The organism is Aquabacter albus (genome assembly GCF_040049275.1).
Classification (GTDB): Bacteria; Pseudomonadota; Alphaproteobacteria; order Rhizobiales; family Xanthobacteraceae; genus Aquabacter.
Genome location: NZ_JBDZDT010000005.1, coordinates 389,503 through 447,173, shown reverse-complemented (window position 1 = coordinate 447,173; position 57,671 = coordinate 389,503). Strand labels below are relative to the sequence as shown.

General features: G+C 66.8%; 44 protein-coding genes and 1 riboswitch (1 of these 45 running past the window's edge). Of the genes, 24 read left to right on the top strand and 20 right to left on the bottom strand.

Annotated elements, in window-relative coordinates; all coding sequences use genetic code 11:
• The 3 genes in view from lpxA to lpxB are tightly spaced (at most 2 nt apart) and all read left to right on the top strand, a layout consistent with a single transcriptional unit that may run on beyond the window.
• Nucleotides 1-70, top strand: partial view of an acyl-ACP--UDP-N-acetylglucosamine O-acyltransferase gene (gene lpxA, locus ABLE91_RS14865; RefSeq protein ID WP_348931800.1) — the final stretch only. 737 nt of this gene lie to the left of the window's left edge; only the last 70 of its 807 coding nucleotides appear in the window; the start codon falls outside the window, past its left edge; its stop codon occupies nucleotides 68-70.
• Between the two features lie 2 nt (nucleotides 71-72).
• On the top strand, nucleotides 73-957 hold the full coding sequence (locus ABLE91_RS14860) for an LpxI family protein (RefSeq protein WP_348931797.1): 885 nt from the start codon (nucleotides 73-75) through the stop codon (nucleotides 955-957).
• Nucleotides 957-2,138, top strand: coding sequence for a lipid-A-disaccharide synthase (gene lpxB / locus ABLE91_RS14855; RefSeq protein WP_348931794.1), 1,182 nt, complete (start codon nucleotides 957-959; stop codon nucleotides 2,136-2,138). Before ABLE91_RS14860 ends, lpxB begins: the two co-directional genes overlap by 1 nt.
• Nucleotides 2,139-2,300: 162 nt before the next feature.
• Here lpxB and gltA read toward each other — a convergent pair whose 3' ends face one another.
• The 3 genes from gltA to ABLE91_RS14840 form a co-directional block, all read right to left on the bottom strand.
• On the bottom strand, nucleotides 2,301-3,605 hold the full coding sequence (gene gltA / locus ABLE91_RS14850; protein ID WP_348931792.1) for a citrate synthase: 1,305 nt from the start codon (nucleotides 3,603-3,605) through the stop codon (nucleotides 2,301-2,303).
• A 221-nt stretch (nucleotides 3,606-3,826) separates the two neighbouring features.
• Nucleotides 3,827-6,466, bottom strand: coding sequence for a glycosyltransferase (locus tag ABLE91_RS14845; protein WP_510181951.1), 2,640 nt, complete (start codon nucleotides 6,464-6,466; stop codon nucleotides 3,827-3,829).
• Nucleotides 6,467-6,677: 211 nt separating this feature from the next.
• Nucleotides 6,678-7,121, bottom strand: a complete 444-nt coding sequence (locus ABLE91_RS14840; protein ID WP_348931789.1) for a hypothetical protein — start codon at nucleotides 7,119-7,121, stop codon at nucleotides 6,678-6,680.
• A gap of 189 nt (nucleotides 7,122-7,310) precedes the next feature.
• On the opposite strand from ABLE91_RS14840, the gene ABLE91_RS14835 reads away from it, so the two are divergent.
• Nucleotides 7,311-8,963, top strand: a complete 1,653-nt coding sequence (locus ABLE91_RS14835; protein ID WP_348931787.1) for a glycoside hydrolase family 17 protein — start codon at nucleotides 7,311-7,313, stop codon at nucleotides 8,961-8,963.
• Here the strand turns inward: ABLE91_RS14835 and ABLE91_RS14830 are convergent.
• On the bottom strand, nucleotides 8,923-9,303 hold the full coding sequence (locus ABLE91_RS14830; protein ID WP_348931786.1) for a hypothetical protein: 381 nt from the start codon (nucleotides 9,301-9,303) through the stop codon (nucleotides 8,923-8,925). The two genes, ABLE91_RS14835 and ABLE91_RS14830, sit on opposite strands and share 41 nt — an antisense overlap.
• Before the next feature lie 118 nt (nucleotides 9,304-9,421).
• On the opposite strand from ABLE91_RS14830, the gene glmU reads away from it, so the two are divergent.
• Together glmU and glmS are read left to right on the top strand one after the other, a co-directional pair.
• Complete coding sequence (glmU, locus tag ABLE91_RS14825; RefSeq protein WP_348931784.1) at nucleotides 9,422-10,783, top strand: bifunctional UDP-N-acetylglucosamine diphosphorylase/glucosamine-1-phosphate N-acetyltransferase GlmU; 1,362 nt, start codon at nucleotides 9,422-9,424, stop codon at nucleotides 10,781-10,783.
• Between the two features lie 96 nt (nucleotides 10,784-10,879).
• A complete protein-coding gene (gene glmS / locus ABLE91_RS14820) occupies nucleotides 10,880-12,703 on the top strand; it encodes a glutamine--fructose-6-phosphate transaminase (isomerizing) (RefSeq protein WP_348932071.1) in 1,824 nt (607 codons plus the stop codon).
• Between the two features lie 25 nt (nucleotides 12,704-12,728).
• On the opposite strand, the gene ABLE91_RS14815 is transcribed toward glmS, so the two are convergent.
• Nucleotides 12,729-13,094, bottom strand: coding sequence for a YbaN family protein (locus ABLE91_RS14815; RefSeq protein WP_348931783.1), 366 nt, complete (start codon nucleotides 13,092-13,094; stop codon nucleotides 12,729-12,731).
• A 6-nt stretch (nucleotides 13,095-13,100) separates the two neighbouring features.
• Entirely contained in the window at nucleotides 13,101-15,194 is a 2,094-nt protein-coding gene (gene recG / locus ABLE91_RS14810; protein WP_348931781.1) for an ATP-dependent DNA helicase RecG, read from the bottom strand.
• Between the two features lie 109 nt (nucleotides 15,195-15,303).
• Between recG and ABLE91_RS14805 the strand changes: the two genes are divergently transcribed.
• From ABLE91_RS14805 to ABLE91_RS14795, 3 genes are all read left to right on the top strand, one after another.
• On the top strand, nucleotides 15,304-15,957 hold the full coding sequence (locus ABLE91_RS14805) for a protein-L-isoaspartate(D-aspartate) O-methyltransferase (protein WP_348931779.1): 654 nt from the start codon (nucleotides 15,304-15,306) through the stop codon (nucleotides 15,955-15,957).
• A 90-nt stretch (nucleotides 15,958-16,047) separates the two neighbouring features.
• A complete protein-coding gene (locus ABLE91_RS14800; RefSeq protein ID WP_348931778.1) occupies nucleotides 16,048-17,319 on the top strand; it encodes an alpha/beta hydrolase in 1,272 nt (423 codons plus the stop codon).
• 321 nt (nucleotides 17,320-17,640) lie between these two features.
• Nucleotides 17,641-18,645: a peptidoglycan DD-metalloendopeptidase family protein gene (locus ABLE91_RS14795; protein ID WP_348931776.1), complete on the top strand. Its 1,005-nt coding sequence runs from the start codon at nucleotides 17,641-17,643 to the stop codon at nucleotides 18,643-18,645.
• A 108-nt stretch (nucleotides 18,646-18,753) separates the two neighbouring features.
• On the opposite strand, the gene ABLE91_RS14790 is transcribed toward ABLE91_RS14795, so the two are convergent.
• From ABLE91_RS14790 to rnr, 6 genes are all read right to left on the bottom strand, one after another.
• Nucleotides 18,754-19,419 (bottom strand): TenA family protein, encoded by a 666-nt coding sequence (locus tag ABLE91_RS14790; protein WP_348931774.1) that lies wholly within the window; start codon nucleotides 19,417-19,419, stop codon nucleotides 18,754-18,756.
• 108 nt (nucleotides 19,420-19,527) lie between these two features.
• Nucleotides 19,528-19,695, bottom strand: coding sequence for a 50S ribosomal protein L33 (gene rpmG, locus ABLE91_RS14785; RefSeq protein ID WP_132033308.1), 168 nt, complete (start codon nucleotides 19,693-19,695; stop codon nucleotides 19,528-19,530).
• A gap of 118 nt (nucleotides 19,696-19,813) precedes the next feature.
• Nucleotides 19,814-20,962 (bottom strand): MFS transporter, encoded by a 1,149-nt coding sequence (locus tag ABLE91_RS14780; RefSeq protein ID WP_348931773.1) that lies wholly within the window; start codon nucleotides 20,960-20,962, stop codon nucleotides 19,814-19,816.
• 40 nt (nucleotides 20,963-21,002) lie between these two features.
• Nucleotides 21,003-21,737: an NUDIX hydrolase gene (locus ABLE91_RS14775; RefSeq protein WP_348931772.1), complete on the bottom strand. Its 735-nt coding sequence runs from the start codon at nucleotides 21,735-21,737 to the stop codon at nucleotides 21,003-21,005.
• Nucleotides 21,734-22,165 carry a DUF983 domain-containing protein gene (locus ABLE91_RS14770; protein ID WP_348931770.1) on the bottom strand — a complete coding sequence of 144 codons (432 nt, stop codon included), beginning with the start codon at nucleotides 22,163-22,165 and terminating at the stop codon, nucleotides 21,734-21,736. Before ABLE91_RS14770 ends, ABLE91_RS14775 begins: the two co-directional genes overlap by 4 nt.
• Nucleotides 22,162-24,498 (bottom strand): ribonuclease R, encoded by a 2,337-nt coding sequence (rnr, locus tag ABLE91_RS14765; RefSeq protein ID WP_510181956.1) that lies wholly within the window; start codon nucleotides 24,496-24,498, stop codon nucleotides 22,162-22,164. The genes ABLE91_RS14770 and rnr overlap by 4 nt, the downstream gene beginning before the upstream one ends.
• 264 nt (nucleotides 24,499-24,762) lie before the next feature.
• Here rnr and ABLE91_RS14760 point away from each other — a divergent pair, with 264 nt between their 5' ends.
• A complete protein-coding gene (locus ABLE91_RS14760) occupies nucleotides 24,763-26,250 on the top strand; it encodes an MDR family MFS transporter (RefSeq protein WP_348931768.1) in 1,488 nt (495 codons plus the stop codon).
• Nucleotides 26,251-26,260: 10 nt separating this feature from the next.
• Here the strand turns inward: ABLE91_RS14760 and topA are convergent, their stop codons facing one another.
• Complete coding sequence (topA, locus tag ABLE91_RS14755; protein WP_348931766.1) at nucleotides 26,261-28,933, bottom strand: type I DNA topoisomerase; 2,673 nt, start codon at nucleotides 28,931-28,933, stop codon at nucleotides 26,261-26,263.
• A 195-nt stretch (nucleotides 28,934-29,128) separates the two neighbouring features.
• Here topA and ABLE91_RS14750 point away from each other — a divergent pair, with 195 nt between their 5' ends.
• On the top strand, nucleotides 29,129-29,326 hold the full coding sequence (locus ABLE91_RS14750) for a hypothetical protein (RefSeq protein WP_348931765.1): 198 nt from the start codon (nucleotides 29,129-29,131) through the stop codon (nucleotides 29,324-29,326).
• A gap of 2 nt (nucleotides 29,327-29,328) precedes the next feature.
• On the opposite strand, the gene dprA is transcribed toward ABLE91_RS14750, so the two are convergent.
• The 4 genes from dprA to ABLE91_RS14730 are packed head-to-tail and all read right to left on the bottom strand — an operon-like array spanning nucleotide 29,329 to nucleotide 33,354.
• On the bottom strand, nucleotides 29,329-30,441 hold the full coding sequence (gene dprA / locus ABLE91_RS14745; protein ID WP_348931763.1) for a DNA-processing protein DprA: 1,113 nt from the start codon (nucleotides 30,439-30,441) through the stop codon (nucleotides 29,329-29,331).
• Nucleotides 30,438-31,076: a glycerol-3-phosphate 1-O-acyltransferase PlsY gene (gene plsY / locus ABLE91_RS14740; protein ID WP_348931761.1), complete on the bottom strand. Its 639-nt coding sequence runs from the start codon at nucleotides 31,074-31,076 to the stop codon at nucleotides 30,438-30,440. The genes dprA and plsY overlap by 4 nt, the downstream gene beginning before the upstream one ends.
• Nucleotides 31,077-31,100: 24 nt before the next feature.
• The gene (locus ABLE91_RS14735; protein ID WP_348931759.1) at nucleotides 31,101-32,414 is read right to left on the bottom strand and encodes a dihydroorotase; all 1,314 of its coding nucleotides are present in this window, start codon (nucleotides 32,412-32,414) and stop codon (nucleotides 31,101-31,103) included.
• Nucleotides 32,407-33,354: an aspartate carbamoyltransferase catalytic subunit gene (locus tag ABLE91_RS14730; RefSeq protein WP_348931758.1), complete on the bottom strand. Its 948-nt coding sequence runs from the start codon at nucleotides 33,352-33,354 to the stop codon at nucleotides 32,407-32,409. The genes ABLE91_RS14735 and ABLE91_RS14730 overlap by 8 nt, the downstream gene beginning before the upstream one ends.
• A 261-nt stretch (nucleotides 33,355-33,615) precedes the next feature.
• Between ABLE91_RS14730 and ABLE91_RS14725 the strand changes: the two genes are divergently transcribed.
• Nucleotides 33,616-34,098, top strand: coding sequence for a hypothetical protein (locus ABLE91_RS14725; protein WP_348931756.1), 483 nt, complete (start codon nucleotides 33,616-33,618; stop codon nucleotides 34,096-34,098).
• 4 nt (nucleotides 34,099-34,102) lie between these two features.
• Here the strand turns inward: ABLE91_RS14725 and ABLE91_RS14720 are convergent, their stop codons facing one another.
• Both ABLE91_RS14720 and ruvX read right to left on the bottom strand, forming a co-directional pair.
• Entirely contained in the window at nucleotides 34,103-35,041 is a 939-nt protein-coding gene (locus ABLE91_RS14720) for an AEC family transporter (protein WP_348931754.1), read from the bottom strand.
• Nucleotides 35,042-35,170: 129 nt separating this feature from the next.
• The gene (gene ruvX / locus ABLE91_RS14715) at nucleotides 35,171-35,683 is read right to left on the bottom strand and encodes a Holliday junction resolvase RuvX (RefSeq protein ID WP_348931752.1); all 513 of its coding nucleotides are present in this window, start codon (nucleotides 35,681-35,683) and stop codon (nucleotides 35,171-35,173) included.
• 137 nt (nucleotides 35,684-35,820) lie between these two features.
• Here ruvX and ABLE91_RS14710 point away from each other — a divergent pair, with 137 nt between their 5' ends.
• Together ABLE91_RS14710 and ABLE91_RS14705 are read left to right on the top strand one after the other, a co-directional pair.
• On the top strand, nucleotides 35,821-36,522 hold the full coding sequence (locus ABLE91_RS14710; protein WP_348931751.1) for a metal-dependent hydrolase: 702 nt from the start codon (nucleotides 35,821-35,823) through the stop codon (nucleotides 36,520-36,522).
• A 176-nt stretch (nucleotides 36,523-36,698) separates the two neighbouring features.
• Nucleotides 36,699-39,554, top strand: coding sequence for a DUF4114 domain-containing protein (locus tag ABLE91_RS14705; RefSeq protein WP_348931749.1), 2,856 nt, complete (start codon nucleotides 36,699-36,701; stop codon nucleotides 39,552-39,554).
• A gap of 96 nt (nucleotides 39,555-39,650) precedes the next feature.
• Here ABLE91_RS14705 and thiC read toward each other — a convergent pair whose 3' ends face one another.
• Nucleotides 39,651-41,498, bottom strand: a complete 1,848-nt coding sequence (thiC, locus tag ABLE91_RS14700) for a phosphomethylpyrimidine synthase ThiC (protein WP_348931747.1) — start codon at nucleotides 41,496-41,498, stop codon at nucleotides 39,651-39,653.
• A gap of 89 nt (nucleotides 41,499-41,587) precedes the next feature.
• Nucleotides 41,588-41,723, bottom strand: a riboswitch (TPP riboswitch).
• Nucleotides 41,724-41,867: 144 nt separating this feature from the next.
• Between thiC and ABLE91_RS14695 the strand changes: the two genes are divergently transcribed.
• The 10 genes from ABLE91_RS14695 to ABLE91_RS14650 all read left to right on the top strand — a co-directional run bounded on the left by ABLE91_RS14695 (nucleotide 41,868) and on the right by ABLE91_RS14650 (nucleotide 57,648).
• Nucleotides 41,868-45,008 carry a DUF2169 family type VI secretion system accessory protein gene (locus ABLE91_RS14695; RefSeq protein WP_348931745.1) on the top strand — a complete coding sequence of 1,047 codons (3,141 nt, stop codon included), beginning with the start codon at nucleotides 41,868-41,870 and terminating at the stop codon, nucleotides 45,006-45,008.
• Nucleotides 45,001-46,113 carry a pentapeptide repeat-containing protein gene (locus ABLE91_RS14690; RefSeq protein WP_348931744.1) on the top strand — a complete coding sequence of 371 codons (1,113 nt, stop codon included), beginning with the start codon at nucleotides 45,001-45,003 and terminating at the stop codon, nucleotides 46,111-46,113. Before ABLE91_RS14695 ends, ABLE91_RS14690 begins: the two co-directional genes overlap by 8 nt.
• A gap of 1 nt (nucleotide 46,114) precedes the next feature.
• Nucleotides 46,115-46,519, top strand: coding sequence for a DUF4150 domain-containing protein (locus tag ABLE91_RS14685; protein ID WP_348931742.1), 405 nt, complete (start codon nucleotides 46,115-46,117; stop codon nucleotides 46,517-46,519).
• Between the two features lie 28 nt (nucleotides 46,520-46,547).
• On the top strand, nucleotides 46,548-49,193 hold the full coding sequence (locus ABLE91_RS14680; RefSeq protein WP_348931741.1) for a type VI secretion system Vgr family protein: 2,646 nt from the start codon (nucleotides 46,548-46,550) through the stop codon (nucleotides 49,191-49,193).
• Between the two features lie 106 nt (nucleotides 49,194-49,299).
• Nucleotides 49,300-49,980 carry a DUF3540 domain-containing protein gene (locus ABLE91_RS14675; protein WP_348931739.1) on the top strand — a complete coding sequence of 227 codons (681 nt, stop codon included), beginning with the start codon at nucleotides 49,300-49,302 and terminating at the stop codon, nucleotides 49,978-49,980.
• 20 nt (nucleotides 49,981-50,000) lie between these two features.
• The gene (locus ABLE91_RS14670; protein ID WP_348931737.1) at nucleotides 50,001-51,797 is read left to right on the top strand and encodes a tetratricopeptide repeat protein; all 1,797 of its coding nucleotides are present in this window, start codon (nucleotides 50,001-50,003) and stop codon (nucleotides 51,795-51,797) included.
• A complete protein-coding gene (locus tag ABLE91_RS14665) occupies nucleotides 51,794-52,138 on the top strand; it encodes a hypothetical protein (protein WP_348931735.1) in 345 nt (114 codons plus the stop codon). The genes ABLE91_RS14670 and ABLE91_RS14665 overlap by 4 nt, the downstream gene beginning before the upstream one ends.
• A 280-nt stretch (nucleotides 52,139-52,418) precedes the next feature.
• Complete coding sequence (locus ABLE91_RS14660) at nucleotides 52,419-52,934, top strand: Hcp family type VI secretion system effector (protein ID WP_348931734.1); 516 nt, start codon at nucleotides 52,419-52,421, stop codon at nucleotides 52,932-52,934.
• A gap of 253 nt (nucleotides 52,935-53,187) precedes the next feature.
• Nucleotides 53,188-56,001 (top strand): type VI secretion system ATPase TssH, encoded by a 2,814-nt coding sequence (gene tssH / locus ABLE91_RS14655; protein WP_348931733.1) that lies wholly within the window; start codon nucleotides 53,188-53,190, stop codon nucleotides 55,999-56,001.
• A gap of 18 nt (nucleotides 56,002-56,019) precedes the next feature.
• Nucleotides 56,020-57,648, top strand: a complete 1,629-nt coding sequence (locus ABLE91_RS14650) for a sigma-54-dependent Fis family transcriptional regulator (RefSeq protein WP_348931731.1) — start codon at nucleotides 56,020-56,022, stop codon at nucleotides 57,646-57,648.
• Nucleotides 57,649-57,671: the final 23 nt, after the last annotated feature.

Below are 57,671 nucleotides of genomic sequence, written 5' to 3'. Positions count from 1 at the left end.
GACCTTCGTCGACGCCGGGGAGAAGCGGCCGCTCTGCCGCCCCTCGCGCGGCGTCATCGCCGAGGACTAGCCTTGCCCCCGGCATCCGCCCCGACCACGGACGGAGCCGCACCTTCGCGTGGGCCGCTCGCCATCGTCGCGGGCGGCGGCGCCTTCCCCGCAGCGGTGGCGGAAGCCGTGCGCGCCGAGGGGCGCGAGGTGGTGATGCTGCTCATCCAGGGCTTCGCCGATCCCGCTCTGGAACGCTATCCGCACCTCTGGTTCCGGCTCGGCTCCCTTGGCGGGGTTTCGGCGCGGGCGAAAGCCTTGGGCGTGCGCGACGTGGTCATGGTGGGCAGCCTCACGCGCCCCAGGGTGCGTGACCTCGGCATGGACTGGACCATGCTGCGCCTCCTCCCGCGCATCGCCCGGCTGTTCCGCGGCGGCGACAACCACCTTTTGTCTGGCGTTCTCGGCCTCGTCGCCGAGCAGGGTTTCCACCTGATGGGCGCCCATGAGGCGGTGCCCAGCCTGCTGCTGCCCGAGGGCCAGCTCGGAGCCATCGTCCCGACGGCTTCCGATGAAGCGGACATCACCCTCGGCCTGAAGGTGGTGCGCACGCTCGGCCCCTTCGATGTGGGGCAGGGCGTGATCGTTGTGGACGGCTTCGTCGCCGCCGTGGAAGCGGCCGAGGGCACCGATGCCGTCCTGGCGCGTTATGCCAGCATGCGGGAGAGCGGGCGCCTGCGATTCCCGGCGGGCCGGGGCGTCCTCGTGAAGGCGCCGAAGCCGGACCAGGACCGACGCATCGATCTGCCGTCCCTCGGCCCCGCAACCGTGCGGGAGGCGGCCAAGGCCGGGCTCGCCGGCATCGCCTTCGAGGCGGGCGGCGTCATCGTTCCCGATTCCCTGGAGCTGGTGCGGATCGCCGACGAAGCGGGCCTGTTCATTCTCGGCGTCCGGCCGGGGAGCGCGTGATGGCGGAGCTTCCGGACAGGCCGCTCAGCGTCTTCATCGTGGCGGGCGAGGAATCCGGCGATCAGCTTGGCGGCGCGCTCATGGAGGGGCTCGTGCGCCTCGCCCCGCACGGCGTGCATTTCAAGGGGGTGGGCGGCCATCGCATGGCGGGGGCGGGCCTCGAAAGCCTGTTTCCCATGGACGATCTCACCGTCATGGGCTTTGCCCAGGTGTTCGGGAAACTGCGGGTGATCCTGCGGCGGCTGTCGGAAACCGTGGACGCCATCGTCGCCGCCGCGCCTGACATCCTGGTGCTCGTGGACGCGCCGGACTTCACGCACCGCGTCGCCGCGCGGGTGCGCCGGCGCATGCCGAACCTGCCCATCGTCAAATATGTCTCGCCCACCGTCTGGGCCTGGAGGCCGGGCCGGGCCAAGGCCATGCGGCCGTCCATCGACCATCTTCTGGCGCTGCTGCCCTTCGAGCCGGGCGTGCACAAGCGCCTCGGCGGACCGCCCACCACCTATGTTGGCCACCCTTTGCTGGAGCGGCTTGGCGCGCTGCGCCCGTCCGCCACCGAGCTGGCGCGCCGGGCGGCGCGGCCTTACCGCGTGCTGATATTGCCCGGCAGCCGCCGGCTGGAGATCGAGCGCCTCGGCGCGGTGTTCGGCGAGGCGCTCGGCCTGGTATCGGTGGGCCGGGACACTGAATTCGTTCTGCCGACCCTGCCACGCCTGCTGCCCATGGTGGAGGCGGTCGTCGCCCAATGGCCGGTGCGGGTGCGGATCATCACGTCGGAGGCGGAGAAGCATGCTGCCTTCCGCACCGCCCGCGCCGCGCTCGCCGCCTCCGGGACGGTGACGCTGGAACTGGCGCTCGCCGGCGTGCCCACGGTCGCGGCCTATAAGGTGGCAGGCTGGGAGGCGCTGATCGCGCCTTACGTTTTGACCATTCCGAGCGTGATCCTGCCCAATCTCGTGCTGGACGAGAATGTGGTGCCGGAATTCCTCCAGCATGACTGCACGCCGGAAAAGCTCGCTTCCGCGCTTGATGCCGTCCTCCTCGACGGGGCGGACCGGCGGCGCCAGATCGAGGCGTTCGCCCGTCTCGAAGAGATTTTCGGTGTGGGGGAAGCGGCGCCCAGCCTGCGCGCGGCGGCGGCGGTGCTGGAGACGGCGGCGGGACAAGTCCCCCGGACATGAAAAAAGCGCGGCCCGGGAGCCGCGCTTCTTCCATTCAAAGGTTCTTCACGTCATGCCCGGACTTTGTCCGGGCATTTTTGCCGTGGCGTATCCCATTCCCACGAGATGGCCGGGTCAAGCCCGGCCATAACGCCAGTTCGGGTCACGCAGCGGCCGCAAGGATCACTTGCGCTTGGCCATCTGCGTGTAGTCGCGCTGCTCGGCGCCGGTATAGAGCTGGCGGGGACGGCCGATGCGCTGGCTCGGATCCTCGATCATCTCCTTCCACTGGCCGATCCAGCCCACGGTGCGGGCGAGGGCGAACAGCACGGTGAACATGGTGGTGGGGAAGCCCATCGCCTTCAGGGTGATGCCCGAATAGAAGTCGATGTTCGGGTAGAGCTTCTTCTCGATGAAGTACTCGTCGTGCAGCGCGACGCGCTCCAGCTCGATGGCGACGTCCAGCAGCGGATCGTCCTTGATGCCGAGCTCCTTCAGCACCTCGTGGGTGGTCTGCTGCATGATCTTCGCGCGCGGGTCGTAGTTCTTGTAGACCCGGTGGCCGAAGCCCATGAGGCGGAACGGATCGTTCTTGTCCTTGGCGCGGTTCACGAATTCCGGGATGCGCTCGGGACGGCCGATTTCCGTCAGCATCTTCAGCGCCGCTTCGTTCGCGCCGCCATGGGCAGGGCCCCAGAGGCAGGCGATGCCGGCGGCGATGCAGGCGAACGGGTTGGCGCCCGAGGAGCCCGCGAGGCGCACCGTGGAGGTGGACGCGTTCTGCTCGTGGTCGGCGTGCAGGATGAAGATCTTGTCCAGCGCGCGCGAGAGGGTCGGGGAGACCTTGTAGTCCTCGCACGGCACGGCGAAGCACATGTTGAGGAAGTTCGCCGTGTAGTCGAGGTCGTTCTTCGGATACACGAACGGCTGGCCGATGGAATATTTATAGGCCATGGCCGCCAGCGTCGGCATCTTCGCGATCATGCGGATCGAGGCGATGAGGCGCTGCTGCGGGTCCGAGATGTCGGTTGAGTCGTGGTAGAAGGCCGAGAGCGCGCCGACCGAGGCCACCATGATGGCCATGGGGTGGGCGTCGCGGCGGAAGCCCTGGAAGAAGCGGTTCATCTGGTCGTGAACCATCGTGTGACGGGTCACGGAGAAGTCGAAGTCCGCTTTCTGCGCGGCGGTGGGGAGTTCCCCGTAAAGCAGGAGGTAGCAGGTTTCCAGGAAGTCGCCGTTCTCGGCGAGCTGCTCGATGGGATAGCCCCGATAGAGCAGAATGCCCTCGTCGCCGTCGATGTAAGTGATCTTGCTTTCACACGAGGCGGTGGAGGTGAAGCCGGGATCGTAGGTGAACAGGCCCGTCTGGCCGTAGAGCTTGGAGATGTCCACCACCTGGGGGCCGATGGTGCCTCCATGGACCGGGAAATCCCAACTCTTATCCCCCACTGTAAGCTTCGCTGATGCGGTGTTTGTGGTGGCGTCCATGAGATCTCCCATCCTTTGTGCGGCTGAGTGATACCGCTATCGCAAATGCGAAGGGTTCCGGGCAGTCCTAAACCCTCCCCATTTTCGCCGCAAGCGTGACCGTGCTTCCTTTGAAGGCATCGGGGCGAGAAGGCTGATATTCCGGACTTTTTGACCTTGGGGCAGCCCAAAAAGAAAGGCCCGGCGGTGAGGCCGGGCCTTGGAAAGCAGCATCCGTCAGCTCACTCCGCGACGGCGGGGGGCGGGGTCGGCCGGAGCCTCTTGGCCGAGGCCGAGACCCGCGCCTTCAGCACGCGCCACGTGGCGAAATCGTTGACCTTCGACGTCTCGGCAAGGCCAATCAGCGCCGCCGCCAGGAACGGCAGGCTCTGGATGGCGAGCGCCAGGGCGTAGAGGTCCACCTCGCGCACCACATGCCAGTTGGTCATGTGGAGGAAGATGGCGCTGGTGAGGAGCAGCCCGCCCACCACGGCCTCGGGAAGGGCCGGGAAGGAGCGCGCCGCGCCCGAGAGCCAGCCGCCGCCCTTGGCGGTGCGGGCGAAGGCGAGATCCTTGTAGCGGAAGCCATCGAACACCGCCTTGGCCACCGTGAACTGCACCGCCATGGCCGCCAGCGCCGCGCCTGCCATGCGCAGCGGCGTGGTGGCCACCCGCATGCGGTAGAGCGCGATGAAGTGCAGCAGATAGACCACGAAGGTCATGATGATGGGCAAGGTGAGCACGTGCGCCGGCACGGCGATGCCCATGGTCAGGACGAACGGGACGAACAGCAGCGACAGCACCGCGGCGAGCGCACCCACCGATTCCGCGCCCAGCCAGGACACCCAGCCCAGCAGGAAGTGCCGGCGCTGCGAGGTGGTGAGGCGCGAGGCGCTGGGCAGGAACCGGCGCCAGTGCTTGCGGATGATCTGGAAGCCGCCATAGGCCCAGCGGTGGCGCTGCTTCTTGAATGCCTCGAACGTGTCGGGCAGCAGGCCCCAGCCGTAGCGCCGGCGGGTATAGTGGGTCTTCCAGCCGTTCTCGGCGATGGAGAGGCCGAGGTCGGTGTCCTCGCAGATGGTGTCGGACGACCAGGAGCCGGCCTCCATCATGGCCGCGCGGCGGATCAGGCACATGGTGCCATGGACGACGATGGCGTCCTCTTCGTTGCGCTGGACCATGCCGATGTCGAAGAAGCCGGCATATTCGGCGTTCATGGCCTCGTGCATGGGGGAGAGGTGGGCGTCGCGATGATCCTGGGGCGCCTGGACGAGGCCGACCGTGGGATCGTCGAACACCGGCACCAGGTCCTTCAGCCAGTCGGGATGCACCACATAGTCGGCATCGATCACGCCGATGATCTCGGCGTCGGCGGAGGTGTGCTCCATGGCGATGCGCAGCGCGCCCGCCTTGAAGCCGGCCATCTTCTCGATGTTCAGGAACTTGAACCGCTCGCCCAGGGTCTCGCAATGGGCGCGCACGGGCTCCACCAGCGCCGGGTCCGGCGTGTTGTTCAGCACCACGATGCATTCGAGGTTCGGCCATTCGAGGCGGGCGACCGCGTCGAGGGTCTGCTTCAGCATCTCCGGCGGCTCACGATAAGCCGGGATGTGGATGGACACCTTGGGATGGCGGGTTGCCGGGCCGCGCGGCCGCAGCTCCACGAGCCGGGTCGGGGCGCGCCCGAAGGCGATGGCGGAGAGTTCCTCCACCCGATAGAGCAGCACCAGCGCCAGCGGCCCCAGCAGAAGCAGCGACAGCACCATTGTGACGTAATTGCCGCCGGTGACGTAGTGCGTCGCCCAGTGGTCGAAGACGAGGGCGACCCACGCGCCGACACCGCAGGCGGCAGCGGCGAGCGCCGCGCCCTGGGACACGGTCATGGGGCCGGCGCGCAGCATGGGCAGGCAGAAGGCGACGCCCAGCAGCAAGGCAAGGATCGCCGTGCGCCCGAAGCTCTTCTGCTCCAGCGGGCCGGTGAGGGAGAATTTCAGCTGCCGGTTGGCGTCGAACACGCCCCAATACTGGCCGACCGAGCCTTCGAAGCTCTTCCAGGGGGCGTCGAACGCCTCGATAATGTTGTAGTCGATGCCCAGCGCCTCGGCCCGCGAGGTGAAGGTGCGGATGACATTGGCCTGGGCAATCTCGCCGGGCACCGCCCCGTCGCGGTTATAGCCGGAGGACGGCCAGCCGAACTCGGCGATGACAATGCGCTTGCCGGGATAGGCGGCGCGCAGGCGGTTATAGATGTCGATGGAGCGGTCGACCACGTTCTCGGCGGTCACGCCTTCCCAGTAGGGCAGGATGTGCGCGGCGATGAAGTCGACGGCGGACACCAGCTCGGGATGGTCGAGCCACACGTTCCAGATCTCGCCGGTGGTCACCGGCACGTTGGTCTGGCGCTTCACGGTGCGGATCAGTTCGGCCATCTCCGCCGCGCTCTTTTCACCGCGAAAGATGGTTTCGTTGCCGACCACCAGGGCGTCGACGTTGGAATTGTGCTTGGCGAGGCCGACCGCGTTCTGGATTTCCAGCGCGTTGCGGGTCTCGTCCTTGTCGATCCAGGCGCCCACCGTCACCTTCAGCCCGCGCTCGGCTGCGATGGCCGGGATCAGCTCCAGGCCCATGGTGGACGAATAAGTGCGGATCGCGCGGGTGTAATTGGCCACCGCATCCACGTCGGAGCGGACCTGGTCCGCCGTGACCGGCGGGCCCTTGTCAGGGTGGCGCACGTCCCGGCTATAGGGCGCGAAGGACAGGCTGGAGAAACGCTCCGTCACTGCCGGAGCGGTTCCAGCAGGGCGCAGGGAATACCAGATCGCAGCGTGAAACCCAGTCACAACCACGATGATCGCTGCAGCTGCAGCAAGGCCGGGACGCATTGGCGGGACCCACTCGAAGGGAAGGCGAACCGTGAACGCTGGCTTTTGGCAACGGTTCCAGCCAAAAGTCACGGAGCACCCTTTCGACCTGCCCCACCGGTCGGCACCGCCATTTTACGGCGGTGCATCGAGACACTAAACCTCTCAAATAAAGAGGTAAATGGGGACTGTGGCAGCCGTTCGGCGGGGCCGGGGCGCCAGCGTGATCTAATTATTGCGCAGGTGCAGCAACATAGTCGGGATTAACCCAACATTGCTGAACACGCGCGGGCAGGCGCTCCTGCGTTTTCGGATCGATGTTGCCCTGGCGCACCAGGCACCGGAAGGTGAGCTTCAGGTGCTCGGTCGGGCAGCCGAACCGCTCATAGAGCTCAAGGTGCCGGCGGGCGGTGTCGATGTCGTCACGCCAGAGGAGTGTGGCAATACGTCGTCCCGTCCAGACGCATTCCGGCAGGCCCGCCGCGCCGGGGAGCTTGGCCGCCTCGGCGAACTCCTCGACGGAACGGCGCTGCGCATCGCGCGCGGCCTGCTGCTCAGGCGTGACCTGCTCCGGCTGCGCCGGCTTCTGGTCGGGGGAGGAGGATTGGGCAGCTGCCGAGCCCGCGCAGGCAAGGAAAACAGCGCCCGCGAGCAGAGCGATACGAAAACGGTCCATGACGGCCATTGTGTTCGAGGCTGGTGAGCGGAAGGCGTTCCGCGGTGACACGTTAGAAGAAGGCACCGATTTTGTCAGCATGACGACATGCGCCCCGAAGTAGCAGGCTTGGGGCGCGCTCCCTTCACAGGCCCCTCCGGAAGCTTTATGTCGCGAAGGTTGCCCGAAAGTCGGGTGCTGGGAGCTGCCATGCCGTTTTCCCTCCGCCCTTCGGGCGCCGTGCTGCCGGTCGTGCTCTTCCTGGCGGTCCTTGCAGTCGTTGCGGCGTTCTGGGCCTGGATGGGGCAGCCGGTGGCGATGCCGGCCTCGCCGCTCGCGGCCGGGGAGAAGCTGCCCTGCGTCTCCTATGCGCCGTTCCGCGACGGTCAGTCGCCGCTCAATGGCGGCACGCCCATTCCCGAAGCGCAGATCGACGAGGACCTTGCGCAGCTCGCGACGCTCGCCGCCTGCGTGCGCACCTATTCGGTGGAACTCGGCCTCGACAAGGTGGTGCCGCTGGCGAAGAAGCACGGGCTCAAGGTGTTCCAGGGCATCTGGCTCAGCGGCGACCAGGAGAAGAACCGCAAGGAGATCGACGCCGGAGTGAGCCTTGCCCAGCAATATCCTGACACGGTCGCGGCGCTGGTGGTGGGCAATGAGGTGATGCTGCGGGGCGAGCTCTCCTCCACCGACATTGCCGCCATCCTGAGGGAGGTGAAATCCCGCGTCGGCAATGTGCCCGTCACCTATGCGGACGTGTGGGAGTTCTGGGAGCGCGCGAAGGCGCTGGCGGGTGAGGTGGATTTCGTCACCGTCCATATCCTGCCCTATTGGGAGGACCTGCCGGTTTCGGCGCAGGAGGCGGGCCGGCACATCGACCTCATCCGCCAGCATGTGGCGGACCAGTTTCCCGGCAAGGAGATCCTGATCGGCGAAACCGGCTGGCCGAGCGCGGGCCGCATGCGCGAAGGCGCGCTGCCCTCGCCCTCCGACCAGGCGCTGGTCATGCATGAAGTGCTCAAGCTGGCCAAGGAGAAGGGCTACCGCGTCAACGTCATCGAAGCCTATGACCAGCCCTGGAAGCGGCGCAACGAGGGCACGGTCGGCGGCCATTGGGGCCTGATCGACGCCGGCAACCGCACCGAGAAGTTCCATTGGGGCGAGCCGGTCAGCAATCACCCCCAATGGCGCGCCCAGGCCCTGGTGGGGGCCGCGCTCGTGGTGCTGGCCTTCGGTATCGCCGCCCGCACGGCGCGGCGGGCGCGCAAGCGCGGCGAGCCCCTGCCCAATGCCGGCGCCTGGCTGTGCGTCGCTGCCGTCGCCCTGGCGGGCGGGGTGACACTGGGAAGCACCCTGGCAAACCTGCCTCTGGAGAGCCTGGGCTGGGTCGGCTGGACGCGCAACGTCGCGTTCCTCGTCCTGTCCGTCGCGGCCGTGGCGCTTGCCGGCATCTTCTTCATGCGCAGGGAGCCCCTGAGGCCCCTGGCCGTGGCGCTGGATTTCAAGAATCGGCGTGGCCAGAAAATGCGGGGCATCGCCATCTCCGCGCTGCTTGCGCTCGGATTGCTGGCGGTGGGCGAAGTCGCCCTCGAGCTGATTTTCGACCCGCGCTACAAGGATTTCCCGGTCTATCCGCTGACGCCGGTTGCGCTTGCTCTTGTGCTTCTGGCGATCCGGCGGCGACCGGACGGCGACGGGGTCGCCATGGGGGAGCGGGCCGGCTTCTGGCTGCTTCTGGCGGCGGGCCTCTACATTCCGCTCAACGAGACCCTGCACAACTGGCAGGCATTCTGGTTCGGCACCATCTGCCTCGCCATGGCTTTCACTTCGTGGCGTGTCCTGGGCGCGCGAGTGAAAGGATGAGCAGCATCGCCGCGATGGCGCCGGCGATGTTGTTGTAAAGCACCAGCGCGATGCCGGCGAAGGCGAAGCCGATGAGAAGGCCCGCCCGCGACGGCTTCAGGAACTGAAACGCCGCCGCCGCCAAAGCGATGGCGCCGAACACCGACCAGCCGAACAGCGCGATCACCACCGAGCGCATCTGGCACTGCGCGCTCTTCAGCCCGGCATCGCAGGCGAGGCCGACGATGGACGGCTCGATCACCAGATAGCGCACATAAAAGGCCCAGCCGGTGGCGGCCATGGTGGTGAAGATCAGCCAGTTCATGGCGCGCGGGCCGGGAGTAAAGGTGCTGTTCGCCATCTCGGCCTCCATCTGATCCCATCCATGCCATTCCCCCGCCGGGGGGACAATATCGGTGCCGGCTTTTCCGTTAACGATGGGCGCGATAAGGAAACCCCATGTCGCTGAGGGAAAGCCAATGACAGAACGCAGCCTGCTCGTCGTGGTTCTCGCGGCGGGTGAGGGGACACGCATGGTCTCGCGCCAGCCCAAGGTCCTTCACAGGATTGCCGGCCTCACCATGCTCAATCACGTGCTCGCCGCCTCCCAGGCTGCCGGCGCGACGCGCATCACCGTGGTGGTGGGTCCGGACCGGGAGGACGTGGCGGCGGAAGCACGGCGCGTGGCGCCGGAGGCGCAGGTGTTCGTCCAGACCGAGCGGCTCGGCACGGCCCATGCCGTGCTCGCGGCGCGCGGCGCCCTGGAGCAGCCGGCGGACGACATCCTGATTCTCTATGCCGACACCCCTCTCGTGCGGGCGGAAACGCTGCTGGCTCTGCGCGCCCGGCTGGCGGAAGGCGCCGCCGTGACCGCCCTGGGCTTCCGGCCGGAGAACCCGACGGGCTACGGACGGCTCATCATGGAGGGGCCGGAGCTTCTCGCCATCCGCGAGGAGAAGGAGGCGAGCCCTTCGGAGAAGAACATCGATTTCTGCAATGCCGGGCTCATGGCGCTGGCCGGCACCCATGCGCTCAAGCTGCTGGATGCGGTGAAGAACGACAATTCCAAGGGCGAATATTATCTCACCGACGTGGTGGAGATCGCCAATGAGGAAGGGCTGACGGCGGCGGCCGCCGAGGCGGTGGTGGAGGAGGTGGTCGGCGTCAACAGCCGCGTCCAGCTCGCCGAGGCCGAGGCCATCCTCCAACGCCGCCTGCGCCGCGCGGCCATGGAAGGGGGCGCCACCCTCGTTGCGCCCGAGACCGTGTTCCTGTCCGCCGACACCAAGCTGGGCCGCGACGTGCTGGTGGAGCCGCACGTGGTGTTCGGCGTCGGCGTGACGGTGGCCGACAATGTGGTGATTCACTCTTTCAGCCATCTGGAAGGCGCGGTGCTGGAAAGCGGCGTCTCCATCGGCCCCTATGCCCGCCTGCGGCCCGGCACGCGGCTCGAAACCGGGGTGCGCATCGGCAATTTCGTGGAGACGAAGGCCGCCCACCTGGAAAGCGGCGTGAAGGTGAACCACTTGTCTTATGTGGGCGATGCCCATGTGGGCGCCGACAGCAATCTCGGCGCGGGCACCATCACCTGCAATTATGACGGCTATTCCAAGTTCCGCACCGAGATCGGCAAGGGCGCCTTCATCGGCGTCCACTCCGCCCTTGTGGCGCCGGTGACCATCGGGGCAGGGGCCTATGTGGGCACCGGCTCGGTCATCACCGACGATGTGCCGGCGGATTCGCTCGCCATCGCGCGCGTCCGGCAAGTGACGAAAGAGGGCCGCGCTGTCGAGATGCGGGCGAAGCTGGCAGAGGCCAAAGCGAAAGCCTCCAAGAGCTGAGCCTTTGCGCTGTCAGAAAGCGATAGAGGAAGTGACGAGCATGGCGCGCACGCCATGCTACAGAAACGGTACGTCAATCGCGGAGCGGCTCAGCTTATGTGTGGCATCGTCGGCATCCTGGGTAAGGAATCTGTTGCGGACAGCCTGGTGGAATCCCTGCGCCGGCTGGAATACCGGGGCTATGATTCCGCAGGCGTCGCGACCCTGGAGGACGGGCACCTCGCGGTCTGCCGCGCCGAAGGGAAGCTGAAGAACCTCACCCATAAGCTGTTCCGCCATCCCCTGGCGGGTCATTCCGGCATCGGCCACACACGCTGGGCCACCCACGGCAAGCCGTCCGAGCGCAACGCCCACCCCCACACCACCAAGCGCGTTGCCGTGGTCCATAACGGCATCATCGAGAATTTCCGCGAGCTGAAGCACGAGCTGGAGGACGAAGGCGTCACCTTCCGGAGCGACACGGACACGGAAGTCGTCGCCCAGCTCGTGGATCGCGAGATGCTGCAGGGCAAGGGCCCCCAGGCCGCCGTGGCCGCGGCCCTGCCGCGGCTGAAAGGCGCCTTTGCGCTGGCTTTCCTGTTCGACGGCCATGACGACCTCATGATCGCAGCCCGCAAAGGCTCGCCCCTCGCCCTCGGCTATGGCGAGGGACAGATGTTCCTCGGCTCGGACGCCATCGCGCTCGGCCCGTTCACCGATGTCATCGCCTATCTGGAAGAGGGCGACTGGGCGGTGATCACCCGCGCCGGTGCCGAGATCCACGATGAGAGCGGCGCCATCGTGCAGCGCCCGGCCATCAAGGTGCCGGCGAGCACGCTGCTGGTGGACAAGGGCAATCACCGCCATTTCATGGCGAAGGAGATCTATGAGCAGCCGGAGGTGATCGCCCACACCTTCGGCCATTATCTCGACCTTGCCGCCGAGACGGTCTCCCTGCCGGAACTGCCTTTCGACTTTGCCGAGATCGACCACGTCTCCATCACGGCCTGCGGCACGGCCCTCTATGCGGGGGCGGTGGCGGAATATTGGTTCGAGCGCTTCGGGCGCCTTCCGGTCTCCACCGACATCGCCTCCGAGTTCCGTTATCGCGAGACCCCGCTCAACGGGCGCGGCGTGACCATCGTCATCTCCCAGTCGGGCGAGACCGCCGACACCCTCGCCTCGCTCCGCTATGCCAAGGAATGCGGGCAGAAGACCATCGCCGTGGTGAACGTGGCCACCTCCACCATCGCGCGGGAGGCGGACGTGGTGCTGCCGACCCTGGCGGGCCCGGAGATCGGCGTTGCCTCCACCAAGGCCTTCACCTGCCAGCTTGCGACCCTCGCCTGCCTTGCGGTGGGCATCGGCCGCGCGCGCGGCCACCTGTCCGAGGACGATGAGCGCCGGCTGGTGCGGGCCATGGTGGAAGTGCCGCGGCTGATGAGCGAGGCGCTGAAGCTCAGCCCCGAGATCGAGCTGCTGGCGCGCACGCTCGCGAAGGCGCGGGACGTGCTCTATCTCGGGCGCGGCACCAACTACCCGCTTGCGCTCGAAGGCGCGCTGAAGCTGAAGGAAATCTCCTACATCCACGCCGAGGGCTATGCCGGCGGCGAGCTGAAGCACGGCCCCATCGCCCTCATCGACGAGACCATGCCGGTGGTCGTCATCGCGCCCTACGACCGCATCTTCGACAAGACGGTCTCGAACATGGAGGAGGTGGCGGCGCGCGGCGGGCGGATTATCCTCCTGACCGACCGGAAGGGCGCCGAAGCCGCCAGCGTGGACGCGGTGCAGAAACTGATCCTGCCCGAGATGCCGGCGACGGTCGCGCCCTTGGTCTATGCCATCCCGGTGCAGCTCATCGCCTATCACACGGCGGTGCTCATGGGCACGGACGTGGACCAGCCGCGCAATCTCGCCAAGTCGGTGACCGTGGAATAGCGGCGGCCTGGGGCGGCGCCCGGCGCTATCGCGACGGGCGCGTCACCATGAAGGCGGCGAGGACCACGAACAGGATGGCGAGGGGAATGAGCACGTAGCTCGGCGCCCCCACATACCAGGACCCCGTCCAGGTGCCCACGAAGCTCGTCAAAGCAAGGAGCTTGACGGGGAGGGGAATGGCGCCCGTCTCCTGCCAGCGCCGCACGCTCGGGCCGAGATAGCGGTGGTTCACCAGCCACGCCTCGAATCGCGGTGAGGTGCGCGCGAAGCACCATGCCGCGAGGATGAGGAAGACCGTACCCGGCAGCATGGGCACAACCATGCCGATGGCGCCGAGGATGAGGAACAAGCAGCCCGTTGCGAAAACAGTCCTGCGCCAGATGACTTGCATGAGACTTCAGCCTGCCGACAGGAGGCGCATGGCCGCGTCGCGGCCGTGCAGATAGAGTAAGGTGCGCACGGCCTCGCTGCCCGGGGCGGAGAGGTGCGGGTCGCGGGCAAGGAGGTGCGCCGACGCTTCCCGCGCTGCGGCGACCTGGGGTGAGTGGAATTCCAGCCGCGCCACGTCGAAGCCGGGAAAGCCGCTCTGCCGCGTGCCCAGCACGTCGCCTTCGCCGCGCAAACGCAGATCTTCCTCGGCAATGGCAAAGCCGTCCTCGCTGGACCGCAGCATGGCAAGGCGCGCCTTCGCGGTCTCGCCCAAAGGCCCCCGATAGAGGAGCAGGCAGGTGGACGGCTTGTCGCCGCGCCCGACGCGCCCGCGCAATTGGTGAAGCTGGGCAAGGCCGAAGCGCTCGGCATGCTCGATCACCATGAGGGTGGCGTTGGGCACGTTCACGCCCACCTCCACCACGGTGGTCGCGACGAGGATGCGGGTCTCCCCCGAGGAGAAGCGCGCCATGGCCCCATCCTTCTCCGTGCCGGACATGCGGCCATGGACGAGGTCCACGCGAGGACCGAAGCGCGCCTTGAGCACGGCATGGCGCTCGGTGGCGTCGGCCAGGTCGCTCGTGTCGCTCTCCTCCACCAGGGGGCAGATCCAATAGGCCTGCGCCCCGCCGGCAAGCGCCCGGCCAACGGCGTCGCTCACCTCGTCCAGGCGTTCGAGGGAGATGGAGCGGGTGTCCACCGGCTGCCGGCCGGGCGGCTTCTCGCGCAGCTCGGAGCTTGCCATGTCGCCGAACAAGGTAAGGACCAAGGTGCGCGGGATGGGCGTGGCGGTCATCAGCAGCATGTCCGCCGATTCGCCCTTGCGGGATAGGGTGAGGCGCTGCTCCACGCCGAAGCGGTGCTGCTCGTCCACGATGGCAAGCGCGAGGTCGGCGAAGACAACATCCGGCTGGATCAAAGCATGGGTGCCGACGAGGAGGCCGATGCGGCCGGCGGCGAGGTCGTCGAGGATGGCCTGACGGGCACGGCCCTTCTCCCGGCCGGTGAGGATCGCAGTGCCGATGCCGGCGGCGGCCGCCAGGGGCGCGATGGTCTCGTAATGCTGCCGGGCGAGCACTTCGGTGGGCGCCATGAGCGCCGCCTGCCGCCCCGCCTCGATGACGCAGGCGGCGGCGAGCAGCGCCACCACGGTCTTGCCGGAGCCCACATCACCCTGGAGCAGGCGGAGCATGCGCTTGTCGGAGGCGATGTCGGCCCGGATGTCCGAGAAGGCGGTCTCCTGCGCCAGGGTCAGGGAGAAGGGCAGGGCCGCGCGCACCGCCTCCATGAGACGGCCGTCTCCGCTGCTGGAGCGGCCGCCCACCTCGATCTGCTGGGCGCGCACGAGCCCGAGGGTCACCTGATGGGCAAGAAATTCCTGGAACGCCAGGCGCCGCCAGGGCGCCCCCATGGGCTCGACGTCCGCGAGATCGGCGGGGCGGTGGAGGCGGTGGAGCGCCGCCTTGAAGTCCGGCCAGCGCTCGTTCGCCAGGATTTCGCCAGGGATGGCTTCCGGCAGATCGGGCACGCGGGCCAGCGCAGCTTCCATGGCGCGCCGGACCTGCCCGCCGCCGAGCCCCTCCACCAGGGGATAGACCGGCTCGATGGGCGCGAGCTTCGCGAGCCCCGCCGCATCGAGGATGCGGTCGGGATGGGTCATCTGCCGCATCCCGTCATAGAGCGAGATGCGCCCGCACAGCCAGCGGGTGGCGCCCACCGGCAGCATGCGCTCGATGAAGCTTGCCTCGATGTTGAAATGCACCACCACGAGATCGCCGGTGGCGTCGCTCACGAAGGTGCGGTGGGGCGCGCGGCGGCCGGGCGGCGCGGGATGGTGCCCGTCCACCCGCACTTCCAGTGTGACGTCCGTCTCAGGCAGAGCGCCTGCGATGGTGGGTCGGGCGCGGCGGTCCACGAAGCCGGAGGGCATGTGGAACAGGAGGTCCACCACCCGCGGCACCTCTCGCCCCAGCAGCCGCGCGAAGGGCCGCTCCATCTTGGGGCCGATCCCCTTGAGCGTCGTCAGGGGCGCGAACAGGGGGTCGAGGAGGGCTGGACGCATGGCGGGCGAAAGTGCAGGAGCGGGGCGGCACGCGCAAGGGCGCGCAAGCCCCCGTGCCATCGAAGATTTCTGGTATTGTTCCAAGCGTCACGAAGTCACGGCGGAGCCCATGAGCGACACGAAGACGGAGGAGACCGAGCGCGCGGCCTTTGTCCGGGGGCTGCGCCGGCGCGGCGCGAAGGACGAACTGGTGCTGCGCGCCATGGAGCTGGTGCCGCGCGCCTTGTTCGTGGACCCGGGGCTGCGGCAGCACGCCTATGACGATGTGGCGCTTCCCATCGCCTGCGGCCAGACCATGTCGCAGCCGAGCGTGGTGGTGGAGATGACCGAGGCCCTTGCCGTCACCGCCACCCACCGGGTTCTGGAGGTGGGCACCGGCTCCGGCTATCAGGCGGCCATCCTCGCCCATCTCGCCGCTGATGTGGTGACGGTGGACCGCTATCGCTCGCTGGTGGCCGATGCCCAGGCGCGGTTCCAGGTGCTGGGGCTGCGCAACGTCGCGGCCCTGGTGGCGGACGGAAGGGGCGGGGCGCCCGCCCGCGCGCCGTTCGACCGCATCATGGTCACCGCCGCCACCCCCGAGGTGCCCCGCGCCTTGTTCGACCAGCTCAAGCCGGACGGCATCCTCGTGGCGCCGGTGGGCGATCCCGCCTCGGTGCAGCATCTGATCCGCTACGCCAAGAGCCCTAGCGGCATCTCGTCCACCACCCTTTCGGCGGTGCGGTTCGTGCCCTTGCTCGAGGGCCTGTCGGCGACGCTGTGACCGGGCACCGTTAGCCAGTCGCGCAGATGCCATTTGCGCCCGGCATCCTCCTCCTCTATCGACCCGGGGATCGGGGGAGGAGGTCGCGTCTTGAGGCGTCACCGGGGAATCGTAGCGGTTGCCGCAAGCGTGCTGGCGAGCCTTTGGCTGGCCGCCTGCGCCGGCCGGCCGCCGGGCATCCTGATCCCCGTCGCCGAGACGGTCCAAGGCACCAGCCAGGTGGAGATGGTGGTTGCCACCACCCGCGCCCAGATCACCGGCGGCGACCTCTATGGCGGTGACCGGGCCTGGGACCCCGGCTTTGCCGAGATTACCGTCTCATTGCCGCCGGACAGCGCGCGCACCATCGGCGAGGTGCAGTGGCCGAAAAGCGTGCCCGGCAATCCGGCCACCGACTTCGTGACGACAAAGGCCGAAATCGTCTCGTTGAATCAGGCCCAGGCCTGGTTCAACCGGAAGGTCCGCAGCACCCCCAAGCGGCAGGCGCTGGTCTTCATCCATGGCTACAACAACCGTTTCGAGGATGCGGTCTTCCGCTTCGCCCAGATCGTCCATGATTCCGGGGCGGACGTGGTGCCGGTGCTGTTCACCTGGCCCTCGCGCGGCAGCTTGCTCGCTTATGGCTATGACCGCGAGAGCGCGTCTTATTCCCGCGACGCGCTGGAAAAGCTGCTCACCGTCCTCGCCAAGGACCCGAACGTCGGGGAGATTTCCGTCCTCGCCCATTCCATGGGGAATTGGGTGACGCTGGAGGCGCTGCGCCAGATGGCCATCCGCAACGGCCGCATCCTGCCCAAGATCAAGACCGTGATGCTGGCCGCGCCTGATGTGGACGTGGACATCTTCCGCACCCAGATGAGGGACTTTGGTCCCATCCGGCCGAACTTCACCCTCTTCGTCTCCCAGGATGACCGGGCGCTTCAGGTGTCCCAGAGGGTCTGGGGCTCGAAGGCGCGGCTTGGGCAGGTGGACCCGTCCCAGGAGCCCTACAAATCGGAGTTCGAGGCGGACAAGATCACGGTGGTCGACCTGACCAAGCTGAGGACCGGGGACCAACTCAACCACGGCAAGTTCGCGGAGAGCCCGGAAGTGGTGCAGTTGATCGGCAGCCGCCTCCTCGCCGGTCAGAGCTTGACCGACGGGCGTGAAGGCGTGGGCGACCGGATCATCCAGGTGACCACCGGTGCCGCCGCAAGCATCGGCACGGCAGCGGGCGTGGTCATATCGGCGCCTGTGGCGGTGCTTGACCCTACGTCGCGGGAGAATTTCGGTGCGCAGGTCCAGCAATTGGGCTCCACCGTCACCAATACCGCGACCTCCACCGGAGACCTGCTGACCACCCCGCCGGTGACGCAGCGCTGAGCTGGATTTCGGTCTGTTGCAAAAATGTCGCGTACCAGCGCGAGATTCGAGCGATTTCACGGCATTTAAGCCGGTGTTTACTCCGCGCCGCTTTACTCACGTCAATTCGTAGCGTGCGAGTGCGGTCATATGCCTTCTTCCTGCAAGACCTTGGGATCTAGCGCTTTGGCGAAGCTCGCCCTGGCTGGGCTGGCATCGGCCGCACTTGCCGGGTGCAGCTCCGATTCGACCCGCCTCGCGTCCTTGTCGAGCCCTTACCCACCTTCGACCCAGGGTTCGCCCGAGGTGACAGGGTCGCTGGGCTCGGCGCCCACCGCTCGCGTGGATAGCGCGCCGATCGGCACCTCGTATCAGGCGGCTGCCCAGCCGGCCGCGCCCTCCGGGCCGCCGGTGGCCTATGCCCCGACAAATTATCCGGCCTATCCCGCGCCCGCAGCGGCCCCGGTGCACACCGCGGTTGCGCCTCCCGCGCCGCGCGCCGCCGGCGCGACCCATGTGGTGACCGGCGGCGAGACGCTGACCTCCATCGCCCGCAATTACGGCACCACCGCCTCGCAGCTTGCGGTCACCAACGGCCTGACCCACGAAGCGACCCTGCGCATCGGCCAGACGCTGATCGTGCCGCAGAGCGCGGGCAACCTTGCGGCTCATCCCGCGGTCGCCGCGCCGAAGCCCGCCCAGGTGGCCGTGGCCCCGGTCGCTGCTCCGCCGGTTGTGGCTGCGCCCGCCCCCAAGGTTGCCACGCCCGCCGCGCCGGCCGCAAAGACCGCCGCGGTTTCAGCAGCAGCCCCGCTCGCCGCCCCCACCGCGGCCGCGACCCCCGCCGCTCAGGCGGTGGCCCCCGCTGCTCCTGCCAAGCAGGCGACGGCAGCCGCAGCACCGGCCGCGCCCGCCAAGGTGGCAGCGGCAGACGATGCGGACGACGCGCCGCGCGCCGCCGGCTCCGGCCCGCAATTCCGGGCGCCGGTGCGCGGCCGGGTGATTTCCGGCTTCGGCCCGAAGCCGGGCGGCACCAAGAATGACGGCGTGAACTTTGCGGTGCCGGAAGGCACTTCCGTGCGCTCCGCCGAAGATGGCACGGTCGCCTATGCCGGCAACGAGCTGAAGGGCTACGGCAACCTCGTCCTGATCAAGCATGCGGACGGCTACGTCACCGCTTATGCCCACAACAGCGAGCTTCTGGTGAAGCGCGGCGACACCGTGCGGCGCGGCCAGATCGTCGCCAAGGCCGGCCAGAGCGGCGGGGTGAACACTCCCCAGCTCCACTTCGAGATCCGCAAGGGCTCGCAGCCGGTGGACCCGAGCCAGTACGTGGCGGGCCTGTGATAGTCTGAACGGCGGCGGCATCGGCTCTTGGAGCAGAAGCCGTCGCGCCCGATGGCTTCGAGAGTTTCCGCCCCCATGGTCCGGCGCCGGCGGAGATTCGGTGCCGGGTCAATGTCCGGCGAGGTCAAACCCCATCTGCCAAAAGTCGGCTTCCAGGCGCGATGCCTGCGCGAACAGGGCGGCGAGCTCGACGAAACGCCGCTCCGTCATCGCCCTCCCGGCCAGTTCATCGAGATGGCGCCGCGCCGCTGACGCCACGCTCTGATAGCCTTCGCCCGCATACTCGCCGATCCAGTCCCGATAAGGGTGACTGCCCAGGCCATCGAGACCTTGGGGCGCGAGGGCGCGGCCGATCTCCGCATAGCCGATGACGCAGGGCGCGAGGGCCACATGAAGGTCGAGCAGGTCGCCGGCCGCGCCGCAGTCCAGCACGAAGCGCGTGTAAGCCACCGTGGCCTGATGCTCGGGCGCCGCTTCGATGTCGTTTCGTGACAGGCCCCATCTGGCGCATAGGCGAATGTGGAGCTCGGTTTCGTTCAGGACGGCCCCCAGCCCTTCCTGGGCCACGCGGATGTCGGCAAGGGTGCGGCTCTTATAGGCGGCAAGCGCCCAGGCGCGGGCGAACTGAATGAGGAACAGATAATCCTGCACCAGATAGGCCTGGAAGGCGGCCTGCGGCAGCGTGCCAGCGCCAAGCTGGCGTACGAAATCGTGGTCTACATAACTCTGCCAGTCGGAGGCTGCGGCTGCCTTCAGGCGATCGAAGATGTCCATGGCCTGGTTCCAGTGTCGTGCTGCGGGCCTGTGAAGAGGGGCACTGGCGGGCACAAACAAAAAGGGCGCCCCGAGGGACGCCCTTAGTCACGATGAAGCGTCACAAGCTCACTTGATCTTGGTCTCGCGGAACTCGACGTGCTTCTTGGCGACCGGGTCGTACTTCTTCAGCACCAGCTTGTCGGTCTTGGTGCGGGAGTTCTTCTTGGTCACGTAGAACACGCCCGTGTCCGCGCTGGACAGGAGCTTGATCTTGATGGTTGCAGCCTTGGCCATAATTCTGAATCCTGGTGCCGCTGGCTTGCCCGAGGCAGCGCGGGTTCAATAGCTAATCGCACGCGCTGCCGGCGCGGCGGCTCGTGGGCGCGGAAACTGGTTCATTCGCTCCGTTTTGTCAAGCATTGGCACGTCCGCTGAGTGCGAAGCGCGCGCTGACCACCGTCACATACATCCCGAGCATGGTGCCGATGACGATGGCGAAACCATAAGGATCATAAAGGTCCATGCCGAAGCCAACCAAAGGCGGGCCGATGACGAGGCCGATGGAATAGAGCATGACGAAGGCCGCATTGGCCGCGGCAAGGTCGGCGCCATGGAATCGGGCACCGAGATGGGCAAGGCCCACCGTGTAGAGGCTGCCGACGATTCCCGTCACCAGGAAGACGGCCACGTGGAAGGTAAGGCTCGCCACCGGCACATAGGGCAGAACGAACGCCCCCACCGTGCCGACAAAGGAGCAGAAGATCAGCAGCAGGCGCCGGTCGATCCTGTCGCTGATGATGCCGAGCGGGATCTGGAACGCCACATTGCCCAAAACGGCGATGGTGAGCAGCAGGGAGGCCTGCCCTTCCGGCATGCCGAGGCGCAGGCCATAGAGCGGCAGGAAGCTCATCACCGCGGTCTCGATGGCGCCAAACACCAGAGCGGCCAGCGTCGCCGAGGGCGATTTCCGGATGAAGGAGAGGACACCGTGGCTGCCGCCCTCGTCGGCGATCTTCGGCGCCATGCCCTTGGCGAGCAGGATGGGGATGAGCCCGGCCGCCAGCACGGCGGCACCGGCAAGGTAGGGCGGCCAGCCTTGCGTGCCCAGCACGCTGAGGATCACTGGGCCGACAGCCGCGCCGATGGACAAGGCGGTGGCATAGACGCCCATGATGAGCCCGCGCCGGTTCGGCGGGGCCACCGCATTGATCCAGAATTCGCTCACGGCGAACAGGATGCAGAGCGCCGCGCCGAGCGCGAAGCGCAGCGGGAACCATAGCAGGAACGAGGAGGACGCCTTGAAGGCTGGCAGGCTCAGGGCGGTGACTGCGATGGCGAGGCCCAGCAACGTGCGCGGGCCGAACCGGCGCACCAAAGCCGGCACGAACGGGGCCGTGATGACCGTGGCGATGCCGGCCACAGCCGTGTTGATGCCGATCCAGGAATGGTTGATGCCGCGCGACTCCATCTCCAGCGCGAGGAGGGGGATGGAGAGGCTGATCCCGATGCCCACAACGGAGATCGAGGAAATGGCGGCGGTAATTGAGGCCGTCCGGCTCATCTGAGCCGCCGTCGCCGGGGCGTGCATGAAATGTCCTAATCTAGTCTAGGGCCACTCGGACGAAGCGGCCGCGGTGCATGCTGTAGAAGGGCACGGGCAGTTCGCGCCGGAACCCGGCGTCGAGGCGGGTGCGCAGTTCTTCGAGAATGACGCGGGTGATGGCGGGAAGTTCCGCCTTCTCGGTTTCCGCGAAGGTGAGCCAGCGCGTCTCGACGAGCTCGGAGGAGGGGCCGACCAGCCCGTCCACCTTCGCGCAGATGGCATTCACATCAGCCGCAAAGAAGCGGGTGTCGAACCGCTTCGGCCGCCGCGGCGGGGTGATGGCGCGAAACACGAAGGTGAGGGCTTCAAGGTCGGGGAAGACCCCCTTTTCCTCGAACGGTTTCCAGGATTCGGCCGGAATCTCGGGTGCGCCCGCCTCGGTGGTGCCGAGCAACAGGCCGGTTTCCTCATACGTCTCCCGGATGGCGGCGGCGGCCAGCGCCCGGCCGCGGGTCAGGGAGGGGCGCGAGACGTGCTGCCCCAGGCGCCGCTCGCTGTCCGTGTCCAGCACGCCGTGGACCGGCATGGACTTGTCCGCAAGCTCCACGCGTCCGCCGGGAAACACGAACACATTGGGCATGAACCGGTGGCCGGGATGACGCAGGCCCATGAGCACGCGCGGCACCTTGCCGCTGCGGTCGAGCAGCACCAGGGAGGCGGCGTCCTTCGGGCGCACGTTCGGCCAGTGCTCCTCCCGCTCGGTATTGGTGAGGCGTTCGGCGAGGTCGGTCATGGTGCCTTTGGCGATGCGTCCGGTGGGAAGGGCTCGTGCTCTGGGCTGCGCGGGTCGAAACCATGCATGCGCAGCGCCCATTGCAACCCCACGAGCGCGCCCTTTATGGGCGGCAGGAGCAGGACGCTCAAGAGAAAGGTGAGCGGTAGGAAGATGGCGAGGTGCAGCCAAACCGCGGGGCGGAACGCCTCTTCGACCAGCACCAGCAGGGGCACCACGATGTGGCCGACCACCATGATGGTCACGTAAGGCGGGGCGTCGTCGGCGCGGTGGTGGTAGAGCGCCTCGCTGCAGATGGGGCAGGTGTCGGCCACCTTCAGATAGGCCTTGAACATACGTCCCTTGCCGCATTTCGGGCAGCGGCACATGAAGCCGCGCATCATCGCATTGCCCGGGGCGCGGGGCGCGCCGTCGTCCGTCATGCTCATGTCTGCCTGCGACCTTTCCGTGCGGCCTTGGCGGGGCGGGAGCCCTCGCGCGGACCGCGCGGAGGACCCTCGGACGTGCCGCCGGGTCTGCCGCCGAACTTGCCTCGCTTGGGCATGCCGCGCGGCGGGCGGGACTTGCCGCGCCCGCCCCCTAGATAGGCGCCCTCGGACAGAAGCTCAAACCGGAGCGCGCCCGCGACCGGCGCCGCCTCCACCAATTTCACTTCCACGCGGTCGCCGATGCGGTGCATCTCGCCGGTGCGGTCGCCCACAAGTGCCTGGCGGGTCTCGTCAAAACGGTAATAGTCCGCGCCGAGCGTGGACGCGGGGATGAAACCGTCCGCCCCCGTCTCGTCCAGCGCGACGAAAAGCCCCGCCCGGGTGGCGCCGCTGATGCGGGCGCCGAAAGTGGCGCCGATCTGATCGGCAAGGTGGTGGGCGATGAGCCGATCCACCGTCTCGCGCTCCGCCGCCATGGCGCGGCGCTCGGTGACGGAGATGGCGGCGGCGATCTCGGCGAGCTCGTCGGGCATCGTCTCCTCGGAGAGCCCGTCCTTGCCGAAGCCGTGGGCCCGCACCAGCCCGCGATGCACGATGAGGTCGGCGTAGCGGCGGATGGGCGAGGTGAAATGGGCGTAGCGCCGCAAATTGAGGCCGAAATGCCCGTAATTGTCCGACGCGTACTCCGCCTGCGACTGGCTGCGCAGGATCACCTGGTTCACCAGCGGGGCGACATCGGTGCCGTCCACCTCCTCCAGGATGCGGTTGAAATTGGAGGGGCGAACCGTGTCGCTCTTGGGCAGCTTGATGTCGATGGTGAGGAGGAATGTGCGCAGGTTCGCCAGCTTCTCCAGCGTCGGGCCGTCATGCACGCGGTAGACGAGGGGTGTGCGTTTCGCCTCCAGCGTCTCGGCGGCGGCCACATTGGCGAGGATCATGAATTCCTCGATCAGCCGGTGCGCGTCGAGGCGGGCCGGCACGATCACCTTGTCCACGGTGCCGTCCGGCTTCAGGAGGATCTTGCGCTCGGGCAGGTTGAGGTCCAACGGCTGGCGCGCGTCGCGCGCCTTCTTCACACAGGCATAGGCTGCGTAAAGCGGGCGCAGCACGTCGGCGAGCAGCGGGGAGGTGGTCTCGTCCGGCTGGCCGTCCATGGCCGCCTGGGCCTGGGCATAAGCGAGCTTCGCCGCCGAGCGCATGAGGATGCGGTGGAACGTGTGGCTCTTCTTGCGCCCGTCGCCGCCGATGACCATACGCACGGCCAGTGCCGGCCGGTCCTCCAAGGGGCGGAGCGAGCACAGATCGTTGGAGATGCGCTCTGGCAGCATCGGCACGACGCGGTCGGGGAAATAGACCGAATTGCCGCGCAGCACCGCCTCGCGATCCAGCGCCGAGCCGGGCGTCACATAGGCCGCCACGTCCGCGATGGCGACGGTGACGATGAAGCCGCCGGGGTTGGCCGGGTCTTCATCGCGCACCGCATGGACCGCATCGTCATGGTCCTTCGCGTCCGGCGGGTCGATGGTGACGAGGGGCACGCCGCGCCAGTCCTCGCGGCCCGCCGCCTTCACCGGCTTGGCCTTGTCCGCTTCGGCCAGCGCGTTCTGGGGGAAGACGTGGGGAATGCCGTGGGCGTGGATGGCCACCAGCGAAATGGCCTTCTCGCTGGAGAGCGAGCCGAGCTTCTCCTTCACCCGCGCGGTGGGCAGGCCGAACACCCGCTGGCGCATGAGTTCCACGGAGACGAGATCGCCATCGGCCGCATCCTGCTCGGCACCGGGGGGCACCTGAAGCTCGCGGCCGAGATTCTTCTTGTCGATGGGGATGATGCGCCCGCCGCCCTGGGGCGCGGCGCGGTAGATGCCCAATTGCTGCCGGCGCGCCTTCTCCAGGACTTTGATGACGCGCCCCACATAGCGCCCGTCCTGCGGCCCGTCCGCCATGCGCAGCAGCACGCGGTCGGAGAGGCCGGGGGCCGGGCCGCGTGTCCGCCGGGGCACCTGGACGAGGATGCGCGGCGCCTCGCCATGCTCCTCCTCGTTCCATTCCACCGGCACGGCGATGAACTCGCCATCGGCATCGCGGCTGGTGATGTCGGCGAGCACCACGCCGGGCAGGGCGCCCGGCACATGGACCTTGCGCCTGCGCCGATCCACCGCGCCGTCCGCGTCCAGCTCTTGCAATAGTGCCTTGAGTTCCAGCTTCTGGTCGGCGCCGAGGCCGAAGGCGCGGGCGATGTCGCGCTTGCCGATGTCGCCGCCACGCGCCGCGATGAAGGCGAGCAGCTCCGCCTTGGACGGCAGGCGTCCGTCCCGCGCGGGGGCCTCGGGCAGTGCCGGCCCGGCAGCACTGCGCGGTTTGCCGCGGGTCTTTGCAGATCGGCCGGCTGGGGAGATACGTTTCGCCAAGATTCGATTTCCGTTCGCCGAAGGCTACCCGACCACGCGCCTCGGGGCGAGTCGCGCGGCTTTGAGTTGAAGAAAATAGTAAGGTAGCCTATCTATCTATTCAGCTTCAGCAGCGATTCAAGGCGCCAAGGCTTTTCGTATCGAAGCCCGTGGCACCAAGAGCGCGCATTCTAAAGAGCCAGCCAAAAAATGAGCGGCGTGTCCGACCCGGCTGAGACGTCCTCGGCGTTCTCGCACAGCGAAATCCTGTCCATCATCTTCGGCCTGATGCTCGCCATGTTCCTGGCGGCACTGGACCAGACCATCGTCGCGACCGCCCTTCCGACCATCGGCGCCGACCTCGGCGATTTCGTCAACCTCTCCTGGGTGGTCACGGCCTATCTTCTGGCCTCCACCACCGTGACGCCGCTCTACGGCAAGCTCAGCGACATCCATGGGCGCGGCGTGGTGCTGCTGGTGGCCATCGCCCTGTTCTCCATCGGCTCGCTGGCCTGCGCCATGTCGCAGAGCATGCTGATGCTGATCGTCTCCCGCGGTCTCCAGGGGCTCGGCGGCGGTGGGCTGATCTCGTTGGCCCAGACCGTCATCGCCGACGTGGTCTCGCCGCGCGAGCGCGGGCGCTACCAGGGCTATTTCGCCAGCGTGTTCGCGGTGAGCAGCATTGCCGGCCCCGTGGTGGGCGGCGTGTTCGCCCAGCACGTGCACTGGTCGCTCATCTTCTGGATCAACATTCCCCTCGGCCTCGCCGCCTTCCTGGTGATGCGCAAGATGCTGGGCCGCCTGCCGCGCCACGGCCGGCCCCATGAGCTGGATTTCCTGGGCTGCGGGCTGATGGTGGTGTCCTCCACCACGCTGCTCCTCGCCATGACCTCGGGCGGTGTCCATTATCCCTGGACGAGCCCGGAGATCCTGTCGCTGCTGGCGGTGTCGGTGGTGACCGGCATCCTGTTCGTCTGGCGCATGCGGACGGCGTCCGAACCCTTCCTCCCGCTCTCCATCCTCGCGGACCCGGTGGTGGGCAATGCGACGGGCGCCGCCTGTTTCATCTATGGCACCATGATCGCGCTCACCATCATGACGCCGCTCTATTTCGAGACCGCCCGCGGCTTCTCCGCCAGCATGGCGGGCATGGCGCTGATCCCGCAGATGGCCGCCACCGTGGTGGGCGCCGTGGCTGGCGGCCGGGCCATGGCGCTGCTCACGCACTATAAGCGGCCGGCCGTGGCCGGCATGGTGCTGGCGGTGGCGTGCCTGCTGGCGGCGGCGGTCATTCCGGCCGACCTGCCGGTGTGGATCTGGGTCGTGCTGCTCACGGTCGCCAGCGTGGGCATGGGCATGGTGTTCCCCATCTCCACCGTCTGCATCCAGAATGCGGTGCCGCTTCACCTGCTCGGTACGGCGACGGGGGCGGCCAACTTCTTCCGTGCGCTCGGCGGCGCGCTGATGGTGGCGCTGCTGGGGGCCGTGTTCATCGGCGCGCTCGGTGTCAGCGAGACCGGCGATTTCGCGCAGCTCGCCCATGGCGCGGACCAGGGGAAGCTGCATTCCGCCTTCAGCCTGGTGTTCGGGGGAGGGGCGGCGGCGCTCGCCTGCGGGCTCGTCTTCCTCATCGCGATGAAGGAATTGCCGCTGCGCGCGACGGTGCGCGAAGCGGCCGAGGCGATGCCCATAGAGTGAGAGGCCGGCATCAGCCGGCGCTCTTGGCTCCCTTGGCCGCTGTTCCCTTGGCGGTTGCGGCTTTGGCCTTGGTGGCCGTCTTCGCCTTGGGCGCAGCCTTTGCCTTAGCGGGCTTGGCGGCCGTGCCTTCGCCCGCATCGGCCTTCGCCGTCTTCTTGCCGCGCGCGCTGGTCTTGCCCGCAGGCATGGTCGCCGCCTTGGCGTCGATGATGGCGATGGCCTCGGCCAGGGTCAGGGCTTCCGGATCGACGGACTTGGGCAGGGTCGCGTTGACCTTGCCGTGGTTCACGTATGGCCCGAAGCGGCCGGCGCGCACGGTAATGGCGCCACCGCTCGGATGATCGCCCAGCGACCGGCCGGCGGTCGCGCCGCCGCGTCCGCCCTTGGCTTGCTTCTCCGCCAGCAGCACCACGGCCCGGTTGAGGCCGATGGAGAGGATGTCGTCGTCCTTGTCCAGATTGGCGTAGACCTTGCCGTGCTGGATATAGGGGCCGAACCGCCCGATGCCGGCGATGATGGGCGCTCCGTCCTCGGGATGGGTTCCCATGGTGCGCGGCAAGGCGAGCAGGGCCAGGGCCTTCTCCAGGTCCACGTCCGCCGGGGCGAGCCCCTTCGGCAGGCTGGAGCGCTTCGGCTTCTCGCCATTCTCGGCCTCGCCCAACTGGAGATAGGCGCCGAAGCGGCCATCGCGCAGCGTGACTTCGAGCCCGGTCTCCGGGTCCGCGCCGAGCTTGCGCACGCCGTCGCCTTCAGGCGCCGCCTCGCCGGTCAGCGGGCGGGTGTGGCGGCATTCGGGATAGTTGGAGCAGCCGATAAAGGCACCGAATTTGCCCATCTTCAGCGAAAGCCGGCCCGTGCCGCAGGTGGGGCAGACGCGCGGGTCGGTCCCATCCGTGGTGGGCGGGAAGATGTGGGCGGTGAGGATCTCGTCCAGGGCGTCCAGCACCTGCGAGACGCGCAGGTCCTTGGTAGCGTCGATGGCAAGATGGAAGTCCGACCAGAAGTCGCGCAGGACCTGTTTCCAGTCCAACTCGTCCGCCGAGATCTGGTCGAGTTTCTCTTCCAGGTCTGCGGTGAAATCGTATTCCACGTACCTCTTGAAGAAGCTCTGCAGGAAGGCGGTGACGAGCCGTCCCTTGTCCTCGGGCACGAGGCGCTTTTTGTCGAGCTTCACATATTCGCGGTCGCGCAGCACCGCGAGCACGGCGGCATAGGTGGAGGGGCGGCCGATGCCCAGCTCCTCCATGCGCTTCACGAGGGACGCTTCCGAATAGCGCGGCGGCGGCTCGGTGAAGTGCTGGGTGGTGACGATGTCGCGCCTGGAGAGGGCGTCGCCCCGCGCCATAGCGGGCAGGCGGCGGCTCTCCTCATCGTCGTCGTCGTCATCCTTGCCTTCGCGATAGAGGGCGAGGAAGCCGTCGAACTTGATGACGGTGCCGGTGGCGGTCAGTTCCAGCTCGCGGCCGGAGACGGCGGCGCGGATGTCGGCGGTGGTGCGCTCCATCTCCGCCGATTCCATCTGGCTCGCCACCGTGCGGGTCCAGATCAGCTCGTAGAGCTTGGCCTGCTCGGGATCGAGATTGCGCGCCACGGAGCCGGGCGTGCGGGTGGGATCGGTGGGGCGGATGGCCTCGTGGGCCTCCTGCGCATTCTTCGCCTTGGTGGTGTATTTGCGCGGCGCCGAAGGCAGATAGCGGTCGCCGAACTGGTTGCCGATGGCTTGCCGCGTGGCGGCCACCGCTTCCGGCGCCATGTCGACGCCGTCGGTTCGCATATAGGTGATGAGACCCACGGTCTCGCCGCCCACGTCTATGCCTTCATACAGGCGCTGGGCGAGCTGCATGGTGCGGGCGGGGGCGAGGCCGAGCTTGCGGCTCGCCTCCTGCTGGAGCGTCGAGGTGGTGAAGGGCGGCTGCGGATGGCGCCGGACCGGCTTCGCCTCGATATTGCTGACGGTGAAGTTCGCGCTGTTCAGCGCCGCGCGGAAGGCCGCGGCCTCCTCCGCCGTGCCCACCGAGAGGCGGGTGATCTTCTTGCCGTCCGCGCCCGAAAGCCGCGCCTCGAACGGTTCGCCGCGCGGGGTCGCGAGCTGGGCGACGATGGACCAGTATTCGCGGGCGACGAAGGTCTCGATCTCCCGCTCGCGGTCGCAGACGAGGCGCAGCGCCACCGACTGCACGCGGCCCGCCGAGCGGGCGCCCGGCAGCTTGCGCCAGAGCACGGGGGAGAGGGTGAAGCCCACGAGATAATCAAGCGCGCGGCGGGCCAGATAGGCATCCACCAGCGCCACATCGACGGCGCGGGGCGCCTTCATGGCGTCGAGGACGGCCTGCTTGGTGATGGCGTTGAAGACCACCCGCTCGACCTTCTGGTCGCGCAGCGCCTTCTTTTCCTTGAGGATCTCCAGCACGTGCCAGGAAATGGCCTCGCCTTCGCGATCCGGGTCGGTCGCGAGGATCAGGCCATCGGCCTTCTTCACCGCCTGGGCGATCTCGTTCAGACGCTTCTGCGCCTTCGGATCCACCTCCCACAGCATGCGGAAGTCGGCGTCGGGATCCACCGAGCCGTCCTTCGAGGGGAGATCGCGCACATGTCCGTAGGAGGCGATAACCTCATAGTCCGGACCGAGATATTTGTTGATCGTCTTCGCCTTGGCAGGCGATTCGACGATGACGACCTGCATCGTAAGTTGTCTCTTGAGAACGCCGCGGCCCCTGCGGCGGCGGCAACATGGGGTGCGAAGGCTGGCCTGTCAAATCCATGGCGGCAAGCCCGCTAAAGGCATAAGATCAGCCAATTACAACCTATAGTAGCTTGATAAAGCCACGGCAACCCTGAGGATCGTACGGCATTTCAGATCGAGTCAGGGAGCAAAAGCATGTGCGGTGGGTCTGCTCCGGATGCAGAAGCCGACGCGGCGGAATTTGCTGCCTATGTCGCATCGCTGACAGCCGAGCTGTCGAAGCTGGCGCGCGACCACAAGCTTACCACCCTGGCTTATCTTCTGGAAATCACCCGGCTGGAGGCCCGCAGCGTGACGGAGACTGAGGAGGGTGTATCCCGCCGCGGGCGCTGAGTTCAGCGCAGGGCCACCTTGCCGCCGGCCTGCCGCTCCAGCCGTCCCGCCAGATCCAGCTCGAGGAGGACGATCTGCACCTCGGACGCGCTTGAACCCGACAGCCGGACCAACTCATCGAGAGAGGAGGGCACGGGGCCGAGCAATTCCACGATCCGGGCGCGGGCCGTGTCCGAAGGGGGATCGGCCGCATCGCGCGGCGACACGGGGGCCTCCACATCATCGGGGCGAGGGTGGGCGAGGAGCGGCGCAAGCGCCTCGATCACGTCGTCCGCCTCGGTCACGAACCCGGCGCCGGTCTTCAAAAGGCGGTTCGTGCCGCCGGCCCGCGGGTCGAGCGGGGAGCCGGGCACGGCGAACACCTCGCGTCCCTGCTCGGCGGCGAGCCGGGCGGTGATGAGGGAGCCCGAGCGCTCCGCCGCCTCCACCACCACCACGCCCAGCGACATGCCCGAGACGAGGCGGTTGCGCCGGGGGAAGTCGCGGGCGCGCGGCTCCCACAGGAGCGGCATCTCGGAGAGGACCGCGCCCTTCTCGGCCATCTCCTCGATGAGCCCGATATTCTCCGGCGGATAGGGCCGCGCGAGGCCGCCGGCGAACACGCCGATGGTGCCGGCATCGAGGCTCGCCGCATGGGCGGCGGCATCGATGCCCCGGGCGAGGCCCGAGACGATCACATAGCCCGCCGCCGCGAGATCGCGGGCGAGACGGGCCGCCATGGTCCGCCCCGCGGCGGAAGCGTTGCGCGCGCCGACGATGGCGATCTTCGGCGCCGCGAGCAGAGCGGCGGAGCCGCGCACGCAGATGACGGGCGGCGCATCGTCGAGATGCCGCAAAGCGGGCGGGTAGTCGGCGTCGCTGGTGACCACGAACCGGCCGCCCATGCGTGCGAGGGCGGCGCTCTCGTCTTCCGCCTCAGTGCGGCTCGGAATGCGGGGTGGGGTGGAGCCCCCGCCGCGCCGGGCCAGCGCCGGCAGGGCGTCAAGGGCGGCAGTCGCGCCGCCGAACTGGTTGATGAGGGCGCGGAAGGTGCGCGGCCCCACATTTTCCGTGCGGATCAGCCGCAGCCAGTCGAGGCGCTGGGCATCGGTGAGCCGTGCGCCGCGCCGGCTCATCCCTCAGCGTCGCTCTTCGGACTGCCTTTGCTGCCGATACGGCCTTCGGTGCCGCTGATAAGGCGCGCAATGTTCGCGCGATGCTTCAGCCAGAGCAGGACGGCGAGAATGGCCAGCAGCAGGGCTGCCGCAGGCGCGCCGAGCAGGAAGGCGCTCAGCGGTGTCGCCACCGAGGCGACCAAAGCGGCGAGGGAAGAGTAGCGCGTCGCGGCCGCGATCGCGATCCAGGCGATGGCGAAGACGATGGCGGCGGGCCAGAACAAGGCGAGGGTCACACCCAGAAATGTCGCGACACCCTTGCCCCCCTTGAAGCCGAGCCAGACCGGCCAGAGATGACCCGCGAACGCGCCGAGGCCGGCGAGCAGGGCCGCCTCCTCGCCCAGCGCCCAGCGCGCGATGAGCACGGCGACGGTGCCCTTCAGCGCATCGCCCAGCAAGGTGAGGGCCGCAAGGTCCTTCCGCCCGGTGCGCAGCACGTTGGTGGCGCCGATATTGCCGGAGCCGATGGTGCGGATATCGGCCGTGCCGGCGAACCGCGTGATCAGGATGCCGAACGGAATGGAGCCCAGCAGATAGCCGAAGACGGCGGCTGCAAGGGCGAGCGGCACCGAGAGGGACCAGGAAAGGGAGGACATGCGGGCCGCCGTCAGACGTACAAATTAAACGTATTCGTAGACGGTGCGCCCGGCAACGATGGTGCGCAGGACGCGGCCGGTGAGCCGGGCTTCGTCGAACGGCGTGTTGCGCGAGCGAGACTTCAGGTGCGTCGGATCGAGCACCCAGGGCATGTGGAGGTCGAACACCACGATGTCCGCCGGCGCGCCGGGCCGCAGCGTGCCCGCCCTTAGCCCGAGAAGCTCGGCGGGCCGGGTGGAGAGCGCGCGCAGCAGGTTCACGAGGTCAATCTCGTCGGAATGCACCAGCCGCAGCGCGGCCGACAGAAGGGTCTCAAGGCCGATGGCGCCCGGCTCCGCCTCGGCGAAGGGCAGGCGCTTCACTTCCACGTCCTGCGGGTTGTGGTCGGAGACCACCACGTCGATCAGGCCGGACGAAAGCGCGTGCACCAGGGCCTTGCGGTCATCCTCCCCGCGCAAAGGCGGGGAAAGCTTGAAGAAGGTGCGGTACTGGCCGACATCCAGCTCGTTGAAGGAGAGATGGTTGATGCTGGCGGAGGCGGTGACGGGAAGCCCGGCCTGCTTCGCCCGCGCCAGAACCTCCAGCGATTCTTCGCAGGTGAGCGAAGCGGCGTGGTAGCGCCCGCGCGTGCCGGCCACCAGCCGCAGGTCCCGCTCCAGAACGATGGTTTCGGCCGCCTTGGGATTGCCCGGCAGGCCGAGGCGCGAGGCGAAGGCGCCCTCGTTCATGGCGCCACCGGACATGGTGGCGTCCTCGGTGTGGTGAACGATGAGCGCGTCGAAGTCGCGGGCATAAGTGAGCGCGCGCCGGAGCACCTGGGCGCTGGCCAGGGAGCGCGCGCCGTCGGTGAAGGCCACGGCGCCGGCGGCCTGGAGTAGGCCGATCTCGGTCATCTCCTCGCCCCTGAGGCCCTTGGTGAGCGTCGCCATGGGATGGACGCGCACCACCGCCGTGTCGCGCGCCCGGCGCAGGATGAAGTCGACGATGGCCGGATCGTCCACCGGCGGGTCGGTGTCCGGCTGGCAGACGATGGTGGTGACGCCGCCCGCAGCCGCCGCGTGGCTCGCCGAGGCCAGCGTCTCGCGATGCTCGGCGCCCGGCTCGCCCACGAAGGCGCGCATGTCCACGAGGCCGGGGGCGACGATGGCGCCCTTGCAGTCCACCACCTCCGCGCCGTCCGGAACGCCGCCGGCCGCGAGGCCGAACGCCGCGTCGCGGATGATGCCCTCGGAGAGCAGCACGTCGCCGTGGAAATCGGAGCCGCGCGAGGGGTCGACGATGCGGGCGTTCACCAGCATCAAAGGATGGGGTTCGGAGCCGCGGCCGTTCTCACGCATTGGGAAGCTTCCGCGCCAGCACGTCGAGCACCGCCATGCGGACCGCGACGCCCATCTCCACCTGTTCCCGGATCAGCGATTGCGGCCCGTCCGCCACGGCCGAGTCGATTTCCACGCCCCGGTTCATGGGGCCGGGATGCATCACCAGCGCGTCGGGCTTGGCGCGCCGGAGCTTGGCTTCGTCCAGGCCGAAATAATGGAAATATTCCTTCACCGAGGGGATGAAGGAGCCGGCCATGCGCTCGCGCTGGAGGCGCAGCATCATGACGATGTCGGCGCCTTCCAGTCCGCTCTCCATGGAGCGGTGGATCTCGACGCCATATTGCTCGATGCCTGAGGGCAGAAGGCTTGAGGGAGCAACCACCCGCACCCGCGCGCCCAGCGTCGACAGCAGCAGCATGTTGGAGCGGGCGACCCGCGAATGCATGACATCGCCGCAGATGGCGATCGTGAGCCCCTGGATGCGGCCCTTGTTGCGGCGGATGGTCAGCGCGTCCAGCAGCGCCTGGGTCGGGTGCTCGTGGGCGCCGTCGCCGGCATTCACCACGCAGCAATCCACCTTGCGCGCCAGCAGCGCCACGGCGCCGGAGGCATGGTGGCGCACCACCAATATGTCCGGGTGCATGGCGTTCAGCGTCATGGCCGTGTCGATGAGTGTCTCGCCCTTCTTCACGGAGGAGGTGCTCACCGACATGTTCATCACGTCCGCGCCGAGGCGTTTGCCGGCGATCTCGAAGGATGATTGCGTGCGGGTGGACGCCTCGAAGAAGAGGTTGATCTGCGTGCGTCCGCGCAGCGTGGTGCGCTTCTTCTCGATCTGTCGGTTGAGGTCGACGAACTCCTCCGACAGATCCAGAAGTCCGAGGATTTCCTCGGCGGACAGGCCCTCGATGCCGATCAGGTCTCGGCGATGGAGGGTGAAGGGGGAGGGGGCATGCATGGCAAGCTCGACCCTTTAAAGAACAGCACCGTCCCCCGCAAGCGGGGAACTGCGTCTGGGGCTTGGGCGTTTTTCTTAACGATTTCGCCCGAAACCGTGCGGAAGACCAAATGCCGCCATGAAGCGGGCAGTCAGCACGCTATGGCCACGTTTGGTTCATACCGCATTCAGTAGACGGCGAAGAACATAGTTAATGCCGATTGGGCGACATAATTTGGCTTTGTTCAGATGTGACCCAAAAGGCGATGTGTCTTGCACGCCGTGCAAAAGTCTAACACGGTCGGCAAGCTGCTGGAGACTTACATCATGGTGATGCTCACCAAGAAGCTTGCGGCCTTTGGTTTCGTCGCCGCGCTCGGCGTGGCGGCCGCGTCCCCCGCTTTTTCCGCGTCCATCGGCACGGGCGCCCTCCAGGCCGCCCAGACGGCGCCGTCCGGGGTCACGCAGGTGGGTTATTACGGTCCGGGTTGGGGCCGGGGCTGCTGGAATTGCGGCGGCTGGAACAATGGCGCCGCCGTGGGCGCGGGCATTGCCGCCGGCATCATCGGTGGCGCGGCCATCGCCGCAGCCACCGCCCCGCCGCCGGTGGTTTATGCGCCTCCGCCGGCCTATGGACCGCCGCCGGCCTATTACGTGGCGCCTCCGGGCTACGCCGCCCCTCCGGCCTATTACCGCGTGCCCGCCCGTGGCCGCTGCTGGTATGAGACGGACGGCCGCGGATATGGCTATTGGGGCGTCTGCTGAGGCTTTATGACCCCACCGCTGTCGCCACCATGGCGACGAGCGGCAGCGTGACGGCGGAGACCAGGATCTGAATGGTCAGGATCTCCGCCAGCAACGGCGCATCCCCGCCCATCTGCCGGGCCAGCACATAGCCGGACGGCGAGGAGGGAACGGCGGCCAGCAGCGCGATTGCCGTAAGTTCCAGCCCGCGCAGGCCCAGCGCATAGCCGATGGCAAGCGTGCATGCCGGCTTCATCAGCAGATTGAGCACCACTGCGAGCCAGGTCATGAGCTGCGGCCGCGCGAGGTTGCGCAACGTAAGTCCGGCCCCCACCACCAGGAGCCCCACCGCAAGCGACGCGCGCCCCAGCATATCGGTGAATTCCAGCACCACTGCCGGCAGATGGATGCCGGCCGCATTGATCCCCATGCCGAGACCGCAGGACCAGATAAGCGGGTTGCGGGCGAGCTGGCGCAGCACCTCTCCCATTCCCGGAGGCTTCGCGCTGGCATAGCGGGCGAGCACCCATACCACCATCACGTTTACCATGGGGATCAGGCAGACCAGCGCCACGGCCATGACCGCGACACCCTCCGCCCCGAACAGCCCATCGCCTACGGCCAGGGCGATGTAGGAATTCCAGCGCAGCACCCCCTGGCAGAGGGAGGTGAAGGCCGGTCCCGATATGGCGAGCCGCTGGGCCAGCAGGGGGCGGATCGCTAGCAGCGAGAAGAAGAACAAAGTGAGCGTGATGGCATAGGCGCCCACGACGCCAGCGAAGCTCACCTTGGACAGGTCGGCGCGGATGCCCGAGATCAGCAAAAGCGCCGGAAACAGCACGAAATAGGTGAGCTGCTCCATGCCGAACCAATGGCTCGGGTCCCGCAGTAGCGTGCGGTGGAGCGCGTAGCCCAGGGCAATGAGCAGGGCGACCGGAACGAGGGAATCGAAAATGACGGACATGGAAGTCTGAGGCTTCACATAGGGCTTAGTCGGGGCGGGAGTATTTGCTGTCCCGAAATGGGACGCCGATGGGCGGGCGGCGGAACGGGTGGGGATCGAAACGCGCGCGAATCGCGCGTGGCGCCATGTTCATGCCTCGTCCCCCGCCGCCTGCCCGGCGACACGGGTGAGGAAATCCAAGGCCCCTTCCAGGATGAAGGCGGCGGCGTGCTGATCGATCACCGCCGCGCGCTTCGAGCGGCTCATGTCGGCCGAGATCAGCGCGCGCTCCACGGCGGCGGTGGAAAGCCGCTCGTCCCAGAGCGCGATGGGGCGGCCGGAGAGGCGCGCGAAATTGCGGGCGAAGGCGCGGCTCGCCTGGGCGCGCGGGCCTTCGCTCCCATCCATATTGAGCGGCAGGCCCAGCACGAAGGCCACCGCCTTGCGTTCGTTCGCCAGGAAGACGAGCCGCTCCGCATCTGCGGTGAATTTCGTGCGCCGCACCGTCTCGATCACGGTGGCGAGCCTACGGTCCGGGTCGCAACCGGCAACGCCGATGGTCTTGGTGCCGAGGTCGAGGCCCAGCAGCGCCCCGCGTGGCGGCAGATGGGGAACGAGTTCCGCCAGGGTGAGGACCGGGGCAGGCGAGGGGGCCGATGTCATGATCCCTCGCTACCATGTCCGGCCATGCGGGGCGAGCCGTAGCGGAACGCCCCGCAAACTCTAAGCGTTGCGTGGTGCAAGGGCCTTCGGCATGCTCCCGCGCGCCCATCTATCAAGATTATTCAAAGGCACATCCCATGAAGATCACCTGGTTCGGACATGCGGCCTTCCGTCTGGAATTCGCCGACAAGGTGGTGCTGATCGACCCCTTCTTCACCGGCAACCCCGCCTTCAAGGGGGACCGGGAGGACGCCGTGCGCGGCGTCACCCATGTGCTTCTCACCCACGGCCATGGCGACCATATCGGCGACACCGTCGACATCGTGAAGGGTGCCGGACGCGATGTGCCGGTGGTGGCCAACCCTGAAATCTGCGCCTTCCTGGGCGGGCAGGGGCTGACGAGCCTGCAGATGATGAATACCGGCGGCACGATCCCGGTGGACGGCTTCACCGTCACCATGGTGCGCGCGGACCATTCCTCCGGCGGCGGCGAGGCGAACCCCACCTATCTCGGCAATCCCAACGGCCTCATCGTTAAGGCACCCAATGAGCCGGCGGTCTGGCATCTCGGCGACACCGACATCTTCTCGGACATGGCGCTGCTCTCGGAGATCCACAAGCCGAAGGTCGCCTTCGTGCCCATCGGCGACCGCTTCACCATGGGGCCGGAGACGGCGGCGCTGGCCGTACGGCGCTTCCTGAACGTGGAGACGGTGGTGCCCTGCCACTATGCCTCCTTCCCGCCGCTGGTTAAGGACGCTTCCGGCTTCGTGGCGGCGCTCGAAGGGCACCCCACCAAGGTGATCGTGCCGTCCGTCGGAGACGCGTTCGAGGTTTGAGCGGCAAGCCTGCGTCTTCCCGAACCCATGACGACATATCCCGAAGGCGGCCGGCTGCGCCCGGCCGCTGGGGAATTCAATATCTTGGTACCTCCAGATTTTTAGACCGTTCTGTGTTCGAAAAAATCGTCTTAAAGTTTAGCTCCACTTAAGGCGTAGGTTGGGGAGCTGTGCATATGGCCAATGTTACGGTCGCGAATTCCACTTTCCTGGATTTCACCAGCTACAGGTCCACCACCGCGACGACACCCGAAGCGGCCTACGGCATCACACCCGGCGAAATCGAGCACACAGGGTCCGGGATCAACGTGGCGCTGGTGCTCGACCGCGCCACCGACCCGACCGCGCTCCTCAACAGCGATTGGGCGACCCGGCAGAAAATCCTCGCCGACATGAATGCGGACGGGACGCTGTGGTCCACCTACGGCGCGAACGAGACGCACTACAACCAGGTCGTGACCGACCTCACCAACCGGGGCTTCACCCTCCTCGGCGACGCCCAGGGGGTGACGGGCTATGTGAGCTCGGCTGCGTCGCGCACCATCTGGCTTTCCCTCGACAACGCGACCTTCCACGATTTGTTCGGCACCGACCTGCTGCGGACCGGCCCGGCGGATGATGCCGACCTGCTGTTCTGGAACGGCAGCCTCTCGCTTCCCGAGGAGTGGGGGGTCAAGGGCCTGTGGTTCGACTTCAATGCGGCACCTGCCGCATCGGACCTGTCCGGCGGCGCCTCCGTCACGCTGCCACAGGGCCCGCAGAGCCCGGGCAACAATTCCACTGTGCGGCCTGACCAGTTTCCCTTCGAGATCGGCCGGAACTTCTATAATTTCCCCGTCGGCTGGGCGACGCAGGACACGGGCACGGTCGGCCTTCTGGAACCGGGCGTCGGCACCGCCTTGCCCAGCGATGCGACCAAGACCTTCCAGGAGCTTCTGAACGAATATCGCCGCACGGCGGGCATCGACACAGACGGCCACTTCTACGTCCAGAACAGCGCCGGGCAGTATTATGACAACTCGGCCGGGGAGCGCTCGCTGGACGTGGGCGTCGTCACCTCGGCGGCCCCGGGCAGCACCATCGGCCTCTATGTGGGGTCGGGCCAGAACGGCAATTCCTATTTCTCCAGCTTCACGGGCTATCAGCAGGCATTCTGGGACCTGCTGCACAATCCGGGCGTGATCTCCTCCTCCTTCGGCGATCTCCAGATGCCGAACCCGGATTCGCCTTTCTATGAGGCGACCAGCCAGCTCTTCGTGGACGCGATGCTGCGCAACATCTCGGTGTTCTCGGCCAATGGCGACGGCGGCTCGGGCGACCAGGTGGGGAACGGCATCACCAACCAGTACACCACCTATACCAGCCCCTATGGCGTGCTGGTGGGCGGCACGTCGCTGGAAACCCCCGACATGGCGAACCACGACACGACCGTAAGGGAGATCGTGGAGCAGGTGGCGGCGGGCAACCTCGCGACCATCTGGCAGCTCGTCTCGGGGGGCATGGTGGGCCTTCCCACCGACCCCACTTCCGTCGACACGACCTTCATCGAGACGGTGTGGAATTCCTACTATCTGGCCGGCGCCATGCTGAACCCCGGCTATTACGTCAACAATGCGGGCTCCGGCGGCGCGGACCCGACGCAGCCGACGCCCTGGTACCAACTCGCTTACGGGCTGACGCCTTTCACCGCCGATCCCCTCCATGAGCAGGGGCGCGGCACGCCTGATGTCTCGGCCCTGGCTGGCGGCAGCATCGACTACAAGGTGCCGGGTCAGACCATGGCCGGCATCTGGGATGATTACGGCACCAGCGCCGCGACGCCCTTCTGGGCCTCGCTCACCGCGCACCTGAACGCCGAGCTTTCAGCCATCGGCCTGCCGCGGCTCGGCTATGCCAATGACCTGCTCTACATGGCCGCTGTGGCGACCCCGGCGGCGTTCAACGACATTACGCTCGGCAATAATATTTCCAGCTTCGCCGAGGGCGGATCAATCGTGAGCCAGTCCTACGGCAGTCCCCTGCCCATCACGCCCACTGGCTTCGGGGACCATGCAGGGCCGGGCTATGACCTTGCCACCGGCCTCGGCACGCCCAACGCCCTCCTGCTCGCGCGCGGGCTCTCGGCCATCGCCACCGCCCAATACTATTTTGACACGCCCGACGTGCTGACCGACACCTCCGGCGGCTGGACCAGCACCATCGACCAGAGCCTGCTGTTCCAGTCGATGCTCAGCTCGAATGCAACCATCGGTCTCGATCTCGGTGGCCATGACATCAGCTTCGCCGGCGCGGCCGGCGGCGCCTATGCGTGGACCAGCCAGTTCGCACAGCAATCGCTCCAGGCAGATTTCTCCTCCGAGCTGGTGACCATGTATGACCGGTACGCACAGGGTACGGTTGTCGACGCACATGCCGCCGCTGGCGCAGGCCTTTCCGTGGTGATCGGCGGGACAGCCACCGGCACGCCCCAGGCGACGCTCTCATCCGCCGGCGGCTTCGTGGATTTCGTCTCGGACGCCACCGACAGCGCCGTCCAGGTGGCCCGCGCGGTGGCGGTGGCCCAGACCGCGGAGGGCGCGAACGATCAGGACGTCGTGGTGCGCCTGCGCCAGAATGGCATGAACGACATTTCGGTGCTGTTCTATAAGGTGGACGATTATTCCGGCACTGTGAGCGGTCTCCAGCCGGGTCAGGCGGGCTATGACGCGGCGAGCCTCGCACATGCTTATAAGACAACCGCAGGCGGGGACTGGATCCATGGCCCCGGCTATGGCGCCTTCGCCCAGACAGAATTGGCGGATGTGGATGCGGGCGACCTGATCGCCATGCGCATCACCAACGGCACCGACACCTTCTGGGCCTTCTCAGGCGCCAACGAGACGGTGGACGGCCAGCATGTCGGCCACATCTGGAATTACGGCCTCAACACCTGGGGCTGGGAAGACCTCTATGGCGGCGGCGACCACGACTTCAACGACCTCGTCGTGCAGCTCGACTTCACCAGTGCGGCGGGGACGGGCTTCCTGGTGTGAGGCATCATCCCCGGGCTTGACCCGGGGATCTTCGCGGAAGACGGCGGCACGTCATGGCAGGGTCAAGCCCGGCCATGACGTGCCGTCCCGTACACCTCACGCCGAGGGCGGCGGCGCCAGATCGTCGGCGGGGCGATAGATCTCGCCGCCGCCCTCGCGGAACTTGCGGGACATCTCGTCCATGCCCGCTGCCGCACTGGCGATGTCGGCGGCCTCGATCTTCAGCTCCTGGCTGATCTTCATGGAGCAGAATTTCGGCCCGCACATGGAGCAGAAGTGCGCCACCTTCGCGCCTTCGGCCGGCAGGGTCTCGTCGTGGAACTGCTCCGCCGTCTCCGGGTCCAGCGAAAGCGCGAACTGATCGCGCCAGCGGAAGGTGAAGCGGGCGCGGGAGAGCGCATCGTCGCGGATGCGCGCGGCCGGGTGCCCCTTGGCAAGATCCGCTGCGTGGGCGGCGATCTTGTAGGAGATGACGCCCGCCTTCACATCGTCGCGGTTGGGCAGGCCGAGATGCTCCTTCGGCGTCACGTAGCAGAGCATGGCGGTGCCGAACCAGCCGATCATCGCCGCGCCGATGGCGGAGGAGATGTGGTCGTAGCCGGGAGAGATGTCGGTCACCAACGGGCCGAGCGTATAGAACGGTGCCTCGTGGCAGATCTTGAGCTGCTTCTCCACATTCTCGCGGATGAGGTGCATGGGCACGTGGCCGGGGCCCTCGATCATCACCTGGCAATCATACTTCCAGGCGATCTCGGTGAGCTCGCCCAGCGTCTCCAGTTCGGCGAACTGGGCCGCGTCGTTGGCGTCCGCGATGGAGCCGGGGCGGAGGCCGTCGCCCAGGGAGAAGGCGACGTCGTACCAGGAGAAGATCTCGCACAGCTCCTCGAAATGCTCGTAGAGGAAGCTCTCCTTGTGGTGCGCGAGGCACCACTTGGCCATGATGGAGCCGCCGCGCGAGACGATGCCGGTGACGCGGTTGGCGGTGAGCGGCACGTAGGGCAGCCGCACGCCGGCATGGACGGTCATATAGTCCACGCCCTGCTCGGCCTGCTCGATGACCGTGTCCCGGAAAACTTCCCAGGTGAGGTCCTCGGCGACGCCGTTTACCTTCTCCAGCGCCTGATAGATCGGCACCGTGCCGATGGGCACCGGCGCGTTGCGGATGATCCATTCGCGGATGGTGTGGATGTTCTTGCCCGTGGACAGGTCCATCACCGTGTCGCCGCCCCAGCGGGTGGCCCACACCAGCTTGTCCACCTCTTCAGCCACGCCGGAGGTGACGGCGCTGTTGCCGATATTGGCGTTGATCTTCACCAGGAAGTTCCGGCCGATCGCCATGGGCTCGGTTTCGAGGTGGTTGATGTTGTTGGGGATAATGGCGCGGCCGCGCGCCACTTCCTGCCGCACGAATTCGCCCGTGATGTCGGTGGGGATCGCCGCGCCGAGGCCCATGGCCATGTGGTTGGGATGGGCGCCGCCATTGGCGCGCGCAAGGTTTTCGCGCGCGGCCACATACTCCATCTCGGCGGTGATGATGCCGGCGCGGGCATAGGCCATCTGGGTCGGACGCCTGCCGGCCTTGGCCCTCAGGGGCTTGCGGCCGGTGCGGTCGAAGGCGGGCAGGTGGCTGACCTGTCCAGCTTTCAGTCCGTCATCCTCGGGCTTCTGCGCGCGGCCTTCCACCTCTTCCACATCGCCCCGCTCCAGCACCCACTGGCGGCGCAGCTCGGGCAGGCCCTTGGTGAGGTCGATGAGGGCGGTCGGGTCGGTATAGGGGCCGGACGTGTCGTAGACGCGCACGGGCCGCTCATTCTTGTCGGAGAGAATGATCTCGCGCATCGCCACCTGCACGTCGGGGCGGGCGCTGGCAATCTGCACTTTGCGGGAATAGGGCAGGGGCCCCGTGGTGACTTTCAGGGAAGAGGTCGAGGCTTCGTCGAGCATACGGATCTCCTTTAAGCTTGCGCTCCAAATGAGATCCGGGATGAGCTTCAGGAGACGGTGGGCGCCATAGCACGTGCGGAGACCGCAAGGGCTTTAGGCTGTTCCGATCCCTTCGCCGGCATGACCCGGATCAGGTTCGAAGGGTCATCGCGGCGCCGGAGGTCATGACGACCATTCCGGAAGGCGATCTCTCAGCCCCCTCGCAGGGCTCCCCTTGGAATTCCTTCACACTGTGGATTGTGCGCCGGCATGTCAACGTTGCAGTGCAGCATGCGTTGGCGGGGCACCGGGAGGGATGCCGTCGCATGGCTGTAAAGACACACCTCTAGAAAGCGGGGTCCGGAGCCTTTCAGCCGTATAGAAGTCTCAATGCCTTTAATCATCAAACCGCGCACGCTTGGGCTGCTCCACAAGATCGAGCGGCGACGGAACGGCGCGCGATTCGTGGCCTCGGTGATCGCCGCGTTCGATCTTGCTGATTCTTCCAAGCTCGACGGCGAGCAGTCGCTCTGGCTGATGGCGGCCGAGGCGTTGCCGGAGGGCAGCGCTCTCGACACGTGCATGCCCAAGCCGCGCGCCGAGATCCTCATCGCGGGCAAGATCCAGGCGCCGCAGAGCAACGCGGTGCTGCTGGAGGCCCGCATCGCCGGCATGCACAAGCGCCTGGCCGTCTTCGGCGATCGCTGGTGGACGGTGGCGAACGGGCGCTACGTCGCGACCGAACCCCGCCCTCTCGATGAGCTTCTGCTGTCGCCCAAGCGCGCCTTCGGCGGTCCGGGACACCCGGCCAACGCTGCGGGCCTCGGCTTTGGGGCACCGGATCTCCTCGGCAAGGGCGAGCCGGTGCAACTGCCCAATATCGAGAATCCCGACACGCTCATCCATGCCATCGACGACCTGCCGGCACCTGCCGGCTTCGGGCCGCTGGACGTGATGGACCCGCAGCGCCAGCGTCTTGCGGGAACCTATGATGCCGCCTGGGTGCGCGACGTCTACCCGGCGCTTGCCGACGACATCCACCCCGACTTCTTCATGACAGCGCCGGAGGGGCAGCGCCTCCCCACGTATCTGACCGGCGACGAGCCCTACACCCTCCACAATTTCTCGGCCAAGACGCCGGTGATCGAAGGCCGGCTGCCCGGTGTGGTGCCGCGCGCCTTCATCGGCCAGAACGATGGAAAATGGAGCGAGATGACCCTCGCTCTCGATACGGTGTGGCTGGTGGCCGGAGCGCGGCGCGGCATCCTTGTCTGGCACGGTGTCGCGCCGGTGGCGGATATCCAGGGCAAGGACGTCAGCGACGTCATGCTGGCCTATGAGCGGCTCGGCGAGCCCCCCCGTCCCATTGAGCACTATGCCGAGGTGCGCCGCCTGCGCTGCGATCCCGAGACGGCGCTTCGCTACGCTTTCTCCGAGTGGCAGCTCTCCCCCCCGCGTGATCCCGCCGACGAGGCCCGGCGCAAGGCCGCGCGCATGGCGCTGGCGCAACAAAGCGCGGCAAAGCGCGCGGAGATGATGGCTTTCGCCACCACCCGCATGCTGGACGAGGTGGGGCTGCCGGAGGCCCTGCGTCCTCCTCCGCCCGGCTCGGATGAGCCGCCGATCCTTCTGCCTTTTCCAACACCCGAAGAGCTCGCCGAGGGCGATTTCGATCTCGGCGACATGCTCGATATCGTGGAAGAGCAGAAAGCGAAGTCGGACGAGGAGATTCGCCGCGTCACCGAGCTGGGAATGCCGGTGATCGAGGCCATGAAGGCCATGAATGCGCCCGGTGCCGGGACCAAGGAGGTGGATGCACTGCTCGCGTCCATCACCCCGCTTGTCGGCAGCGATCTTGGCAGCGGCCTCGACAAGGCGTTCGCGCAGATCGAAATGCCGCCGCTGGATGAAACAGGCGATGGATCGTCTCCCGCAGACATGGAGGCCGACGCCGAGCGTATCCGCGACTGGCGGGCCCTCCTGGTGGAGGGCTTGAAGGGCGACGATGAGACCTTGCTGGCCGAGGCCAAGGCGCGCTTCCTCCAGCTGCCCGAAAGCAGTCCGTTTGCCGAGGCGCGTGCCGCCATTGCCGAGGTCGCCGGCCGCCCCGCGCCGGACCTTCCCGATTTGGCCGACGGCGCATCGCGGGAACCACCGGCGCCTTCCAACACTCAGGTCTCGGCGCTGCTCGACGATCTGCTGAGCGATCCGGCCGTTTCGCCGGACTTCGTCGCGGAATCCAAGCAGAAGATGGCAGCCGCCAACGCGCAGATCTCGCAGAGTTTGCCCGGCCTTGCCGCGGCGGGCGGCGGGAGCCCCGTGGATGCGCTGCTTGCCGAAATCGGGAAGATGTCGCTGGCGCCTGCAGGCGGCTCGCCCGGCCTTGGGGATGCCAACACCCAGGTGACGACCCAGCTGGAAGAACTCAACCGCCAGCTGGACGAAGCGGAGGTCCGCCTCACGGAGAGCATGGCGACGGTGCGGCTCATGTCGCTAAAGGCGGGCTTTCCGCATATCCCCATGCCGCTGCGCATCAGCAAGCGGTTTGGTGACAGCGTGCTGGAGCATATCCGGGCCGGCCTGTCCCTGGCGGGGCGCGATCTGGCCGGGGTGGATCTCGCGGGAGCCGATTTGTCCGGCCTCGATCTCTCCGGCGCTTACCTTGAACGGGCGAACCTCGCCAATGCCCGGCTCTGCGGGGCGAACCTCACCAAAGCGACGCTGACCGAAGCGCGGCTCGAATATGCCGATTTCTCCGATGCGCAGCTCACGGGTGCGAACCTTTCGAGCGTGAACGGGCGGGGCATGCGCTTGGATGGCACGCAGCTCTCCAACACCATGATCCTCGAAGCAAGCTTTGCCGGTGCGAGCGCGCGGCGCGCCAAGTTCGCCGGGACGCAGTTCATGGATGTCGATTTTTCGGGGGCTGACTTCTCGGAGGCCCGCTTCGAAGGATCGATCATGATGCGGATAACGGCGATCGGAGCCCGCTTCGAGCGGGCGACGCTGCGCGAATGCCAGGTCCTGGAGGCGGATCTGACGGACGCGCATATCGACGGCGCGTTTCTTGATCGCTGCGCCTTCCTGAAGCTTACGGCGCCTGGATTGTCTGCGGTCGGGGCGGATGTGCGCGGTTCCTCGTTCCTTGGGGGCGCGAAGCTTGCCGGTGCGGACTTCTCAGAGGGATTTGTCAGCGACGCGGGCTTCTTCGGCGCCGATCTGACGGGAGCGAGATTCCGGCGGGCCATCTGCGACCGCAGCATGTTCAGCGAAGGGCAGATGGAGGGTGCGGATTTCCACCTCGCATCCCTTCGGCGCTCCATCCTCGATTCAGCGAACCTCGCCAATGCGGACTTCATCGGCGCGCAGCTCATGGAGGCGCAGCTGCACCGCGCCATCCTCAAACGTGCCCGGTTCCAGGGCGCGAACCTCTTCGGAGCGGATCTGACCGATGCGGACCTCATGGCTGCGGACCTGACAGGCGCCCATCTCGCGAGATCGCCGCTCGACTTGGAGACGGTCCATGCATGAGATGGTTTCCGCCGCCGCCGCGGACGCGGCCCGCGAGGATCTGCTCGCTCACGCGCGGTGCGGCCTGCCTTATCGGGGCGGGGATTTTGCGCTGACCGACTGGAGCGGCACCGAAGGCTTGTGCTCCGCCAACATCATGGAGACGTCCTTCAAGGGCGCGCGGTTCGACGGCGCTGTCCTGCGCTCCGCGCAGTTCCTGCAGTGCGATCTTTCGGCCGCCGTGTTTCGCTCCGCGACCCTGGATGGGACCACTTTCGTGGATTGCGACCTGACCGGAGCGAGCTTCGAGGGCGCCGTGCTGAAGACGGCCAGTTTCGTCGGATGCAAGATGCCCAGGGCGCGGTTCACCGGCGCCGAGATGAACGTGGTGAACATCCTGACCAGCGATCTCTCCGACGCCCGCTTCACGAGCGCCAGGATTGACGGGACGGTTCTGATGAAATGCTTGGTGGCCCGGATCGATCTGTCCGGCGTGACCGCACGGCGGTTCATCGTGACCGATGCGGACCTGCGCGAATCCAACATCGAGGGTCTCGCCTGCGACGTCTCGCTGTTTGTCGATGCGGACCTCTCGGGCCGGGACCTGACGACAACCACTTTGTCCCGCTGCAACCTCATGGGCGGAAACCTCGCCGAGGCCAATCTCGCCGGGATGGATCTCTCCGGCAGCTTCTTCATGCAGTGCACGGCCCCCGGCGCGAACTTCACCGGCGTGACGGCGCCCAGTGCCTTCTTCTCCAAATCCGACCTCACCGGCGCGCAATTCGCTGATGCCCGGCTGACGAACACCAATTTCCAGGACGCGCGCCTCGGGGGCGCGGACTTCTCTGGCGCCAATCTCGAAATGGCGGTGATGACGGGCGCCCAGGCGCCCGGCGCCCGCTTTACCAATGCCAACATGGCGTATGCCCAGCTGGCGCAGATGCGGCTCGATGGTGCGGATGCTTCGGGCGTGCGTTTCCTGCAAACGGATGTTCATCGCGCGTCCACCCAGGGCATGTTGCAGCTGGGGACGTCGGGAAACGTGCTAGGGACGGACCCGGTCAAGGCGGTGGCGGAACTTTATGTGCCGCAGAACGTGCCTCGGTTTGAGGGGGAGGGGTGAGATGTTCGTGATGTCGCAAGGGCCGCTGCCGGCCATGGATTTTGGGTTTCCCGATGTCTGCAAGACCCCAGTGGGTCCTGTGGTGGTGCCCATTCCCTATCCGAACATCGCCATGGCCCCGACCGCCGTGCCGTCGCAGACCAAGGTGCTGGTGATGTGCATGCCGGCGCACAACATGATGACGATGACGCCCCTCTCCATGGGCGACAATGCCGGCGTGCTCATGGGCATGGTATCCCAGACCGATGCGCTGACCTCCGCGCCCGCCTTTGGCTCCACCAACTTGATCGTCGGCGTTGCCCCTGCCACCAAATTGACCACGCCGACCAAGCAGAACGGGATTTGCCCGAACGCGCCGGGGGTCAAAATTGCGCCCTCTGAAGTGATAATGATGTCAATGCGCTGACCCTGGAACTCTCGTCAGGAATAAAGCCATGTCCGTGTCTCTTGAGCTCCAGCTCACAATCAATGACGATAGCCTTTCGGTCCCCATCACTGCGCTGGAATGCGAAGCGTATTACATGGATGAGGGTGTCTCCATGCCCTTCAGGCTGGAGGCGTTTTTCATTAGCGCGGAAGATTATACATCCGACAAGCTGGTGGGAAAGTCAGGTTATTTCCGGGTGTGCCAGAACAACCTGGGCCGGACCATCGGCGGTGTTGTTGTTGAGTTCCGGGTCCTGAACAAGGTTGATAGCAACTACGCTTATGCCGTTGTACTGGGGCCGCGTCTCGCACTGCTGGATCGCACCCGCCAGAACGAGGTTTTCGCGACCGACAGCGCTTACGACGTCAAGACCGTTATCCAGAAAACTCTTGATGGAACCATTTCCTCAGGCGCGACGGTGACTGACCGCGGCGTCACCGTGGACTTCACCATTCACGATTCCATCCAGGCGGGTACGTTTCCAAGAACGAATATCACAAAGTACAATGAAAGCGACTTCCAGTTCTTTTCACGTACGTGCGAGCATTTCGGAATTTTCTATATTTTCAAATGCAATGTCTGCACCGACAGCTCGGGAAAACAGAATGCGACAGATACCGTCCTTGTCGCCTCTGACAATTCGGCTTTCCCGTTAAGCAGCCCGGCCACCTGGACGTTCAAGCCCGCGACAACCACGGTCGGTGTCCCGTCCGGCGCCACCGGCAGCGAGACGTCGGTCACTTCGCTTGAGAACATCGCGCGGCCGACGCTCCAGCAGTTCAACCTGCGCGATTTCAGTGAAAGCGCGCCCTTCACGGACCTGCTGGTTCGCAGCCCCACGGAAACGGGCATCGGCGCCATCGTCGAGTACGGCGACAATTATTCAACCACCGATGACGGCGACAAGCTGGTTGCCATCCGCGCTCAGGAAGAGGCGTGGCAGAGTTCCGTATTCGAATGCGAAAGTACGATGGCCTCTCTGTGTGCGGGCCGGACTTTCACGCTCACGTCCCACACCATAAGCTCTTACAACACGGAATACATCATCCTGACGGCGCGGCACGAGGCGGGCAAGCGGGGGCCGCTTGGATACAGCGCCAACTATCCGACGATGCCGTACCGCAACAGCTTTACCGCGATTAAGAAAACCCAGACCTTCCGGCCGAAGCGCGTGACGCCCCGGCCGGTCATGTCCGGCGTATTCAATGCGTTCGTGCAGGCTGCTGGCACCTCCACCACCAATGCCGACGGCACGACCACGAACAATCCGCCCAAGCGCGCGGTGATGGATTCTTCCGGCCGCTATCGCGTCGGGCTTGTCTATAACGAGGCGGCGAACAAAAGCTCGCCCGGACAGGGCAGCGCGCCGGTGCGCCAGGCGCAGCCCTATGCCGGCTCGATGACCGAAAGCGTCGTCAGCGGCATGCATTTTCCGCTCGTGAACAATACCGAGGTTCTGGTCGGTTACGTAAACGGCGACCCCGACCGGCCTATCATTCTCGGCGCGGCGTTCAACAGCGTGAACACCGATCCGGTCAGCAGCAGCAGCCCGACCGTGAATCGGCTCCGCACCACCGGCGGCTTGCTGATGGAGTTGAACGACGGCACGCCGAGCACGCAGACGTCGAGCCCGCCTCCGCCGACCCCGCGTTACATCCGGCTTGATGTGCCAAAGCAGGTCACCGATGCGCCGCCGCCCGCGACGGCAACGTCTGATGCACCGGCGGGCTCGTATCTGCGCCTCGGGACTGCGCCCACGGATGCGTCGAACAATCCGTCCGATAGCAGCGCTGGATCTGGGCTGACATATACGACGTCCACCGTCGCGCAGACCGATCAGGGCAATAAGAATGAAGATGACCCCTACGGTGAAAAAGCGTCATCCTCCAAGACGGCAAAGACGCAATCGAAGGTAACGGCGACGACCGTGACGCCAAGTCACGACGGCATATTGCTGTTCTCGGAATCCAATCTGGATATCTACGTCAAGCAGGCCGGCCTCATGCGATTTGGCGCCGGCCATACGACGAAAACCGAAACCGGAGATTCCACGCATACCGTCGATAATGGTCAATATAAATTAACCGCGCTGAACGGTCTGACGATAACTGGAGGCAACTCCTCCAGTCCGGCAGACATCATGATCCATGCCTACAATACCGTGACCACAAAGTCGGAAGGCGATACCTACGACTGGATCTACGGGCAAACGACGAAATACACGCAAGGCACATCCAAAACGTACTTCTACGGTTTTGAGTTTACCTGGAAGATGTCGCTTTCGCAGACCGTCCAGTTGTCGGGCGTAAACACCCTGACGCTGGGCCTCGCCTCCACGATCACCATAGGATCGAAGGCGGACTTCATCATGGGTATCAAGGTGGACTTCGTGTTCGGCCCGACGCTGAAGGTGGCCGGCGGTCCCGACCTGAAGATGAAGACGGTGGAAACGAAGCTGAAGGCGGCCTGCACCTATATCTCTGCCGGAGCCGAGGCCAACGTCGCCACGATCAGCAATCTGGTGTCCGCCATCCGGGCGGGCGGCTTCGCGATGGCCTCTGAGAATATCGCGGCTTCGGTGCAAAATCATGCAGTGCAGGCAAATGCGGGGAGCATGTCGACCACGATGCGCATCCTCAGCCTCTTTGCCTGAGCAGCGTGGCGATGAGGGTCTGGTCGCCGTCCCGATGGACACGGCCGGCCCTCTTCGCGGCATCGAACCGTGACCCGTTCACGGCCTGAATAAACAGAAGGCATTCATGGCAAACAGGGCATTGGAGCGACCGGATGTCGGTCTTGCCGCTTCCGAAAATCGGGACGGCATGCGGATGGCCACCACGGGGGGCGCCGGCGAGGGGCTCGTGCAGGGCAAGATCGTCGAGATCGACGGGGGCAGGTTCGCCGTGGCCGTTGGCGATGACACGGTTTGGGCGGTGCGCAGTCTCAGCTGCCTTCTGGAGCCTGCTGTCGGCGACAAGGTCCTGTTGGCGCGTGTCGATGGCGAGGCCTTCGTGTTGGCCATTCTCGACCGTCTGCTTCCCGATGTGATGACGCTCTCCGTGCCTCAGGCAAAGCGCCTCGTGGTCTCCGCCCCGGACCTTGCGCTGAACGCCACCGACCGCATCGGCCTACAGGGCCGGGAGACGACCCTCCAGGGCGAGCGCGTGCATATCCTCACCAAATCCTTCAGCCTCGTGGGCCAGATGGTGGCCTTCGTCGCGGACATCCTGCAGTCCACGGCGCATCGCAGCGAGACGGCTGCCGATCACGTGTCGGTCCAGGCCGGGAACCGGACCACGCACGTCAAGGGGGCCGATGTCAGTGATGTCGGCATGCTGGTGCAGACCATCGAGCAGGTCTCGACCCAAACGGCGCACACGTCCGTCATGACCGCCAAGGAGGACCTGCGGTTCGACGGCAAGCGCGTGACGGTCGGTTGAGGATGGGCCAGGCGAACGGATTGCCCGGGAGCGACGGCCTCATCGAGGCAGCGCAGCAATTCATGGCCAGCGGGCGGATCGAGGAAGCCGACATGCTTCTCGACGACGTCCTCTCCGCGATGCCGGGCCATGTGAACGCGTTGTGCCTGCGGGCTTCCTCGCTCCTTGCGCGCGGCCAGAAGGATCGTGCCTTTTCTCTCCTGTCAGAGCTCGCGACCCAATGTCCGGACAGGGCGGACATCGTGGGCAATCTCGGTATGGTCCACCACATGGAGGGCCGGGGCGAGGAGGCGCGGTACTGCTACGAGCGCGCTGTGGCCCTGCGGCCGGAAGAGGGCGCTTACCGGGTCTCGCTGGCCACGGTTCTCATCTCCATCGGCGAAGTGGCGGAGGCGAGGGAGCAGATCGTCCACCTCCTTGATATCGGCCGGGAAACGGACAATCGCGAACTCGTCGCCGAGGCGCGTTCGCTGACGGCGCGCATCGCCCTCATGGGAAACGCGCTCTTCGAGGCAGAGCAGGCGCTGCGGGACGCACTGGAGCTGCGGCCCGGCCATCCGATGGATCTCAGCCTGCGATCGGACGTGCTGGCCCGGCTTCAGCACAAGGAGGAAGCGCTCGCGCTCGCGGAGCAGGTCTACCGCAAGGCGCCTGCGGACCATGACAGCGTCGTACTGCTGGCCCGGCGCCTCCTGGACCTCAACCGCTTCGCGGAGGCGGAGCGCCATCTGCGCCGGACGGTGGCCACGGCCCCGAACCATGTGGAAGCGAACTATCTTCTCGCAACGCTGCTTGTGCTGAAGGGAGAGGGGGCGCGCGCGCTTGCGGGCTTCGCCGGCCATGTCCGGCAGGCGCCCAATGATGCCGGCCTCCTCATGCGCATGGCGACGCTTGTGCGCCTCAGCGGCGATCTGGAAAAGGCCCTGTCCTTCGCCGAGCTCGCCCTGAAGCAGGAGGCCGACAATGGGGCTGCCCGGCTCCTGCGCGACGACATCCTGCTTGCGCTCGGGCGCATCGGCGAAGTGTGGCCCGAAAAGCCCGAGGAGGAGCGGTCCGGCGCCGTTCCCGCCATCACCGTGCCGCTCGCGCTGCCGTCAGGGGACGTGCTCTTGCTGTGCCGTTTCGCGAGCCGCCTTGCGCCTCCCGGGCAGCGCATCGTCTGCCATGCGGAGCCGGACCTCCTGCCCTTGCTGGTCGGCATCTCCAGCCTCTTGCCGACGGACGAGCCCGCCCAGGCGGGTGCCGTGCCCATTACCGATCTGCCGGACCTGCTGGGGGTGGGTGAGGATCCCGCTGCCGCGCCCTATCTGGCGGTGGAAGAGGGGCGTTTCGTCCGATGGGCCGATGCCGTCGCCCACCTTCCGCGCCCGCTCATCGGCATCGTGTGGGACGAGGTCCCGCCCGGCCTGACCCTCGATGGGCTGGTGAAGATGCTCAGCGAAAGCCTCGCGGGCGCGGGGACCGTGGTGTCCCTGGTCTTCGATCAGGGCCGCAGCCAGCTTTCGGCCTATCCCGCCATCGTGGATGCGGGCATGAATTTCACCGATTCCCGCGACCTCGCGGCCGCCGTCGCCCAGCTTGACCTCGTGGTCGGAAGCGATGGCCTCGCCATGCATGTGGCGGGAGCGCTCGGGCGCGAAGCCGTCATCGCCGCGCCCTCGCTCCAGCCATGGGTGTGGGCGCAGCGGGACGGCCGGTCCGTCTGGTATCCCACCATTCAGGTGGTGCGGCAGCCGGCGCCGGGGAGCTGGGATACGGTGCTCGCAACGCTGGCATCAGTGGTGCGCGAGAAAGCTCTAGGGACGCAGGAACCATGATCTGGCAGCCGCTCACTCAGGATGTGAATCCCTTCGACGTCATGGTGTCCATGGCGGTGCGGGATTGCATCACCCAGAATCCCAATGGCCTTCGCGAGAACGCGCCCTGGCGGAGTTTCACCTATGACGGGGCGGAGCTGCGCCTGTGCCTGCGCACAGCCCCGCAGCAATCCATCACCCATAATGGCCGTGCCGCGCTGGTGTATGTGGTGGCGGGGGAGGGGGTGAGCGGGCAGATGGGGTATCGCTGCGAGGGCCGCGCCATTCTGGACCTGAAGACCCGCGCCTTCCTGGATGTGGACTGCCAGCTCATTCAGATGGGACACGTTCAGCCCGCCTGATGCCGGCTCCCGCGCGTGTCGCCACAGCGACGCTGAAGCGTCGGTATCATGACACTGTGCATCATGGTGCTCACTGGGGTGGATTGAGCAGAAATCCGCGCAGTTGAGTTCCAGCTTTAAAAGTCATTCAAGATAGACATTGGCACTCGAATCCCTGCCGCAAAGCAAGCGGCTGCATGGGAAAACGTATTATGACGGGTTCGTGAAATAAAACTGGCATCCCCTTTGCTGAAGAGATGGGGCCGGCGCCTGGCCGGTTCTGAGACCGATAGAGGCCAAAATGCCCCAAATGGGTTATGTCACCATCGAAGGTGAGAAGCAGGGCGCGATGACCAAGGGCGCCACCACCGCCGACAGCATCGGCAACGGCTGGCAGTCTGGCCACGAAGACGAGAGCCTGGTGCTCGCGTTCTCCGGTCACGTGATCATCCCCCGCGACCCGCAGTCCGGCCAGCCTTCCGGCACCCGCGTGCACCAGCCCGCGGTCATCACCAAGTACTTCGACAAGGCCTCGCCGATGCTGTGGCAGGCGCTCGCCACCGGCGAAGTGCTGAAGACGGTCGAACTCTCCTTCTGGCGCACCTCCACCACCGGCGCGCAGGAAAAGTACTACACCATCAAGTGGGAAGACGCTGTGCTGGTGGACGGCAAGGCGCACATCCCCCACGTGCTCAAGGACGAGAACAAGGCCCTCCAGCACATGGAAGACTGGTCCTTCACCTACCGCAAGGTGACCTGGACGCACGACAAGGCCAGCAGCACCGGCTCTGACGACTGGCGCGCTCCCGCCAAGTGATCTGCGGTTTTACCGCCCGGCCGGCCCTTCGGGGCCGGCCTTTTTGTTTTCAAGTACGCCATTCCTGCGAATGTCATTTCGAGGTCACGTACTACCGCTTTCCTGCGCGCGGTAGGGATGGGGAGAGGGGACTCCGGCTTTCGAGCCAGCCATGGCCCGGAGCGACCGCTCCGCCTTCCTGCCAACCATGGAATCAAGCCTCGTCCATCGCGCGCCGCAACGGCGCCGGGGACGCACCGCGGGGATCGCGAAAATGCTGTCGCTCGACCTGAAGTCTCTGCTGGACCGCCTTGGCCCGTATCCGAAGCGGTCGCTGGAGACTGCGGCGGGCCTCGCCGTCGGGCGCGGAAATTACGAAGTCACCGTCGAGCATTTCCTGCTCACCATGGTGGACGACGCCGACCGCGACCTGCCCCTGGCACTCCGCCATTTCGAAGCGGATGTCCCGGCCCTGAAGCGCCGCCTGCAGCGCGCGGTCGAGGATATGAAATCCGGCAATTCCGGACGTCCCGTCTTCTCGCCTACCCTGATCGAGGTCATCACCGACGCCTGGCTTCTGGGCTCGGTGGAACTCGGCCAAAGCGCGGTCCGCTCGGGCACCGTGCTGCTGGCGATCCTCACCAATTCCAACCGCTTCGGCCTCGCCGACTGGTGGGACGTGCTGCGGCAGGTTCCGGCGGCGGAGCTCAAAGCCCGCTTCCATGACCTTGTTGCCAAGTCCGCCGAGACGCAGGTCGCCGCAGCGGCGCCCGGCACCGCGTCCGGGCGGAAGGACGGCGTGCCGTCCTCCCGCTCGCCGGACAGCGTGCTCGGCCGCTTCGCCACCGATTTCACCGCCATCGCCCGCGCCGGCAAGATCGACCCGGTCTTCTGCCGCGACCGCGAAATCCAGCAGATGATCGACATCCTGGGCCGCCGGCGGAAGAACAACCCGATCTGCGTGGGCGAGCCCGGCGTCGGCAAGACGGCGGTGGTCGAAGGACTCGCGCTCAAGATCGCCCAGGGCGACGTGCCGGACTTCCTGAAGCAGGTGGAGCTGATCGGCATCGATCTCGGCATGCTCCAGGCCGGCGCCGGCGTGAAGGGCGAGTTCGAGAACCGCCTCAAGGGCATCGTGGAGGAGGTCAAAGCCTCGCCCACGCCCATCATCCTGTTCATCGACGAGGCCCACATGCTGGTGGGCGCCGGCGGGCCGGCGGGCGGCGGCGATGCCGCCAACCTCCTGAAGCCGGCCTTGGCGCGCGGCGAGCTGCGCACCATCGCCGCCACCACCTGGAGCGAATACAAGAAGTATTTCGAGAAGGACGCCGCTTTGGAGCGTCGCTTCCAGGTGGTGAAGCTGGACGAGCCGAGCCCGGTGGAGGCCGCCACCATCCTGCGCGGGCTGCGGCCCATCTATGAGAAGAGCCACAACGTCTATGTGCGCGACGATGCGGTGATGGCCGCCGCCCAGCTCTCGGCCCGCTACATTTCCGGCCGCCAGCTCCCCGACAAGGCGGTGGACGTGCTCGACACCGCCTGCGCCCGCGTGAAGCTCTCCCTCTCCAGCCGCCCGCAGGCGCTGGAAGCGAACGAGCGGCGCATCGCCATGCTGGAGCGTGAACTCGCCGCCCTGCAACGCGACCGCTCGACGCTCGGCACCCAGGAAGACCCGCGCTGCGCCGAGATCGATGCGGAGATCGCGACGCTGCGCACCGACATCGCCGCCATGGACGCGCGCTGGCAGGCTGAGAGGGCGTTGGTGGACCGCATCCTCACCCTGCGCCAGGAACTGAACGCGCTGACCGAAGGCACCGCCGAGCCGGCCGAGGAACCGGCTGAAGCGGATGCTCCGGCCGATGCAGGGCAGGTGGACGCGGCATCGGGTGAACCCGAGCTGCGGACCCAGCTGGCACAGGTCATCGGCGAGTTGCGCACCTGCCAGGGCCGCGCCGGCCTGTTGCATTACGAGGTGACGCCCGAGACCATTGGTCAGGTGATCGCCGACTGGACCGGCATCCCCATGGGCAACATGGTGCGTGACGAGGCGGCCTCCGTGCTCGCGCTGTCGGACAACCTCTCCAAGCGCATCAAGGGCCAGGGCCAGGCCATCGGCGCCATCGACGAGGGCATGCGGGCGGCCAAGGCCGGCCTCAACAGCCCGACCCAGCCCATGGGCGTGTTCCTCTTCGTCGGCCCCTCCGGCGTCGGCAAGACCGAGCTGGCCACCGCCGTGGCAGACCTGCTGTTCGGCGGCGAGCGCTTCCTCGTCTCCATCAACATGTCCGAGTTCCAGGAGCGCCACACGGTCTCCAAGCTCGTCGGCTCGCCTCCGGGCTATGTGGGCTACGGGGAGGGGGGCATCCTGACCGAGGCCGTGCGCCAGCGGCCTTATTCCGTGGTGCTGCTGGACGAGGTGGAGAAGGCCGATCCGGAAGTCCTTAACCTGTTCTATCAGGTGTTCGACAAGGGCGTGCTCTCCGACGGCGAAAGCCGGGTGATCGACTTCAAGAACACCATCGTCATCCTCACCAGCAACCTTGCCACTGATATTCTCACGGAGATGGGCGTGCAGGCCGAGCGGCCGTCCATGGAAGACCTGGTCACGGCCATCCGCCCGACCCTGTCGCGCCACTTCAAGCCGGCGCTCCTCGCCCGCATGCAGATCGTGCCCTTCTACCCTCTGCTGGGCGACACGCTGGGCGAGATCGTGCGGCTGAAGCTGGGGCGCGTGGGCAAGCGGTTGCGCGAGAGCCAGAAGATGTCCTTCTCCTACACCGACGCGGTGGTGCGGCAGATCGCCGAGCGCTGCACGGAAGTGGAGACCGGCGCGCGCAACATCGACCACATCGTCTCGAAGACGCTGCTTCCGGAGATCGCCACCGAGATCCTTGCGCGCATGAGCGAGGAGAAGCAGGCGGACGGCATTCTCGTGGACGTGACCTCGGACGGCCGCTTCACCTATCAGTTCAGCCACGGGGGCATTGCGGAAGAGGAGCCGGCTTTGGAGGCCTTGGCCCTTGAGGTCCTGGCCGATGACGGGGACCTTGCAGAGGACGCCGAAGCTCCGGAATCGGCGGTGGCATAAGGCCTCTTCACTGTGGATGTGGCATCGAACGAGTCCCTCGCGGCGCTTGAGGAATTGATGGAAGTCACGACGGCGCTCGCAACCGAGCGTCGTCTTGAAAGCCTTCTCAACGCCATCGTCAGCGCCGCGCGCCGCCTCACGGCGGCGCAGGGGGGGCGTGTGCTGGTGCTGGACCGCACGGGGCGGGAACTGCATTGCCTTGTCGGGCAGAACGAAGCGGCGCCAGAGTTGGCGGGGCTGGCGCAGAGCGTCCAGCTCTACCGCGCCGCCAATTCCTTCAATCTCGATGATCCGAGCGCCTATGCGGCCGTCACCGGCCGGGTGGTGAACATTGCCGACGTGCAGGCCTATACCGGGTTCGATTTCTCGCCACTCTATACGCAGGAAGCCCCGACCCGCTTCCGCACGCGCTCCTTCCTGGCGCTGCCGCTACGCTCCGTGGAGGGCCTCACCCTCGGCGTGCTGCAGCTCACCAATGTGCGGATGGACGCGGTGGAAGGGTCTTCCGCGCTGAGCCCGGAATCCGAGCGCATCGTCCGCTGCTTTGCCGCCCATGCGGCGGTGGCTATTTCCAATGCCCGCCTGTTCGACGAGAACCGCCGGCTGATCCGCCAGCTCGACCGGGCAAAGACCGACCTGGAAGAGGAGAATACGCGCCTGCGCAACGCGCAGGCCGGGACAGTGGACGGGGTCATCGGCGCGAGCGCGCCCTTCCAGGTGGCGCAGGCGCTGCTGCGCCGTGCCGCCCCGGCCAGCGTGCCGGTCCTGCTGCTGGGGGAGACCGGCACCGGCAAGGAAGTCTTCGCCAAGATGCTGCACGCGGCCAGCGCGCGCAGCCAGAAGGCCTTCGTGGTGCAGAACTGCGCGGCATTGCCCGAGCATCTTCTTGAGAGCGAGCTGTTCGGCTATCGCCGCGGCGCCTTCACTGGCGCGAATGCGGATCGCGCAGGTCTCGTCCACAGCGCCAATGGGGGAACCCTGTTCCTGGACGAGGTGGGCGACATGCCGCTCGGCCTCCAGGCGAAAATCCTGCGGCTGCTCGGCCAGGGCGAGGTGCGGCGCGTCGGCGACACGCGCACCGAGACCGTGGACGTGCGCATCGTCGCCGCCACCAATGTGGACCTGCCGGCCAAGATCGCCGCCGGCCAGTTCCGCGAGGATCTCTATTATCGCCTTTCGGTCTTCCCCATCACGCTGCCGCCATTGCGCGAGCGGGCGTCCGATATCCCGGCGCTGATCGAATATTTCCTCGCCGGCGCCTGCCAGCCGCTCGGCCGTCGCCCGCCGGCCCTCACGCCCGAGGCGCTCTCGTGCCTTCTGGACTGGCGGTTTCCCGGCAATATCCGCGAATTGAAGAACATCCTGGAGCGCGCCGTCCTCCTCTGCGACGACGGGCGGCTCGATCTGCATCATTTGCCGCCCGAGCTTTCCTTCCGCAATGAGGTGCCCGCGCCAGTGCTGAATCCCGACGAGGAGGATGCAGGCTTGCGACTTATGGTGCAGAATTACGAAGCGGCCATCATCGAGGTGAAGCTGCGCGAGACCGGATGGAACCAGAGCCGCGCGGCTGATCTTTTGAAGATCTCCCGCCGCAGTCTGGTGGAGAAGCTGTCGCGTTACGACATCCGCCAGCCGGGCCGCATGTAAAGCGAACGGGGGATTTCGTCATC

Bases quoted from the DNA above. Each gene is read 5' to 3' on its own strand.
- lpxB (WP_348931794.1), top strand. From the start codon at position 957: ATGGCGGAGCTTCCGGACAGGCCGCTCAGCGTCTTCATCGTGGCGGGC.
- gltA (WP_348931792.1), bottom strand. From the start codon at position 3,605: ATGGACGCCACCACAAACACCGCATCAGCGAAGCTTACAGTGGGGGAT.
- ABLE91_RS14845 (WP_510181951.1), bottom strand. From the start codon at position 6,466: ATGCGTCCCGGCCTTGCTGCAGCTGCAGCGATCATCGTGGTTGTGACT.
- ABLE91_RS14840 (WP_348931789.1), bottom strand. From the start codon at position 7,121: ATGGACCGTTTTCGTATCGCTCTGCTCGCGGGCGCTGTTTTCCTTGCC.
- ABLE91_RS14835 (WP_348931787.1), top strand. From the start codon at position 7,311: ATGCCGTTTTCCCTCCGCCCTTCGGGCGCCGTGCTGCCGGTCGTGCTC.
- ABLE91_RS14830 (WP_348931786.1), bottom strand. From the start codon at position 9,303: ATGGCGAACAGCACCTTTACTCCCGGCCCGCGCGCCATGAACTGGCTG.
- glmU (WP_348931784.1), top strand. From the start codon at position 9,422: ATGACAGAACGCAGCCTGCTCGTCGTGGTTCTCGCGGCGGGTGAGGGG.
- glmS (WP_348932071.1), top strand. From the start codon at position 10,880: ATGTGTGGCATCGTCGGCATCCTGGGTAAGGAATCTGTTGCGGACAGC.
- ABLE91_RS14815 (WP_348931783.1), bottom strand. From the start codon at position 13,094: ATGCAAGTCATCTGGCGCAGGACTGTTTTCGCAACGGGCTGCTTGTTC.
- recG (WP_348931781.1), bottom strand. From the start codon at position 15,194: ATGCGTCCAGCCCTCCTCGACCCCCTGTTCGCGCCCCTGACGACGCTC.
- ABLE91_RS14805 (WP_348931779.1), top strand. From the start codon at position 15,304: ATGAGCGACACGAAGACGGAGGAGACCGAGCGCGCGGCCTTTGTCCGG.
- ABLE91_RS14790 (WP_348931774.1), bottom strand. From the start codon at position 19,419: ATGGACATCTTCGATCGCCTGAAGGCAGCCGCAGCCTCCGACTGGCAG.
- rpmG (WP_132033308.1), bottom strand. From the start codon at position 19,695: ATGGCCAAGGCTGCAACCATCAAGATCAAGCTCCTGTCCAGCGCGGAC.
- ABLE91_RS14780 (WP_348931773.1), bottom strand. From the start codon at position 20,962: ATGAGCCGGACGGCCTCAATTACCGCCGCCATTTCCTCGATCTCCGTT.
- ABLE91_RS14775 (WP_348931772.1), bottom strand. From the start codon at position 21,737: ATGACCGACCTCGCCGAACGCCTCACCAATACCGAGCGGGAGGAGCAC.
- ABLE91_RS14770 (WP_348931770.1), bottom strand. From the start codon at position 22,165: ATGAGCATGACGGACGACGGCGCGCCCCGCGCCCCGGGCAATGCGATG.
- ABLE91_RS14760 (WP_348931768.1), top strand. From the start codon at position 24,763: ATGAGCGGCGTGTCCGACCCGGCTGAGACGTCCTCGGCGTTCTCGCAC.
- topA (WP_348931766.1), bottom strand. From the start codon at position 28,933: ATGCAGGTCGTCATCGTCGAATCGCCTGCCAAGGCGAAGACGATCAAC.
- ABLE91_RS14750 (WP_348931765.1), top strand. From the start codon at position 29,129: ATGTGCGGTGGGTCTGCTCCGGATGCAGAAGCCGACGCGGCGGAATTT.
- dprA (WP_348931763.1), bottom strand. From the start codon at position 30,441: ATGAGCCGGCGCGGCGCACGGCTCACCGATGCCCAGCGCCTCGACTGG.
- plsY (WP_348931761.1), bottom strand. From the start codon at position 31,076: ATGTCCTCCCTTTCCTGGTCCCTCTCGGTGCCGCTCGCCCTTGCAGCC.
- ABLE91_RS14735 (WP_348931759.1), bottom strand. From the start codon at position 32,414: ATGCGTGAGAACGGCCGCGGCTCCGAACCCCATCCTTTGATGCTGGTG.
- ABLE91_RS14730 (WP_348931758.1), bottom strand. From the start codon at position 33,354: ATGCATGCCCCCTCCCCCTTCACCCTCCATCGCCGAGACCTGATCGGC.
- ABLE91_RS14720 (WP_348931754.1), bottom strand. From the start codon at position 35,041: ATGTCCGTCATTTTCGATTCCCTCGTTCCGGTCGCCCTGCTCATTGCC.
- ruvX (WP_348931752.1), bottom strand. From the start codon at position 35,683: ATGACATCGGCCCCCTCGCCTGCCCCGGTCCTCACCCTGGCGGAACTC.
- ABLE91_RS14710 (WP_348931751.1), top strand. From the start codon at position 35,821: ATGAAGATCACCTGGTTCGGACATGCGGCCTTCCGTCTGGAATTCGCC.
- ABLE91_RS14705 (WP_348931749.1), top strand. From the start codon at position 36,699: ATGGCCAATGTTACGGTCGCGAATTCCACTTTCCTGGATTTCACCAGC.
- thiC (WP_348931747.1), bottom strand. From the start codon at position 41,498: ATGCTCGACGAAGCCTCGACCTCTTCCCTGAAAGTCACCACGGGGCCC.
- ABLE91_RS14695 (WP_348931745.1), top strand. From the start codon at position 41,868: ATGCCTTTAATCATCAAACCGCGCACGCTTGGGCTGCTCCACAAGATC.
- ABLE91_RS14690 (WP_348931744.1), top strand. From the start codon at position 45,001: ATGCATGAGATGGTTTCCGCCGCCGCCGCGGACGCGGCCCGCGAGGAT.
- ABLE91_RS14685 (WP_348931742.1), top strand. From the start codon at position 46,115: ATGTTCGTGATGTCGCAAGGGCCGCTGCCGGCCATGGATTTTGGGTTT.
- ABLE91_RS14680 (WP_348931741.1), top strand. From the start codon at position 46,548: ATGTCCGTGTCTCTTGAGCTCCAGCTCACAATCAATGACGATAGCCTT.
- ABLE91_RS14675 (WP_348931739.1), top strand. From the start codon at position 49,300: ATGGCAAACAGGGCATTGGAGCGACCGGATGTCGGTCTTGCCGCTTCC.
- ABLE91_RS14665 (WP_348931735.1), top strand. From the start codon at position 51,794: ATGATCTGGCAGCCGCTCACTCAGGATGTGAATCCCTTCGACGTCATG.
- ABLE91_RS14660 (WP_348931734.1), top strand. From the start codon at position 52,419: ATGCCCCAAATGGGTTATGTCACCATCGAAGGTGAGAAGCAGGGCGCG.
- tssH (WP_348931733.1), top strand. From the start codon at position 53,188: ATGCTGTCGCTCGACCTGAAGTCTCTGCTGGACCGCCTTGGCCCGTAT.